Source organism: Helicobacter mustelae (assembly GCF_900476215.1).
Classification (GTDB): Bacteria; Campylobacterota; Campylobacteria; order Campylobacterales; family Helicobacteraceae; genus Helicobacter_H; species Helicobacter_H mustelae.
Window position 1 is genome coordinate 1,208,610 of record NZ_LS483446.1, and the last position, 57,671, is coordinate 1,266,280.

Annotated in this window: 57 protein-coding genes and 4 tRNA genes (1 of these 61 only partly in view); 31 read left to right on the plus strand and 30 right to left on the minus strand. The window is 42.2% G+C overall.

Going from position 1 to position 57,671, the window contains the following annotated elements:
• The 7 genes from DQN48_RS05735 to secA form a co-directional block, all read right to left on the minus strand.
• Positions 1–743 carry the 5' portion of an ABC transporter ATP-binding protein gene (locus DQN48_RS05735; RefSeq protein ID WP_013023414.1) on the minus strand. It extends 64 nt beyond the left edge of the window, so the window shows 743 of its 807 coding nt (coding positions 1–743); it begins with the start codon at positions 741–743; its stop codon lies off the left edge, out of view.
• On the minus strand, positions 740–1,603 hold the full coding sequence (locus tag DQN48_RS05740; protein ID WP_013023415.1) for an ABC transporter ATP-binding protein: 864 nt from the start codon (positions 1,601–1,603) through the stop codon (positions 740–742). The genes DQN48_RS05735 and DQN48_RS05740 overlap by 4 nt, the downstream gene beginning before the upstream one ends.
• Positions 1,604–1,612: 9 nt before the next feature.
• Positions 1,613–2,470 carry an ABC transporter permease gene (locus DQN48_RS05745; protein WP_013023416.1) on the minus strand — a complete coding sequence of 286 codons (858 nt, stop codon included), beginning with the start codon at positions 2,468–2,470 and terminating at the stop codon, positions 1,613–1,615.
• Complete coding sequence (locus tag DQN48_RS05750; RefSeq protein WP_013023417.1) at positions 2,470–3,474, minus strand: ABC transporter permease; 1,005 nt, start codon at positions 3,472–3,474, stop codon at positions 2,470–2,472. Before DQN48_RS05750 ends, DQN48_RS05745 begins: the two co-directional genes overlap by 1 nt.
• 9 nt (positions 3,475–3,483) lie before the next feature.
• Entirely contained in the window at positions 3,484–5,076 is a 1,593-nt protein-coding gene (locus tag DQN48_RS05755) for an ABC transporter substrate-binding protein (protein ID WP_013023418.1), read from the minus strand.
• A gap of 470 nt (positions 5,077–5,546) precedes the next feature.
• Positions 5,547–6,764 carry an ABC transporter permease gene (locus DQN48_RS05760; protein ID WP_013023419.1) on the minus strand — a complete coding sequence of 406 codons (1,218 nt, stop codon included), beginning with the start codon at positions 6,762–6,764 and terminating at the stop codon, positions 5,547–5,549.
• Positions 6,757–9,297 (minus strand): preprotein translocase subunit SecA, encoded by a 2,541-nt coding sequence (gene secA / locus DQN48_RS05765; protein WP_041913177.1) that lies wholly within the window; start codon positions 9,295–9,297, stop codon positions 6,757–6,759. Before secA ends, DQN48_RS05760 begins: the two co-directional genes overlap by 8 nt.
• A 738-nt stretch (positions 9,298–10,035) precedes the next feature.
• Between secA and DQN48_RS05775 the strand changes: the two genes are divergently transcribed.
• Together DQN48_RS05775 and DQN48_RS05780 are read left to right on the plus strand one after the other, a co-directional pair.
• Positions 10,036–11,496 carry a catalase gene (locus tag DQN48_RS05775; RefSeq protein WP_049762203.1) on the plus strand — a complete coding sequence of 487 codons (1,461 nt, stop codon included), beginning with the start codon at positions 10,036–10,038 and terminating at the stop codon, positions 11,494–11,496.
• A 48-nt stretch (positions 11,497–11,544) separates the two neighbouring features.
• Complete coding sequence (locus DQN48_RS05780) at positions 11,545–12,432, plus strand: transglutaminase-like domain-containing protein (RefSeq protein WP_013023422.1); 888 nt, start codon at positions 11,545–11,547, stop codon at positions 12,430–12,432.
• A gap of 440 nt (positions 12,433–12,872) precedes the next feature.
• Here DQN48_RS05780 and DQN48_RS07700 read toward each other — a convergent pair whose 3' ends face one another.
• Complete coding sequence (locus tag DQN48_RS07700; protein WP_231902615.1) at positions 12,873–13,031, minus strand: hypothetical protein; 159 nt, start codon at positions 13,029–13,031, stop codon at positions 12,873–12,875.
• A 128-nt stretch (positions 13,032–13,159) separates the two neighbouring features.
• Here DQN48_RS07700 and DQN48_RS05790 point away from each other — a divergent pair, with 128 nt between their 5' ends.
• The 16 genes from DQN48_RS05790 (at position 13,160) to DQN48_RS05865 (ending at position 27,685) form a co-directional block, all read left to right on the plus strand.
• A complete protein-coding gene (locus tag DQN48_RS05790; RefSeq protein ID WP_013023425.1) occupies positions 13,160–15,553 on the plus strand; it encodes a molybdopterin-dependent oxidoreductase in 2,394 nt (797 codons plus the stop codon).
• On the plus strand, positions 15,553–16,188 hold the full coding sequence (locus tag DQN48_RS05795) for a periplasmic protein (protein WP_013023426.1): 636 nt from the start codon (positions 15,553–15,555) through the stop codon (positions 16,186–16,188). Before DQN48_RS05790 ends, DQN48_RS05795 begins: the two co-directional genes overlap by 1 nt.
• Positions 16,185–16,583 (plus strand): hypothetical protein, encoded by a 399-nt coding sequence (locus DQN48_RS05800; protein ID WP_013023427.1) that lies wholly within the window; start codon positions 16,185–16,187, stop codon positions 16,581–16,583. The genes DQN48_RS05795 and DQN48_RS05800 overlap by 4 nt, the downstream gene beginning before the upstream one ends.
• Positions 16,558–17,211 carry a 16S rRNA (guanine(966)-N(2))-methyltransferase RsmD gene (gene rsmD, locus DQN48_RS05805; RefSeq protein WP_013023428.1) on the plus strand — a complete coding sequence of 218 codons (654 nt, stop codon included), beginning with the start codon at positions 16,558–16,560 and terminating at the stop codon, positions 17,209–17,211. The genes DQN48_RS05800 and rsmD overlap by 26 nt, the downstream gene beginning before the upstream one ends.
• A complete protein-coding gene (fliL, locus tag DQN48_RS05810) occupies positions 17,204–17,710 on the plus strand; it encodes a flagellar basal body-associated protein FliL (protein WP_013023429.1) in 507 nt (168 codons plus the stop codon). Before rsmD ends, fliL begins: the two co-directional genes overlap by 8 nt.
• Positions 17,707–18,063: a holo-ACP synthase gene (acpS, locus tag DQN48_RS05815; protein WP_013023430.1), complete on the plus strand. Its 357-nt coding sequence runs from the start codon at positions 17,707–17,709 to the stop codon at positions 18,061–18,063. Before fliL ends, acpS begins: the two co-directional genes overlap by 4 nt.
• A gap of 128 nt (positions 18,064–18,191) precedes the next feature.
• Positions 18,192–19,370: a NifS family cysteine desulfurase gene (locus tag DQN48_RS05820; RefSeq protein ID WP_013023431.1), complete on the plus strand. Its 1,179-nt coding sequence runs from the start codon at positions 18,192–18,194 to the stop codon at positions 19,368–19,370.
• Positions 19,370–20,350 carry an iron-sulfur cluster assembly scaffold protein NifU gene (locus DQN48_RS05825; RefSeq protein WP_013023432.1) on the plus strand — a complete coding sequence of 327 codons (981 nt, stop codon included), beginning with the start codon at positions 19,370–19,372 and terminating at the stop codon, positions 20,348–20,350. The genes DQN48_RS05820 and DQN48_RS05825 overlap by 1 nt, the downstream gene beginning before the upstream one ends.
• Positions 20,351–20,424: 74 nt before the next feature.
• Complete coding sequence (locus tag DQN48_RS05830; RefSeq protein WP_013023433.1) at positions 20,425–21,069, plus strand: outer membrane beta-barrel protein; 645 nt, start codon at positions 20,425–20,427, stop codon at positions 21,067–21,069.
• Positions 21,070–21,111: 42 nt separating this feature from the next.
• Positions 21,112–23,889 carry a nitrate reductase catalytic subunit NapA gene (napA, locus tag DQN48_RS05835; RefSeq protein ID WP_173051825.1) on the plus strand — a complete coding sequence of 926 codons (2,778 nt, stop codon included), beginning with the start codon at positions 21,112–21,114 and terminating at the stop codon, positions 23,887–23,889.
• 2 nt (positions 23,890–23,891) lie between these two features.
• A complete protein-coding gene (gene napG / locus DQN48_RS05840; protein WP_013023435.1) occupies positions 23,892–24,644 on the plus strand; it encodes a ferredoxin-type protein NapG in 753 nt (250 codons plus the stop codon).
• Positions 24,645–24,653: 9 nt separating this feature from the next.
• On the plus strand, positions 24,654–25,574 hold the full coding sequence (gene napH / locus DQN48_RS05845) for a quinol dehydrogenase ferredoxin subunit NapH (RefSeq protein WP_013023436.1): 921 nt from the start codon (positions 24,654–24,656) through the stop codon (positions 25,572–25,574).
• Positions 25,571–26,083 (plus strand): nitrate reductase cytochrome c-type subunit, encoded by a 513-nt coding sequence (locus tag DQN48_RS05850; protein WP_013023437.1) that lies wholly within the window; start codon positions 25,571–25,573, stop codon positions 26,081–26,083. Before napH ends, DQN48_RS05850 begins: the two co-directional genes overlap by 4 nt.
• The gene (locus DQN48_RS05855) at positions 26,080–26,403 is read left to right on the plus strand and encodes a 4Fe-4S binding protein (protein WP_049762205.1); all 324 of its coding nucleotides are present in this window, start codon (positions 26,080–26,082) and stop codon (positions 26,401–26,403) included. Before DQN48_RS05850 ends, DQN48_RS05855 begins: the two co-directional genes overlap by 4 nt.
• A complete protein-coding gene (locus DQN48_RS05860) occupies positions 26,400–27,350 on the plus strand; it encodes a WD40 repeat domain-containing protein (protein ID WP_013023438.1) in 951 nt (316 codons plus the stop codon). Before DQN48_RS05855 ends, DQN48_RS05860 begins: the two co-directional genes overlap by 4 nt.
• Positions 27,347–27,685, plus strand: coding sequence for a chaperone NapD (locus tag DQN48_RS05865; RefSeq protein WP_013023439.1), 339 nt, complete (start codon positions 27,347–27,349; stop codon positions 27,683–27,685). The genes DQN48_RS05860 and DQN48_RS05865 overlap by 4 nt, the downstream gene beginning before the upstream one ends.
• Before the next feature lie 74 nt (positions 27,686–27,759).
• Here the strand turns inward: DQN48_RS05865 and DQN48_RS05870 are convergent, their stop codons facing one another.
• Positions 27,760–28,401 carry an ABC transporter ATP-binding protein gene (locus DQN48_RS05870; protein ID WP_013023440.1) on the minus strand — a complete coding sequence of 214 codons (642 nt, stop codon included), beginning with the start codon at positions 28,399–28,401 and terminating at the stop codon, positions 27,760–27,762.
• A 9-nt stretch (positions 28,402–28,410) separates the two neighbouring features.
• Complete coding sequence (locus tag DQN48_RS05875) at positions 28,411–29,721, minus strand: apolipoprotein N-acyltransferase (protein WP_013023441.1); 1,311 nt, start codon at positions 29,719–29,721, stop codon at positions 28,411–28,413.
• 82 nt (positions 29,722–29,803) lie between these two features.
• Here DQN48_RS05875 and DQN48_RS05880 point away from each other — a divergent pair, with 82 nt between their 5' ends.
• From DQN48_RS05880 to DQN48_RS05895, 4 genes are read left to right on the plus strand one after another with little or no spacing between them, the layout of a single operon-like run.
• Complete coding sequence (locus DQN48_RS05880) at positions 29,804–30,421, plus strand: CvpA family protein (RefSeq protein WP_013023442.1); 618 nt, start codon at positions 29,804–29,806, stop codon at positions 30,419–30,421.
• Positions 30,422–30,430: 9 nt separating this feature from the next.
• Entirely contained in the window at positions 30,431–31,939 is a 1,509-nt protein-coding gene (lysS, locus tag DQN48_RS05885) for a lysine--tRNA ligase (protein WP_013023443.1), read from the plus strand.
• 27 nt (positions 31,940–31,966) lie between these two features.
• The gene (locus tag DQN48_RS05890) at positions 31,967–33,214 is read left to right on the plus strand and encodes a serine hydroxymethyltransferase (protein WP_013023444.1); all 1,248 of its coding nucleotides are present in this window, start codon (positions 31,967–31,969) and stop codon (positions 33,212–33,214) included.
• A gap of 56 nt (positions 33,215–33,270) precedes the next feature.
• The gene (locus DQN48_RS05895; RefSeq protein WP_013023445.1) at positions 33,271–34,026 is read left to right on the plus strand and encodes an SPOR domain-containing protein; all 756 of its coding nucleotides are present in this window, start codon (positions 33,271–33,273) and stop codon (positions 34,024–34,026) included.
• A 754-nt stretch (positions 34,027–34,780) separates the two neighbouring features.
• Here DQN48_RS05895 and DQN48_RS05905 read toward each other — a convergent pair.
• From DQN48_RS05905 to DQN48_RS05920, 4 genes are all read right to left on the minus strand, one after another.
• Positions 34,781–34,868, minus strand: a tRNA-Ser gene (locus DQN48_RS05905).
• Positions 34,869–34,912: 44 nt separating this feature from the next.
• Positions 34,913–34,987: transfer RNA gene (locus tag DQN48_RS05910), tRNA-Cys, on the minus strand.
• Between the two features lie 19 nt (positions 34,988–35,006).
• Positions 35,007–35,093: transfer RNA gene (locus DQN48_RS05915), tRNA-Leu, on the minus strand.
• 38 nt (positions 35,094–35,131) lie between these two features.
• Positions 35,132–35,206: transfer RNA gene (locus DQN48_RS05920), tRNA-Gly, on the minus strand.
• Between the two features lie 114 nt (positions 35,207–35,320).
• On the opposite strand from DQN48_RS05920, the gene DQN48_RS05925 reads away from it, so the two are divergent.
• The 8 genes from DQN48_RS05925 (at position 35,321) to ruvX (ending at position 42,845) form a co-directional block, all read left to right on the plus strand.
• A complete protein-coding gene (locus tag DQN48_RS05925) occupies positions 35,321–36,451 on the plus strand; it encodes a succinyldiaminopimelate transaminase (RefSeq protein WP_049762235.1) in 1,131 nt (376 codons plus the stop codon).
• Entirely contained in the window at positions 36,448–37,770 is a 1,323-nt protein-coding gene (gene murC / locus DQN48_RS05930) for a UDP-N-acetylmuramate--L-alanine ligase (RefSeq protein WP_013023447.1), read from the plus strand. Before DQN48_RS05925 ends, murC begins: the two co-directional genes overlap by 4 nt.
• On the plus strand, positions 37,770–38,168 hold the full coding sequence (locus DQN48_RS05935) for a hypothetical protein (RefSeq protein WP_013023448.1): 399 nt from the start codon (positions 37,770–37,772) through the stop codon (positions 38,166–38,168). Before murC ends, DQN48_RS05935 begins: the two co-directional genes overlap by 1 nt.
• A 7-nt stretch (positions 38,169–38,175) precedes the next feature.
• Positions 38,176–40,392 carry an endonuclease MutS2 gene (locus DQN48_RS05940; RefSeq protein ID WP_013023449.1) on the plus strand — a complete coding sequence of 739 codons (2,217 nt, stop codon included), beginning with the start codon at positions 38,176–38,178 and terminating at the stop codon, positions 40,390–40,392.
• A gap of 263 nt (positions 40,393–40,655) precedes the next feature.
• A complete protein-coding gene (minD, locus tag DQN48_RS05945; RefSeq protein ID WP_013023450.1) occupies positions 40,656–41,450 on the plus strand; it encodes a septum site-determining protein MinD in 795 nt (264 codons plus the stop codon).
• Positions 41,447–41,677, plus strand: a complete 231-nt coding sequence (minE, locus tag DQN48_RS05950) for a cell division topological specificity factor MinE (protein ID WP_013023451.1) — start codon at positions 41,447–41,449, stop codon at positions 41,675–41,677. Before minD ends, minE begins: the two co-directional genes overlap by 4 nt.
• The gene (locus DQN48_RS05955) at positions 41,677–42,450 is read left to right on the plus strand and encodes a DNA-processing protein DprA (RefSeq protein WP_013023452.1); all 774 of its coding nucleotides are present in this window, start codon (positions 41,677–41,679) and stop codon (positions 42,448–42,450) included. The genes minE and DQN48_RS05955 overlap by 1 nt, the downstream gene beginning before the upstream one ends.
• Positions 42,447–42,845 carry a Holliday junction resolvase RuvX gene (gene ruvX / locus DQN48_RS05960; RefSeq protein WP_041913181.1) on the plus strand — a complete coding sequence of 133 codons (399 nt, stop codon included), beginning with the start codon at positions 42,447–42,449 and terminating at the stop codon, positions 42,843–42,845. Before DQN48_RS05955 ends, ruvX begins: the two co-directional genes overlap by 4 nt.
• 106 nt (positions 42,846–42,951) lie before the next feature.
• On the opposite strand, the gene DQN48_RS05965 is transcribed toward ruvX, so the two are convergent.
• The 16 genes from DQN48_RS05965 to DQN48_RS06040 all read right to left on the minus strand — a co-directional run bounded on the left by DQN48_RS05965 (position 42,952) and on the right by DQN48_RS06040 (position 55,731).
• On the minus strand, positions 42,952–43,956 hold the full coding sequence (locus tag DQN48_RS05965; RefSeq protein ID WP_013023454.1) for a glycosyltransferase family 4 protein: 1,005 nt from the start codon (positions 43,954–43,956) through the stop codon (positions 42,952–42,954).
• A complete protein-coding gene (locus DQN48_RS05970; RefSeq protein ID WP_013023455.1) occupies positions 43,953–44,894 on the minus strand; it encodes a type IV pilus twitching motility protein PilT in 942 nt (313 codons plus the stop codon). The genes DQN48_RS05965 and DQN48_RS05970 overlap by 4 nt, the downstream gene beginning before the upstream one ends.
• The gene (locus tag DQN48_RS05975) at positions 44,878–45,252 is read right to left on the minus strand and encodes a hypothetical protein (protein WP_013023456.1); all 375 of its coding nucleotides are present in this window, start codon (positions 45,250–45,252) and stop codon (positions 44,878–44,880) included. Before DQN48_RS05975 ends, DQN48_RS05970 begins: the two co-directional genes overlap by 17 nt.
• The gene (locus DQN48_RS05980; protein ID WP_013023457.1) at positions 45,249–45,659 is read right to left on the minus strand and encodes a periplasmic protein; all 411 of its coding nucleotides are present in this window, start codon (positions 45,657–45,659) and stop codon (positions 45,249–45,251) included. The genes DQN48_RS05975 and DQN48_RS05980 overlap by 4 nt, the downstream gene beginning before the upstream one ends.
• Entirely contained in the window at positions 45,659–45,910 is a 252-nt protein-coding gene (locus DQN48_RS05985) for a hypothetical protein (RefSeq protein WP_013023458.1), read from the minus strand. Before DQN48_RS05985 ends, DQN48_RS05980 begins: the two co-directional genes overlap by 1 nt.
• 25 nt (positions 45,911–45,935) lie before the next feature.
• On the minus strand, positions 45,936–46,505 hold the full coding sequence (locus DQN48_RS05990) for a hypothetical protein (protein ID WP_013023459.1): 570 nt from the start codon (positions 46,503–46,505) through the stop codon (positions 45,936–45,938).
• Positions 46,502–47,050 carry a hypothetical protein gene (locus tag DQN48_RS05995; RefSeq protein ID WP_013023460.1) on the minus strand — a complete coding sequence of 183 codons (549 nt, stop codon included), beginning with the start codon at positions 47,048–47,050 and terminating at the stop codon, positions 46,502–46,504. Before DQN48_RS05995 ends, DQN48_RS05990 begins: the two co-directional genes overlap by 4 nt.
• 158 nt (positions 47,051–47,208) lie before the next feature.
• Positions 47,209–47,415 (minus strand): DUF4006 family protein, encoded by a 207-nt coding sequence (locus DQN48_RS06000; protein WP_013023461.1) that lies wholly within the window; start codon positions 47,413–47,415, stop codon positions 47,209–47,211.
• Between the two features lie 10 nt (positions 47,416–47,425).
• A complete protein-coding gene (locus tag DQN48_RS06005; RefSeq protein ID WP_013023462.1) occupies positions 47,426–48,289 on the minus strand; it encodes a c-type cytochrome in 864 nt (287 codons plus the stop codon).
• Positions 48,290–48,301: 12 nt separating this feature from the next.
• Complete coding sequence (locus DQN48_RS06010; protein WP_013023463.1) at positions 48,302–48,493, minus strand: cytochrome c oxidase, cbb3-type, CcoQ subunit; 192 nt, start codon at positions 48,491–48,493, stop codon at positions 48,302–48,304.
• Positions 48,494–48,508: 15 nt separating this feature from the next.
• Entirely contained in the window at positions 48,509–49,189 is a 681-nt protein-coding gene (ccoO, locus tag DQN48_RS06015; RefSeq protein WP_013023464.1) for a cytochrome-c oxidase, cbb3-type subunit II, read from the minus strand.
• Between the two features lie 10 nt (positions 49,190–49,199).
• Positions 49,200–50,672, minus strand: a complete 1,473-nt coding sequence (gene ccoN, locus DQN48_RS06020) for a cytochrome-c oxidase, cbb3-type subunit I (RefSeq protein ID WP_013023465.1) — start codon at positions 50,670–50,672, stop codon at positions 49,200–49,202.
• A gap of 65 nt (positions 50,673–50,737) precedes the next feature.
• Positions 50,738–51,733, minus strand: a complete 996-nt coding sequence (gene tilS / locus DQN48_RS06025) for a tRNA lysidine(34) synthetase TilS (RefSeq protein ID WP_013023466.1) — start codon at positions 51,731–51,733, stop codon at positions 50,738–50,740.
• Entirely contained in the window at positions 51,730–53,046 is a 1,317-nt protein-coding gene (gene rimO, locus DQN48_RS06030; protein WP_013023467.1) for a 30S ribosomal protein S12 methylthiotransferase RimO, read from the minus strand. The genes tilS and rimO overlap by 4 nt, the downstream gene beginning before the upstream one ends.
• Positions 53,043–53,501, minus strand: a complete 459-nt coding sequence (locus tag DQN48_RS06035; RefSeq protein ID WP_013023468.1) for a phosphoribosyltransferase — start codon at positions 53,499–53,501, stop codon at positions 53,043–53,045. Before DQN48_RS06035 ends, rimO begins: the two co-directional genes overlap by 4 nt.
• 43 nt (positions 53,502–53,544) lie before the next feature.
• Complete coding sequence (locus DQN48_RS06040; protein ID WP_013023469.1) at positions 53,545–55,731, minus strand: TonB-dependent receptor domain-containing protein; 2,187 nt, start codon at positions 55,729–55,731, stop codon at positions 53,545–53,547.
• Positions 55,732–55,891: 160 nt separating this feature from the next.
• On the opposite strand from DQN48_RS06040, the gene cysS reads away from it, so the two are divergent.
• The gene (gene cysS, locus DQN48_RS06045) at positions 55,892–57,298 is read left to right on the plus strand and encodes a cysteine--tRNA ligase (protein ID WP_041913378.1); all 1,407 of its coding nucleotides are present in this window, start codon (positions 55,892–55,894) and stop codon (positions 57,296–57,298) included.
• The last annotated feature ends 373 nt before the right edge of the window (positions 57,299–57,671 follow it).

Genomic DNA, 57,671 nt, shown 5'->3' on the forward strand with positions numbered 1-57,671 from the left:
TAGGGGTGCTTTGGAGAGCCTATCACACTATCCACATCTCCTGTTTCTACAATTTGCCCTTGATTCATCACGATGATCCTATCGCTAATATGCTCCACTACGCCCAAATCATGACTAATAAAAATATAAGTTAGCCCCATTTCTTTTTGTAAATCTAACAATAAATTCAAAACTTGCGCTTGGATAGACACATCAAGTGCAGATACTGGCTCATCACAAATCACCACACTGGGATGCAAGATTAGCGCCCTAGCAATGCCTATGCGTTGCCTTTGACCGCCTGAAAATTGATGGGGGTAGCGATCAGTCCATTCTAGCTTTAACCCCACTTTTTGCATCATCTCTAGCACTTTTTCTTTGATTTTGGCTTTGGAAAGCTTAAAGTTTAAGAGCAAGGGTTCAGCAATAATCTCGCCCACTTTCCATCGTGGGTTTAAGCTAGAATAAGGGTCTTGAAAAATCATCTGCACTTTTTTGCGATAATCAAACCAATCTTGCTTGCTAAAATGCAAATGACGCTTACCGTTAAAATAAATCGCCCCACTATCTTGGCGCTGTATTCCAGCTAGGATTTTAGCCGTAGTACTTTTCCCGCAGCCACTCTCTCCCACAATGCTTAAGACTTCATTTTGCTCCACCTCAAAACTAATTCCATTGAGTGCATGAATCACTCTTTTTGACTTAAATAGCCCCCGATCTATTACATAGGATTTCTTCAAGTCTTTGATTTCTAAGAGTTTCATCGCAACTCCTTTTTAAAACTCAAATAATCTACATTTTCATCTACGGTTTCTAAGCGTTTTTTACGATATTCTTTGCCCGGCTTGGGGATGGCGCTTAAAAGAGCCTTTGTATAGGGGTGTCTTGGATCAGCAAAAAGCTCTTTGGCACTGGCTTGCTCCACCACATGCCCCTTATACATCACCACCACTTCATGCGCGATTTGAGCCACCACACCCAAATCATGGGTGATAAACAAAATCGAAGTCCCCTTTTTTTCTTGCAATTGTTTCATCAATTCTAAGATTTGCGCTTGTATGGTTACATCAAGTGCGGTGGTAGGCTCATCAGCAATTAAAATTTCAGGCTCACACACCATCGCCATAGCAATCATTACCCTTTGGCGTTGCCCTCCACTAAGATTGAAGGGATATTCATGGTATTTATCCCCTGCATGGGGCATTCCCACACGCTCTAATTCATAGACCACCCTCTCTAAGCGTTCTTTCTTATTGAGATTAGGATGATGGATTTTTAAAACTTCATTGATTTGAAACCCGACGGTATAAGAGGGATTGAGACTTGTCATAGGCTCTTGAAAAATCATGCCTATCTTTTTGCCCCTGATTTCTTTTTGCATCTGTTTTTCTTTAAGTTGCAATAAATCCTGCCCCAAAAAATGAATGCTTCCCCCTACGATTTTGCCAGGCCTCTCAATCAATCCTAAAATAGAAAGCGAAGTGATGCTCTTCCCACTCCCACTCTCTCCTACGATACAGAGCGTTTGAGATTTCTTCAAACCAAAACTCACGCCATCAACTGCTTTATTCACGCCCCTATCCGTAAAAAAATAAGTTTTTAAATCTTTGACTTCTAATACCATCATAACCCCCTAAGCCGTACGTTTGGGATCGAGCGCGTCCATAATGCCATCGCCCACCAAATTAAAACTCATCACCGTTAAAAAAATCATCACGCCAGGAAAAACAAGCATCCAAGGGTCTGTGGCAATGTATTGCATGGAATTGATAAGCATCGCGCCCCATTCAGGCTTAGGAGGTTGGGCTCCAAGCCCTAGGAAGCTGAGGGCTGCTGCTTCCAAAACCGTGGATGCAAAGCCCATTGTGGTTTGCACAATGAGGGGCACGGTGCAGTTGGGAAAAATAACCTTGCACATTAAGCGAAAATGCGATGAACCATTGATTTTAGAGGCAATGACATATTCTTTTTCTTTTTCGCTTAAAACAGAGCTGCGCACCAATCTTGCAAATCCCGGGATCCCCACAAAACCAATGGCCAACATGGCATTGGTGAGCGATGGTCCTAGAACTGCTACCACAATCACAATCAACAAAATCGAGGGCAGAGCAAACATAATATCCATAATGCGCATAATAATCGCATCAATCTTCCCTCCAAAATACCCCGCCAAAAGCCCTAATATCACTCCAAAAAACACCGCAATGCCCATAGAAACAATTCCTATGGTCAAGGAGATTCTAGCCCCATGAACCAAGCGGCTCAAAACATCACGCCCCAAATCATCTGTGCCTAAAAGATGTTTGACTGTCCCCCCTTGCTCCCACACAGGCTTTAAAAGACGCTCCTGAGCATTTTGTACATAAGGGTCATGAGGGCTCAAAAGAGGAGCAAAAACCGCGCAAATAATCAAAAAAAGAACAACCCATGCCCCAACTACGGCTGCTTTGTTTTTTTTAAATTGTTGAATAAATTCTTTAAAGGATTCCATTACGACAACCTTATTCTGGGATTAATAAAGGCATATAAAATATCTACCAATAAATTCGCTCCGATATACATCATCGCAATAATTAAAGACATAGACTGGATAATAGGAAAATCACGCTGATTGAGAGCATTGACGATCCATTTACCAATTCCAGGCCATGAAAAGACGGTTTCAGTTATCATGCTTCCGCCCAGTAACCCCGCTAGCATGAGACCCGCTATAGTGGTCACAGGAATTAATGCATTACGCAAAGTGTGAATAAAAATCACTCGAAAGGGGCCACACCCCTTGGCCTTAGCGGTACGCACATAATCCTCTCTAGAAACCTCTGTCATGCTCGCACGAGTCATTCTTGCAATCACAGCCGTAGAAACCGTTGCTAAAACAATACTAGGAAGGATGAGATGCCTAATGGCATCCACAAAGGCTGCATAATCTCTTGCAATCAAACTATCTATCAAATAAAACCCCGTAGGACCATCCAAAAAATATACATCGCTCAAGCGCCCAAATACAGGCAACCAGCCCAGCTGCACGCTAAAGAAATAAATCAGCATTAATCCCAGCCAAAACACCGGCATAGAAATGCCAGCCAGTGCAAAGGTCATGCTTGCGTAATCAAAAGCACTATAGCGTTTCACCGCTGCTAAAACACCTGTGCTTACCCCTAGAACAAGAGCCATAAATAGAGCAATCAAAGCCAATTCCACCGTAGCGGGAAAACGCTGTAAAAATTCCTGCAACACAGGCTCACCTGTCATAATAGAAGTGCCAAAATTCCCATGCAATATATGACTAACAAACAAAAAATACTGCTCTATCAAAGGCTTATTCAAGCCAAATTGCTCTCTTAGTGCATCAATGGCTGCTTGATTGGCCTTCTCACCCAAAATCACCAATGCAGGATCCCCTGGCACTAAATGCACCATCATAAACACAATAATACTTACGCCAAATAGCGTGGGAATCGCCCACAAAATGCGTTTAATTATAAAACTTAACATAGGACCCCCTTACTTTTCTAAATATACCTGAAAAAACCGATTCACACTCACCCCCGTGGTCTTATAGCCCTTTACTTTGGAGAGATGTGGCACCACGGAATAGGGATAGGCTAAGGGAACATAGGGAATGTCTTTGTGAATAATTTCTTGAGCCTTTTTATAGAGAACCTCTCGTTCTTTTTGGTTAGAAATGCGCTTGGCCTTTAAAAGGAGATTGGAAAACGCATCGCTCTCATAAAAAGAATGGTTTTGGGTGGGCAGGGCTGAAGCTGCTTGCTTGCTCCACAAAACATACAAGAAATTATCAGGGTCAGCAATATCTGCCATCCAGCCTGAAAATGCCATTTCATGCTCCCCCATGCCTACTCTTTTCAAATAAGCCCCCCATTCATATACTTCAATCTTCACATCAATGCCGATTTTTGCCAGGCTTGCCTGCAAAAATACCGCACCCTTTGGATTTCGGTTGGAAGTGGTAAAAACAGTGGTTTTAAAGCCATTGGGATAGCCTGCCTGTTTTAGCAACTCCTTGGCCTTTTTCAAATCGTATTCATAGGGATGAATGTCATAGTTATAACCCCATATGGTGGGCGGGAAAGGATTGACCATCTTTTGGGCATAGCCTTCATAAATCACCTTATTGTAATCATCCACATTGATGGCATGATTGATAGCCAAGCGCACTAAATGATTATTAAAATACTTTTTTTGCGTATTTAGCGAAAGCCAATGTGCAATCAAACCAGGACTTTTATCCACCACAATATTGGGAAGTTTTTCTAGTTGGGCTACTTCATTGAGATTGGGACCAGTCATCAGCATGACTTCGCCGGTGCGCAATGCCAAAGCACGAGTAGAGGCATTGGGAATGGTGCGAATCACCACCTTATCCAAATAAGCCTTAGGCCCCCAATAATCTTGGTTTTTCACCAAAATGATTTTTTCATCTTTATTCCATAGAAAAAACTTAAAAGGTCCCGTCCCAATAGGCCTTTTGGCTAGTTCATCTTTTTTATTGATTTGCGCTAAGTGATCTGCATAATCCTTGCTAAGGATGCTCAAAAAATCCATACCTAAACTAGCCAAGAAAGGGGATTCTGGCTCGCTAAGTGTAATGCGGATCGTATGGTCATCCAAAGCTTCCATGCTCTTGATGATATGAGACATTCCCATGCCTTCCCAATACTTATAGCTTTTAGAACCCGGGCTATAGTAGCGTTTGGCGCGATTCATCTGACGCTCAAAAGAAAATATCACATCCTTGGCACTAAGCTCCACCTTTTTGTCCCAATACTTCGTTTGGTGGAAATACACTCCCTTGCGTAGATGAAAGGTATACACAAGACCATCTTTGGAAATATCCCAACTGGTGGCCAAACCTGGCTCAATTTCTGTTGTGCCGTATTTGAATTGCACAAGCGTATCATAAATATTGCCAGTTGCTACATAACTCTCGCCATCAGTAACCAAAGCAGGATCCATGCTAGAACCATCTGAGCCTCTTGCAAAGACCAAAACACCCCCATAACGACTTTCTGCTGCAGGCTGTTTTGCAAAAGCAATACCAAAAACAAAAAGCAAATAAAAGCATCTTTTTATCATGATTGTCCTTCCTTATGTTCCACTTCAAAAACATCCTAGCAAAATCTAAAAGTTTTTTTGATTTCGTACTTACGAAAATCAAACATTTTTCATAAATACGTAACGTTATTTCATATTTATTGCACTTGTTTGCCTGGTGTCTCTTTTTGCTTATAACACACAAATCATTGAGTCTCATTTCCAAAAATTTTGCTCAAAAATTGCCAGAGATCTTTGCAAAATTAGGGGAGAGTTAGGAGAAATTTGGAGGGGAAACTTTGGGGTAGTTTGAAATCCTACAGTCCTAGAGAAAAGCGCGAAAAAGAGGGTATTTACTAGGCGAGAAAAATCTAACATCCCAGCATTTGCAGAGTTACTTGTGTTTATTTAAAAAATAGAAAAAAACCTGCTTTCTGGTATCAATTTCCAAAGCCCATGGCCAGATAGCCCACATCAACCAAAAAAGCCGCAATTCTTCGCGCTGCTTTGTTTTATTCATTGCGCAAAACCTGTAATGCATCAATCTTACTCGCACGCAATGCGGGATAATAAGAAGAGAGGCATACGATGAATACAGACCCCACCAATGTGCCCAAAAAATCCATCCATGATAAATCTAGCGGAAGCTTTGTCATCCCATACACATCTGCAGGCAACGAAATGATAGGAAAGGTCGCTAGCAGATACATCGCCACAAAAGCCAGCACTATGCCCAAAAAAATCCCGCCAAAGCCTATGGTATTCCCTAGCCAAAAAAATACCTTTTGTATTTCCTTTTTGCTCGCCCCCATGCTTAATAGCAGCGCAATTTCCTTCCTACGATTCATAATGACCATCAAAAGCGAGCTAATAATATTCAAAGAAGCCATGAGCACGATAAGCATCAATACAATAAATAACGAGCGCTTTTCCAATGCCATAGCCGCAAAAAAATTCCCATTTTGCTGCCACCAACCCTCCACCCCAATACCAAAGTGAGGAATCTCTTTGAGGGCTTGGCGCACGGATTCTAGATCCTGCATGGGATGGGTAGAATAGATGTGAATCCCATCATAATGATTGGGCGGAATATTGCGAATTTTTGCAAGGGTATTTAAGCTAGTATAAAGATAGCCCACATCATAAGCACGCAATCCAGACTCAAAAACCCCAGAGACATCAAAGCGCTTCATCACGGGAGAAAAAACCAATCCCGTGGGCTCAAGCTTAGTAAAAAATAAAGTCAATTTATCGCCCTGACGCAATAGAAACTTCTCATAGAGTCCCTTCCCGACAATGATGGGAAAATTTCCCTGCAGGTTTTTTGCATCATAGGCCTTGGCAAAGATTTCATTAATCCTAGCCTCTCTCTGCATATCTACCCCAAAAATCACACCTGCAGACATTTCGTAATTTTTCCTTGCAACGACCTGCATTTGCAAGTAAGGACTAAAGAGAAGATGGGGGAAGCGTTTTTCTAGGGCAATCAACACACTCTCATCAATGCCCTTGCTAGAAGTAGCAAACAAACTCAAGGGATAATTCATCACAAAGAGTTTTTTTTCAAATTCCTTGCTCATGCCATTCATAATGGCCATTGCCACAAGCAAAACCATCACCCCTATGCCCACACCCAAAAATGCTAGGATGGCAGTGATGCTAATAAAGGGTTGTGTGCGATCAAAGCGCAAATATTTGAAGATGAGAAATCCAGTGAGGTTTTTAGACATTTTTTGCAAGCAGTCCTTTTTTGGGGCCGCTTTTACCATGGCAATGCTTGTATTTCTTGCCGCTTCCACAAGGACAGGCTTCATTTCGGGCAATTTTGGGAGCACCCAATTCTGTATTATTTTGGAAACTCTGCGTATCTGCAAGCTCTTCTAAAATTCCCTGTGCCTTAGTGTGGACTTCTTCTTGACGGAATTGGATTACATGCAGGGTTTTGATGGCCTCAGATTTGATGGCCTCAATGAGCTCCAAAAACAAGTTATAGCTTTCTTTTTTATATTCCACCAAAGGATCTTTTTGATTGTATCCCCGCAAGCCAATGCCGGTTTTAAGATTATCCATCGTATAGAGATGCTCGCGCCAAGAACTATCTAAGACCTGCAGATAGATGATGCGCTCAATCTCATTGCGCTGCTCAGCAGATAGAACATTCATTTTTTCTTCATAATTCTGTGACATTTTTTGGATTAATATTTCTAGCAGTGCATCATATTCTTGGCCTTGAAAGATTTGCTCTTCTAGTTCTATGCCAAAATTTTCTTGGATGGTTTTTACCAGTGCTTCAATATCAAAATTTGCCCTATCTCCAGAGATAAAGCCCAGGCGAGCGATCAGAGATTGCAATACCTGCACTCGATTTTCTTGGATGCGCTGGGTGATATTGTAATCAGGATCTAACAGCTCATTGCGGAATTTGTAGACAGTCTTGCGCTGCTCATTGGCCACATCATCATATTCCAATAAATGCTTACGAGATTCAAAATGCAGGCCCTCCACCTTTTTTTGTGCCTTTTCTACAGAATGCGTGACGAGGCTGGATTGGATATGTTCCCCATCTTTGAGGCCAAGCTTTTCCATAATCCCCTTAATCTTATCACTGCCAAAAATCCTTAGCAGGGAATCCTCCAAACTCAAATAAAACTGACTTGTCCCTGGATCGCCCTGTCGCCCGCTTCTGCCGCGCAATTGATTATCAATTCTTCTGCTTTCATGACGCTCTGTCCCAATGATATAAAGCCCCCCCATTGCCCTAACCTCTTCATTAATCTTGATATCCACACCACGCCCTGCCATATTTGTAGCAATGGTTACAGCACCCTTGAGTCCTGCATCCTTGATAATCTCTGCCTCTCTAGCGTGTTGTTTAGCATTTAGCACGGTATGAGGGATTCTCTTTTTTTGTAATAATGCATGCAAAACTTCACTTTTCTCAATGCTGGCTGTACCCACAAGCACGGGCTGCCCCTTGGCATGCAATTCCTCTACCTTGGCAATCACTGCATCAAATTTCTCTTTTTCACTCTTGTAGATCAAATCATCAAGATCCTTTCGCTGTATGGGGACATTGGTAGGGATGCTCACCACCTCAAGATGATAGATTTGCAAAAACTCTGTAGCCTCTGTTTGTGCTGTTCCCGTCATCCCCGCAAGCTTCTCATAGAGTCGGAAATAATTTTGGAAGGTAATATCTGCAAGCGTCTGGCTCTCTTCTTTGATCTTTACCTGCTCTTTTGCTTCCAATGCTTGATGCAAGCCTTCAGAAAATCTCCTACCCTCACTCAAACGCCCCGTAAATTCATCAACAATTACTACTTCCCCCTCTGCAACAACATAGTCTTTGTCTCGCAAAAAAAGATAATTGGCCTTGAGCGCCTGATCGAGATGATGGGAAAATGTAGCATTTTCTAGGCTATAGAGATTATCCACACCAAAGAGCTTCTCTGCATGCTTTATCCCCTCTTCTGTAAGCAAAATCACGCGGCTTTTTTCATCGATTTGAAAATCCTTATGATTTTCTAGTTTCTTTGCCACCTCATCAGCGCGCTGATAATTTTCCATTTGACGATTCACGGGCCCAGAGATGATTAAGGGGGTACGCGCCTCATCAATGAGGATGGAATCCACCTCATCAACGATGGCAAAATAATGATTTTTCTGGACCTTTTGCTCTAGATTATATTTCATGTTATCCCGCAAATAATCAAAACCAAACTCATTATTTGTGCCATAAACAATGTCTTTGGAATAAGCCTCAAGGCGATGGGAATCTTCTTTGACATCCCCGGTGATTACGCCCACTTCAAAGCCCAAAAAATTATACAACGGTCCCATGATTCCTGCATCACGATTTGCCAAATAATCATTCACCGTGATGACATGGATCCCCTTTCCTGTCAATGCATTCAATACCACAGGAAGCGTGGCAACCAGTGTTTTTCCCTCGCCTGTTTTCATCTCTGCGATCTTGCCCTCATGCAGCACCATCCCCCCAATAAGCTGCACATCAAAATGCCGCATTCCAAGCACTCTTTTGCTGGCTTCACGGGTGATTGCAAAACTCTCCACCAATACAGCATCCAAAGACTCGCCCTCTCTTACGCGTGTCTTTAGTCCATCAAATCTCCCCCTCAAATCCTCATCACTCAAAGCTTCCAAGCTTGGCTCTAACGCAGAAATTTCTTTTACTTTTCTTTGATATTTCTTAATCATGCGGGCATTTCTTGTCCCCATCACCTTCCCCAACAATCTCAACATATCCTACTCCTAAACGAATTCCAAATCACTTGCTATAGAGAAAAAAAACTTGTAGATTCTATCACAGTTAGAAAAAAATGCAGGATTTTATGCAAAAAATCCCAAAAAAACAATGGAAATAAAAAAACCCAGAGAGAAATCCACTGGCTGCAATCAAAGCCGCTCTCTTAGCATTTTTTTGCCCCCTGGCATCAGAAAAATCCAAGCCAATTCTTAATGCAGGGAAATAGAGGCACGCTTGAGATTGTTGAAGACTTTGAAAAAGGCAGAAGGATAGAATCGATTGAAAAAAAAGGGGGGGGGTAGATAAGGATTAAACGAGTTTCTAGCCCCCTTTCTTTTTCATAATCTCCCAAAATCTCGCGTACCCGATTGCCAAATGCAAATATAAATCTTAAAGAAATCATGATTCCCCCTGTGTCAAAAACCACGTCAAAAATCCATCAAGGAAATCAAATCATGCGATTTAAGAATGGTGATTTTTTGCAAAAATCCTGGGGACTTAATGACTAATTTCATACTTTTGACACTTCTTTTTTTCCATTTTTCTCTCCCTCTTTTTCTCCTCTATAAAAATATGCTAAAGATGCATACTTATGGTGTTTAAAGAGACTTTCACTCTCTGTTTTGCAAGACCATATTCAAAGATAAACTTTTAAAGATAATTTTTATCATTTACTATTTGCTATCCACATTTGATTACAATGGAGTCGTAAATCTAAAAGAAAGGGATTAAACATGAAAAAAGAAACCAAAAGAAATTTTATTTTAACCAACGATGCTGGTGTTCATGTAGGAAACAATCAAGATTCCATAACCGTCGGTCCACGAGGCCCAATGCTCTTGGAAAACACATGGTTTTTAGAAAAACTCGCACACTTTGATAGGGAAAGAATCCCAGAGAGAGTAGTTCATGCCAAGGGTAGCGGTGCATATGGCACCTTCACGGTGACAAACGACATTACCAAATATACCAAGGCAAAGATTTTTAGCAAAGTCGGCAAAAAAACTCCCTGCTTCTTCCGCTTTTCAACAGTTGCTGGCGAGAGGGGTGCAGCAGATGCAGAGCGCGATCCTAGGGGATTTGCGATGAAATACTACACAGAGGAAGGAAACTGGGATTTGGTAGGAAACAACACCCCTATCTTTTTCATCAGAGATCCTTTGAAATTCCCTGATTTCATCCATACACAAAAGCGCAACCCAAAAACCAATCTCAGAGATATGACAGCTGCATGGGATTTTTGGAGCCAGTGCCCAGAGTCTTTGCACCAAGTAACCATCCTCATGAGCGATCGTGGGATTCCCAAAAACTACCGCCACATGCACGGATATGGCAGCCACACCTTTACCTTCATCAACGCAAAAAATGAAGTGTGCTTTGTGAAATTCCACCTAAAATCCATGCAGGGAATCCAAAATCTCACCAATGCAGAAGCAGAAAAAATCATTGGTATGGATAGAGAATCTCATCAAAGAGACTTGTTTAATGCCATTGAGCGCGGGGATTTCCCAAAATGGAGAATGTGCGTCCAAATCATGCCTATAAAAGATGCAAAAACCTACCGCTTCCACCCCTTCGATCTCACAAAAGTATGGAGCCATAAAGATTATCCACTTATCGAAGTAGGAATCGTAGAGCTCAACAGAAATCCTGAAAACTATTTTGCTGAGGTAGAACAAGCAGCTTTTGACCCCGCAAGTGTCGTGCCGGGCATCGGATACAGCCCAGATAAAATGCTCCAAGGAAGACTCTTTGCCTATGGTGATACTGCAAGATACCGCCTTGGCATCAACCATGGACAACTTCCTGTGAATGCTCCAAAAGTGCCTGTACACAATACCCACAGAGATGGATTTATGCAAAATGGGAATTATGGAAGCTATATGAACTACAACCCAAGCTCTATCCCAGGATATCAAGAAGACCACAGCGTTAGAGTGCCTAAGTTCAATCCTGCATCCATCGAAAAAGAAACAGACATCTATGACTATGATTTCAGGGCAGACGATAGCGATTATTATACTCAGCCAGGAAATCTCTACAGACTCCTTAAGCCAGAAGAGCGCGAGAGACTCTGCCAAAACATCAAAGATGCGATGGAAGGAGTACCAGCTGATATCAAAAAACGCCAGATCGAACATTTCAAAAAAGCAGATCCTGCTTATGGTAAACGCGTAGAAGAACTAGTAATGTAATTTCATGGGCACCCCCTAAGGGATGCCTATCACAAAAGGAAAAGAAGTATGGAAAGACGAGAATTCTTAAAAACAAGCGCTCTGGCAACAGGTGTCCTAGCAACGAGCACGGGACTTTTTGCAAGAGAGCAAAAAAGCAAAAAATTTATCATTGACATAGCATATAGTGCAGATTTTCGATCCGCCAAAGATCTGAAATTTTATACTCCATTGCCAATGCCCAGCGCATTTCAAAAAATCAGTAATTTCAAGCTTCAGGGAAATTTCACATCCCACAACATTCTAAAAATCCAAGACTCTCCCCTGCTCTTTGCCCAGTTTGAACAAACTGCAGAAAAAAAAGATCTCTCTTTATCCTTTGTCCTCGAGCTAGAACCCTACCAAGCCAAGCTAGATAGAGGAGAAAACTCTCAATATCTCAAACAAACAAGATATGTGAGAACCGATGGAAAAATCGCAGAGATAGCAAGCCTCGTGAAAAACAAGAGCACAGAGCAAAAAGTGGCCTTCTTCAAAGATTATATTGCAAAAAATATCCTGCCAGAGCAAAGAAGCTTCTCTGATGCAATCAAAACCATCTCTGATAAAAAAAATACATTCATCCTCTCTGGAGAAAGCATCAGTGCCAACTCGATTTTGGTAGCCCTCTGTCGTGCTTGCAACATCCCAGCCCGAGAAGTTTTTGGCTTTGATATCACGCAAAATCACCTCATATCCAATAACAAAGCAGAGATTCTCATCAATCACTATTGGCAGCGCATGGATGTAAGCCAGGAAAACTCCTATGACTTTATTGCCTTAAACCATCTTAGAGACGACTTTATCGGGGATATTTATACTTCAAGCATCCACCAAACATTAGGCAGCATTGATGGAAACAACCTGAAATATTACAAAGAATTTCAAGAAAGCATCAGACTCCAACAAATCGCATAATCCATAAAAGTGAATTTTTGTCTAGAAAATAGGCATCTAAGCAGGCCTATTTTCTAGAATTTTTGCTTCTTTCAAACTCTCAATGGCTTCATTGCTCAAAAACAAAAAGTTAGATTCTCTTTCAAAAATCCCTCAAATACATCAAGATTCCTAAAGAATTTTTCCATCCTAGAGAAATTTTTTCCATATTTCAAATCTCTAATTTCCTTATGGGACATTCACCCAATCCCCAGTAAATCCAACAAACCCAAGCGCCCTAAAATAATTTTTAAAAGCATTTTTTATCAAATTTTCAATCCCTAGCCCCGCATACTCAAACAAGCAAACCACACTCAAAGCAAAATTTTTAGATCCAAGACAGGCAACTCGCACACCACAAAAAACTCATAACCAAACACTTTCCCATGCAATGACATCCAAGCCATTGGAGCGTTATGCATCTAGCCTGCAGGAGATTTTTGATGTTTTTGCTTGCAGGCATCCTCATCCCCAAACATGCAGCGCTTTTGCAATTCATGCAACCTCTCCACATCTTTTTGCTTTGCTTGATGGACTTTGTAATTTTGGTATTTGTTCACCCCCCAAATCGCTGCACACATGAAAAGAATCCAAAAAATATCATATTTTTTAAGTTTGGGGCAAAACCTGCAACGCATCTTCATCCTTGGGCATTTTGTAAAACTTTTTATTGCTATAATTGACCCATTATAACAAACAAGGAGAAATCATGGCGGTATCCAGGAGAGATGCACTCAAAGCTGCGATGGGCGGGATGACACTCCTTCAAACCCAACCCCTCCAAGCTGTGGGAATCTTCACAAAAAATGAAAAAATCCCCCATGCCACGCGTTTTGGGCCCTTTTATGGACATGTGCAAGATGGCGTTCTTAAAGAGATTGAATCCCAAAAAAATGATTTCAACCCCTCTGTGATGACCAAGGGCCTCATTGACCGGGCCTATTCTAAGAGCCGTGTGAGATACCCCTGTGTGAGAAAAAGCTATCTTGAAAAGAAAGAAAATCACAAGGAGCTACGCGGGCGCGAGGAATTTGTAAGGGTGAGCTGGGATATGGCACTCGATCTCGTTGCTAAAAAACTCCAAGAGATTCCAAAAGAAAAGATTTATCATGGAGGCGATAAGGGATTGGAGCAGGCAGGGAGACTTCATAATGCAAGCATTATCGCAGGCAGATTTTTCAACACTGTGTTAGGGGGGGTGGTGCAGGCAAGCGGAGGCTATAGGAATGGTGCAGCAGTGAGCGTCAATCCCGCAATCATTGGAGACATGGAGGTTTACTCCCTCCAGACTACACATGAGGAGATGATTGCCAACTGCAAGGTCTATGTCATGTGGGGTGCAGATCTTTTCAAATCCAATCGCACAGATTTTGTGGTGCCCAATCACCTCAATGATGTCTACTACACCAGATACAAAAGATCGGGGATGAAATTCATCTGCATTGATCCCATCTATACAGAGACTGCGCAAATGTTTGATGCTGAATGGATCAAAATCCGCCCCAACACCGATGTGGCCTTGATGCTTGGGATGATGCATTATCTCTTTGGGAGCAAGAAATATGACAAGCGCTTCATCTCCAAATACACCGATGGATTTGAGAAGTTTCTCCCCTATCTGCTTGGCAAAACAGACAAAACCCCAAAAAATGCCAAGTGGGCGGAGAAAATCACTGGAATCCCTGCTAGAAAAATCAAAGAATTAGCAGAGCTTTTTACAACAAATCGTACCTTCTTTGCAGGAAACTGGGCGATGCAAAGAGCCCAACATGGAGAGCAGGTGGATTGGGCACTCATTACCCTAGCTAGCATGATTGGACAAATTGGCCTGCCAGGAGGTGGGGTGGGATTTTGCATGCATTATGCAGGCGGAGGACAGGCAAGCTCTGGCTATCGCATCCCTCCGGGAATCTCGCAGGGAAGTAGCACCATTAAGCAGAGCATCCCAACATCCAGACTTGCAGATGCCATCCTAAATCCAGGCAAAGAAATCCCCTATAGAGGCAAAAAAATCACCTATCCAAAAATCGACATGCTCTATCTGTGTGGGACACCTCTCCTAGAATATGAGCCAAACACCAATGAGCTCATCCAAGCCCTTCGCACGCTAGATACTATCATCATCCATAAACCTTGGTGGACACCCGATGCCAAGATGGCAGATATTGTATTGCCCTCCACCACATCACTAGAGCGCGATGACATCACTTTTGGGGGATTTCATTCCAAAAATGTCATCTATGCGATGCGCAAAGTCATAGAGCCCCTCTATGAATCCAAAAATGATTTTGACATCTTTGCCATGCTTGCCAACAAGATCGGTGGAGAAACAATGGAGAGAAAATACACAGAAAACAAAAGCTCCATAGATTGGATCCAGGAATTTTACAAAAAAAGCGATGGACCCTCTTTTAAGGATTTTGATCAATTTTGGAAGGAGGGCTTTGTAGAGTTTGAGATTCCCAAAAAAGCCTATGGTTTTGTTCGTCACGCAGATTTCCGCAAAGACCCAGTACACAACAAACTCGCGACAAAAAGCGGCAAAATCCAGATTTTTTCAGAGGTTTTTGCCTCTTACAAATTGCCAGATTTCAAGGGACATGTGATGTGGTTTGAACCCGCAGAATGGCTGGGTGGGAAGACTGCCAAAAAATATCCCTTCCACCTCCTCTCTCCTCATCCTCGCTATCGCCTGCATTCCCAACTTGAGAATACGTGGATTGCCAATTTTTACAAGATCCAGGGCAGAGAACCCATGATGATTAATACCAATGATGCCCAAAGACTTGGGGTCAAGCATGGAGAAATCGTAGAAGTCTATAATGATAGGGGCAGGATTTTGGTGGGGGCATTTGTGAGTGATTTCATACGCGAGGGGGTCATTGCTATCCAAGTGGGAGCCTGGTATGATCCAGAGGATCCAAAAGAGGAAAATCCTCGCTGCAATTCTGGACTTGTCAATATTCTCACCTCATCGCGACCCACCAGCCAGATGGCCCAAGCCACATCGGCAAATACCGCGCTGGTAAATATCAGAAAAATAGAAAATGAAGTGATAAAACCCTGCAAATCCACTCTGCCCCCAAGCATCCTAGGAGTGTAATGATGAGAAAAATTTTTTATACCTTTGTTTGTAGCTGTCTTTTTGCTTCAGCAGAAACTCTATATATCACCGATGATGACGTACCAATTTATTCTCCCAAAAACTATCAAAAAATCGGGGTCATCGCGCGGGGAATTTCTGGAGAGAAAATCAAGGAAGATGATCAATGGGTTGTTTTAAAAATCCAAGGATTCCAAAAAAAAGATGATGAAAAAACACTCTATGCCACCAATGGCAAAGAGCTGCCTGCGATTTTGTTTGACAAAGAAAATAATGGAACCACGCTAGAGGTAGCGATCCCCAAAGACAAGGTTTCCCAAGATCAATCTAAAATCTGGCAAGATGGAAGGATGCTCTATGAAAACACCTGCTCTACATGTCATTCCACCCACTCGCCAAAAGAATACAGCGCGCTAGAATGGGAAAGCATCTTCTCTACCATGCGGCTTTTTTCTATGCCCACAGACAATGAGGCAAAGAAGATTTTAGAATATCTCAAATCCCATGCCAATGATGGCTATGCCACAGATGAATCAGACACAGCGACAGAGGAAAATACAGGGGTGAGCGCAAGTGAAGCGACTGGAGGAAATCCTGGAGCTAATGCAAGCAAAATCCCAGGAGCTGGGCAATGAAGATTTGCATCATGTGTGAATCCACGCTTTTGCAAAGCGCGCTAGAATATTATCTGCAAGAATATCTCTGCCCCTATCAAGAGGCAGAATTCATCATTTCTGATATTTCGCTCAATATCCAAAAACCCATCTGCTTCATCCAAAATGATAGCAACACCCACATCAAAAAGCCCTTCACCCCCGTGAGTCTGTTTCGCAATTTGCAGGAATTCTATCACTCAGAAATCAAAAAGACCACCATCGATGCCAATGCCATCATCCCCGCAGAGTTACTCAACATCAAAGACCCGCAATTGCAAACAAAAATTAACTCCATTCTGCAGGAATTTTCCAAAAAAATCTACCAAACCCTAAACACAAATCCTCAAAATGAAAAAACCACTGAAAAAAAATGAGCAAAATGCCAAAAAGAGCACCATTAAGGTAATTGGAGGGATGTTCAAGGGGCACAGTCTCTTGATGCCACATTCCCACACCACGCGCTCTTCTAAATCCATCCTCAAAGAATCCCTATTCAACACATTGCAAAATGATATCCTTTCCTTTAGCTTTGTAGAGATTTTTGCAGGCACAGGATCCATTGGCATCGAAGCCTTGAGTCGTGGAGCAAAATCTGTGATATTTTTTGAAAAAGACCCAGAAGCCTTTGCCATCCTTAGAAAAAATATTGAACAAATCCAGCAAAAAGCACAAAAGATGAAAAAAGAAATCTCTGTGGAATGCAACCTGGGAGATAGCTTTTTTCTCCTGCCCCAATTTCTCAAACAAAATACCTCAAACCCTTTAATTTTGTTTTTTGACCCACCCTTTCCCATCCGAGAAAATTGCGCAGAAATCTATGAAAAATGTTTTGATATTCTCAAAAATCTCGACCAAAGCAGAGAGAAACTCGTAATATTTGAGCATCTTAGCACCTACAAAATGCCCCAAACCCTCAAAGATTTCTGTATAATAAAAACAAAAAAATTTGGCAAAAGCGCCTTAAGCTACTATAGTAATTTGGAAAGGAAAGATCATGGCTGAAGAAGCAAAACAAGAAAAGGGGAAAAGCAAGGCTCTGCTTTTTGTAATCCTTGGGGTTGTTGTTTTTCTCATCATTGTCATTGCCTTGGTGGTGATGCTGCTCATGGGTGGAGAGAAACAAGAAGCCAAGCAGGAAGTCCCAGCAGCAAGCAAAACTCAGGCTCCCGGAACAAAGGATACCAGTCTCCTTAGCATCGGCCCGCTCTACTCTATGCCAAAGCCCTTCATCGTCAATCTCGTCACACAATCTGGTAGACGCTACCTCAAAACCTCCATCACCTTTGAACTCAGCAATCCCAAATTACAGCAGGAAGTAGAACAAAAAACCTCAATCCTGCAAGACATCATTATTGATGTGTTATCCTCTAAGTCCATCGAGGAGATCGTCACAACAAAGGGCAAAGAAAGAATCAAGGATGAAATCCTCCAGCGCGTGAATCAAATTTTAGTTGATGGATATATGAAAAATATCTTTTTCACAGAATTTGTGGTGCAATGAACCTAGGAGTTGGGATTGATACAATCGCTATTTGTCGCATCAAGCAAGCCTACCAAAGACATGGGCAGAGATTTCTCAATCGCTTCCTAAGCTCCAAAGAGCAGAAAATTGCTAGCAGCATGCAAAGCATCGCGGGTTTTTGGGCCGCGAAGGAAGCTTTTGCAAAAGCCATTGGTACTGGGATTGGCAAGGAATTGGGATTTTTGGACATAGAAATCACCAAAACCCAAAAAAATGCCCCCCTCATCAACCTTTGTAAAAAAAAGAAGGATTTTTTCCCCTTCTCTCATTTTGCATTGAGCATCACTCATGACCACGATTTCAGCATCGCTGTGGTCATCGCCTACTACTGATTTTCTGAAATTTTTACTAAAGCATTGCAATTTTTGACTATAATGTCCAAACTTCCCCGACGGAAAATAAAAAATCCATAAAAACAAACTCTGTATAAAAAATCATTATTTACTTTGGGAGATTGGCTATGCAAAAAAAGAGAATCTACTTGGATAATAACGCCACAACGATGCTAGATCCTAGCGTCAAAGAATTGATGGAGCCATTTTTTTGTGAACATTATGGCAATCCCAATTCCCTACATAAATTTGGCACCGAAATCCATCCTGCACTTCACGATGCTTTCAATAAACTCTATGATGGAATTTGCGCACGCGAAGAAGATGACATCATTATCACTTCTTGTGCCACAGAGTCCAATAACTGGGTACTTAAGGGTGTTTATTTTGATCAAATTGCCACAGGAAAAAAAAACCACATCATCACCACAAGCGTCGAACATCCTGCCATAAGTGCTACTTGCAGATTTTTGGAATCCCTTGGAGTGAGGGTCACCTATCTAGACATCAATAAAGAGGGGAATATTTCACCAGAACAGGTGCGCGAAGCCATCACTGAAGAAACCGCACTTGTAAGCGTGATGTGGGCAAATAATGAAACAGGATTGATTTTCCCCATTGAAGAAATTGGAGCCATTTGTGAAGAAAGAGGAGTTTTATTTCACACCGATGCTGTACAGGCCATTGGCAAGATTCCTGTAGACGTGCAAAAGGCAAAGGTGGATTTCCTCTCCTTTTCTGCGCATAAATTTCATGGGCCAAAGGGCATTGGGGCATTGTATATCAAAAATGGACGCGAGCTTGCTCCATTGCTCCATGGCGGAGAGCATATGAGAGGGAGGCGCAGCGGGACACTCAATGTCCCCTATATCGTCGGCATGGGAGAAGCGATGCGTCTAGCAAATGCGTATTTGGATTTTGAAAATTCCACAATCTTGAAACTTCGCAATTATCTAGAGGATGCGCTTTTGCAAATCCCTGATGTGGTGGTAATAGGAGATAGAGTCCATCGCGTACCAAACACCACACTCATCAGTGTGCGCGGAATCGAGGGAGAGGCCATGCTTTGGGATCTCAACAAAGCAGGGATCGCCTGTTCTACAGGAAGTGCTTGTGCAAGCGAGGATTTGGAAGCCAATCCTGTGATGGTGGCTATTGGCGCGGACAAAGAGCTGGCACACACAGCAGTGAGAATTTCTCTGTCGCGCTTCACCACTCAAGAAGAAATTGACTACACCATTTCTGTTTTTCAAAAGGCTGTCGAGAGACTACGCAATATTTCGAGTTCGTATGAAGGGAGTTTGTAATGGCAAAAAATAATCTCATTGGTGGAGCACTTTGGGATGCATATTCCAAAAAAGTCAGCGAAAGGATGGACAACCCCACACATCTAGGCGTCCTTACACAACAAGATGCAGATGCCAAAAACGCAAAGCTCATCGTCGCAGATTATGGTGCGGAGGCCTGTGGGGATGCGGTGCGATTGTATTGGCTGGTGGATCAAAATGATGTCATCATTGATGCGAAATTCAAAAGTTTTGGTTGCGGGACGGCGATTGCTAGCTCAGATATGATGGTAGAGCTTTGTCTTGGCAAAAAGGTGCAAGATGCAGTGAAAATTACCAATCTGGATGTAGAGCATGCATTACGAGATGATCCTGACACCCCTGCAGTCCCAGGGCAAAAGATGCACTGCTCTGTCATGGCTTATGATGTCATCAAAAAGGCAGCTGGCATCTATTTGGGCAAGGATGCACAAGATTTTGAAAGCGAGATCATTGTCTGCGAGTGCGCACGCGTGAGCCTCTCCACAATCAAAGAAGTCATTCGCCTCAATGACCTAAAAAGCGTAGAAGAGATCACTCAATACACCAAGGCAGGAGGATTTTGCAAGAGCTGCGTGAAACCCGGTGGACATGAAGAAAGAGAGTATTATCTCGTAGATATTTTGCGAGATGTACGTGCAGAAATGGACGCAGAAAAACTCAAAGACAATGTGCAAAAAAATCAAAATGGTGAGTTAAGTTTTGCGGATATGACCATGGTGCAGAGAATCAAAACCGTAGACAAGACCATTAATGATCAGATTCGCCCTATGCTGCTCATGGATGGTGGAGATCTAGAAATCCTGGATATCAAAGATAGCAGCGATGGGCATTTTGATATTTATATCCGCTATATGGGTGCTTGCAGCGGTTGTGCGAGTGCCTCCACTGGCACATTGTTTGCCATTGAGGGCATTCTACAAGAAAATCTCGACCCAAAGATTCGCGTTCTCCCCATTTAATCTCAAAATAACACCTCCCAAAGGGGTGTTATTTTTGTTACAATCACACCATTATTTCTCAAATAAGGTCTTATTTGCTGCGAAGATTTTTTGTTGGTGTCTGCTGTCTTTTTGCATTATGCCCTGCAGACCAAAGCGTATACACTCCCATAGGATTTTCCTATGGGCAGGACTACAACAAAGCCAGAGAAAAAAGTGGATTTATCCTAGGCGGAGGAATTGGCCTGCCCAGTGCCACCACGCAATCCCTAACATTTCATCGCTTCCGCGATGTCAGCTCCTATGGTTTCCATCTCCTCTTTGGATACCAAGATTTCACCTCCAAATTCACCCCATTCCCCTTTAATTACTTTGGTGCGCGTGTGCTTTTGGAATTTTATAACACCTATCATCTCACAAAGCAAAAGGCTTTCAATAGCAATGTCTTATCCATTGGCTATGACCTCCTCTATGATATTTTCCCCAACAAAGCCCAGACCTTTGGGCTGCTTTTGGGAGTAAATATTGGCATGGTGCGCATACAGGATTTTCAGAGCTTCTCACTAAGCTTTGGATTGAAATTTGGATTTAGCTATGCATTTAGCACAAAACACCGCCTAGAGGCAAGTTATCTCATTGCTGAGTCTGGACCACTTCAGGGAGATCGATTTTATTTTTATAGTCCCTACACTATCAATGTCACTTATACCTATCTCTTCGCAATGCCTTTCAAAAAGTAGTATAATTGCTCTGTAAAATAACTTAAAGGAGCTTTTATGAATATCAATCGTCGTGATTTTATAAAAAGTGCTGCGGTGGCTTCAGCAGCTTCTGCTGTTGGACTTAGTATCCCAGATACCTTGGCTGCAAAAGCCAAAAATGCTCAGAAACAATGGAAGTGGGATAAGGCAGTTTGTCGTTTCTGTGGGACGGGATGTGGGGTTATGGTAGCCACCCAGGATGGATCAATTGTTGCCATCAAGGGGGATCCTGAGGCCCCTGTGAATCGTGGCATCAATTGCATAAAAGGCTATTTTTGCGCAAAAATCATGTATGGCGAAGACCGCTTGACACAACCCCTGCTGCGCGTCAATGCCAAGGGAGAATATGACAAAAAAGGAAAATTCACCCCTGTAAGCTGGAAAAGAGCATTTGATGAAATGGAAAAGCAATTCAAAAAAACCTATAATAGCATGGGGCCCAATGGTGTAGCATTAATGGCAAGTGGACAATATACGATCCCTGAGGGCTATGCCGCATTAAAATTTATGAAAGGAGGTCTGCGCTCTAATAATATTGACCCCAATGCCAGACATTGTATGGCAAGCGCAGTCATTGGCTTTATGCAAACCTTTGGCATTGATGAACCAGCAGGATGTTATGATGATATTGAGCTTACAGATACCGTTGTTACCTGGGGAGCAAATATGGCAGAAATGCACCCTATTTTGTGGAGTCGCGTCACAGACAGAAAATTAAACAATTCTGAAAGGGTGAAGATTATCAATCTCTCAACTTATACAAATAGGACTTCAGATATCGCAGATATAGAAATTATTTTCAGACCCAGCACAGATTTAGCAATTTGGAATTTTATTGCCAGAGAAATTGTATACAACAAACCAGAAAGCATTGATCAAAATTTTATTAAGGAGCATTGTGTTTTTAGCACGGGATATGTCAACATCGGGTATGGATTGCGCGAAGACATCCATCACAAAAAATACCTCCCTAGCGAGAGAGACACTGCTGCGAAACAAAAATCTAAAATCTTAAGTGATGCTGAGGGGGTAACACTCCAATATTTAGGATTGAGGGCTGGAGATAATCTACAGATGGATAAGAGCAAGGAAGCAGGTGTAAATTGGCAAATCAGCTTTGAAGAATTCAAAAAAGCTTTAGAACCATACACATTGGATTTCGTAGCACAACTTGCCAAGGGCAATAGTAACGAGAGCCTAGAATCTTTTAAAAACAAGCTCCAACAACTTGCAAATTATTACATAGAAAAAGATAGAAAAATCGTTAGCTTCTGGACAATGGGATTTAATCAACACCAAAGAGGCAGTTGGGTGAATGAGCAAAGTTATATGGTGCATATGCTACTTGGCAAGCAAGCAAAGCCAGGAAGCGGCGCATTTTCTCTTACTGGGCAACCAAGTGCTTGCGGAACGGCTAGAGAGGTGGGAACATTTTCTCACCGTCTACCCGCAGATATGGTAGTCAATAACCCCAAGCATCGTGCAATCGCTGAAAAGATATGGAATGTTCCTGAGGGTACCATCCCAGCCAAACCAGGATTCCCTTATCTTGACATGATGCGCGCATTAGAAGATGGGAAAATCAAATGGCTTTGGGTAGCTGTCAATAATCCCTGGCAAAATACCGCAAATGCCAATCACTGGATCAAGGCTGCTAGAGAAATGGATAATTTCATCGTTGTAAGCGATTGCTATCCAGGAATTACGGCAAAAATTGCTGATCTCATTTTGCCAAGTGCAATGATTTATGAAAAATGGGGGGCATATGGCAATGCAGAGCGCCGCACCCAACATTGGAAACAGCAAGTCCTTCCACAAGGCAATGCAATGAGTGATACCTGGCAGATTTTAGAATTTGCAAAACGCTTTACCATCAAAGAAACTTGGGGCAAAGAAGATGCTAATCTTGGAATCACCAATGTTTTAGATGCTGCCAAAAAAATGGGATACAAAGAAAGCGACACCCTCTTTGATGTCTTATTTGCCAATAAAAATGCTAAAAAATTTGGCTTACAAGAACCTCTGCTCAAAGAAAAACCTCTCAATTCTGAAGTATTTGGTGATAATCGAAAGGTATTGGGCAGTGATGGGAAACCCTTTGGCGGATATCATTTCTTTGTTCAAAAATATCTTTGGGAAGAATATAGAATCTTTGGCACAGGACATGGGCATGATCTTGCAGAATTTGATGTCTACCACAAGGTTCGTGGATTGCGGTGGCCAGTAGTAGATGGCAAAGAGACTCAATGGAGATTTAATGCCAAATATGATCCTTATGCGCGGAAATATGCCAATGGCAGGGATTTCGCATTTTATGGCAACAAAGAAGCAAGCCTGCTTCAAGGAGATCTCAAAGCCCCGGGCAATGAGAAAAAACCCATCACCAATCGTGCAAAAATTTTCTTCCGCCCCTATATGGATCCCTGCGAAATGCCTGATAAAAACTATCCCATGTGGCTTTGCACAGGTAGGGTGCTAGAACACTGGCATAGCGGCACAATGACCATGCGCGTACCAGAACTCTATCGAGCTGTGCCTGAAGCATTGTGCTATATGAGTGAAGATGATGCTAAAGAGCAAAATCTCAAACATGGGGATACGGTATGGATAGAATCTCGCCGTGGAAAAGTAAAAGCAAAGGTGGAAGTCAATGGACGCAATCGCCCTCCCAAAGGACTTGTTTATGTGCCTTGGTTTGATGAAAACGTCTATATCAATAAAGTTTGTCTAGATGCTACCTGCCCCATCTCTAAACAAACGGATTTTAAAAAGTGTGCAGTAAGGGTTTATAAGGCATAGTCATGGATACCAGTCGCAGAAAAGCGCTGAGATCCATTACCCAAGCAATGGGGCTGGTGTCAATAGGAGGGCTTATCTGGGGTGCATATATTGCAGAAGCAAAAAGCAATCCTCTAGGTTTCTATCCACCAGGCGCGCGGGATGATTTTATCAATACTTGCATTAGATGCGGGCTATGCGTAGAGGCTTGTCCCTACTATACCCTAAGTCTTGCCACAAAAGGTGTAAAGGGAATTCCCACTTTTACACCTCGCAAAATTCCTTGCTTCATGTGCAAAGATATCCCCTGCGTGCGTGCTTGTCCTACAGATGCATTAGACAAAAACCTCTTGCTCACTCATGGCAAGCTTGATATCACTAAGGCGCGCATGGGTGTAGCGGTAGTGGATACGCTAAATTGCATTGCATATGCAGGAATCCAGTGCGATGCATGCTATCGTGCCTGCCCATTGATGGATCAAGCAATCTATCTAGAATACAAAGCAAATACACGAACAGGAAAGCATGCGATGATTTTACCCATTGTCGCTAATGATGTCTGCACAGGATGTGGAAAATGCGAAAAAGCCTGCGTAACAGAAATTGCTTCAATCAAGGTAATGCACCGCGAACAAGTTTTGGGCAAAATGGGAGCAAACTATATCAAAGGCTGGGATCAAAAAGATGAAGAAAGACTAGAGTCTGCTAGACCAAAATCCAGGATGGATTCCCCAAAAAAACAAACGCTAGATTATCTAAATGATGGGATACTCTAAGGAGATTTTATGCAGTGGTTGATAAAGAATAAATTCTTAATAATACGCAGAACCTCGCAGATAGGCATTTTGCTCTTATTTTTTCTAGCAAACTGCTCCCTCATTACCATTGGTCACAAAAAGCATCTCGTATTGCAAGGGGATCTTAGTGGCTTTGAAAGCGGGGAACGTAATTTAGCAATTGCCAATACCAAAGAAGCATTACTAAAAAACCCCATTTTACAGGGCAATCTTAGCACTTCCAAAATCTTTGATAAAATCCCCATGAGCGATCCATTGGCATTCTTGCAAATCTTTCTAGCAGGTGGGGCAATCAGTTTTGACCTGCTCCTTGGAGTGGGTGTGGTTCTAGCATTGTATGGAATCTTTCTAGGAAGAGGTTTTTGTGCATTTGTTTGTCCCATCAATCTCATTACAGATTTAGCAAATTTGCTACGCAGAATCTTGCGTATAGAAAATATCCGTTTTATCTCATTCTCACGAAATACAAAATACATCATCCTTGCTCTAGCACTTGTCTTAAGCTTTGCTTTTGGCATGCTAGCATGGGAGAGTATAAATCCTATTTCTATGCTGCATCGTGGTGTTGTGTTTGGGATGGGAACGGGTTTTTTTGGGGTTTTGACAGTGTTTTTATTTGATCTATTTATGTTAAAAAATGGATTTTGTGGACATCTATGTCCACTGGGTGCGACTTACAGCATCATTGGAGCAAAGTCACTACTCAAGGTGCAATATCACTTAAACAAATGCACAAAATGCATGCAATGCATACGAATTTGCCCAGAAAGCCAAGTGCTTCACCTCATTGGCAAACAAAGTGGTTTTGTGACAAAAACGGCTTGCATCAAATGCGGACGCTGTATTGAAGTCTGCAATGATGATGCATTAAATTTCAATATCTTACATTTCAACAAGGAGAAAAAATGAAAAAAATCTTAACTTTCATGGTGGCTATAGGATTAGGAGCAAGTGTTTTTGCCAAGGGAGTGGATGAGAATCAAATTGGACTCAGAAAAGCCCCACTCACTGATGAAAACAAAGTAAAAATTCAAGATTATACCTTTGGCACAGGATCTGCAGGAGAGAGCAAAAAAATTGAGCGTTCTTATGAGAACGCACCTCCTCTGATTCCTCATGATATTACAGGCATGACCCCCATCACCCAGAAAAACAACGCCTGTCTTGACTGCCACCTACCAGATGTCGCAGAAAGCGTTGGTGCAACGCCTATTCCCAAATCCCATACTTATGATTTGCGCATGCATAAAGAAGTGAGCAATGGCATTGCTGAACAGAGATACAACTGCACACAATGCCATGTTCCCCAAGCACAAACCAAACCCCTTGTAAAAAATAAATTTCAACCTGGCTTTCATAATGAAAAACAAAAACATCAATCCAACCTCCTTGATGTCATCAATCAGGGTGTAAAATGAGAAAGAAGCAATCTACCTCTCATGAGGTAGATCCTTCAAGGAGAAAACTCTTTTTTGGCTTTGGGAAAAAAGACTGCAAAGAAATTCCTGCCCCCATGAAAAAAGTCGCCATCATCCACCCTCTTACTTGTCTTGCTTATCAAAAAGTCATTTGCTATGCTTGCAAGGATATCTGCAGAGAACATATCTCTTTTCAAGGTTTGTTTTTTCCAGAGATTCTCCCAAGTTGCATCGGCTGTGATCGATGTGAAGCGATTTGCCCACAAAATGCCATTAGCCTAAAAGAAATTCCTATTTCTAGGGAAGAAATCAAAGCATGAAAAAAATCTTTGTCGCACTTGTTTTTGCATGCCTCTTGTTTGCTAGAGAAATCCACCCTACCCATACTCTAAAAACCCCTTTTGAGGTCTCTTCCATCCAGAGAGAAAAAGATTTGCTCTATATCTCTACGCTTGGGGGAGAAGTGCTCATTTATCATCTCAACCAAAAGAAATATCGCCCAAGCATCAAACTCCCATTGCTTAGAGATTTTTTTGGGAATTCCTATCCGCCAAAAATTTTCAATACCGCAAGCAACAGCAAAAATATGCTCGCCATCGTCTCTGCCAACGCGCAAGGCAAAAGAAATCTCTACCTTGCTGATGGCAATCATCCCTCCCATCCTCCCACTCCCCTGCTCACAGATCTCAACATCGCCAAGGTCCTCTGGCTCAACGAAGAGCAGATTCTCATCGCATTGCTAAGCCATGAGATCTTGCTCTATGATCTCCCCAGGCATCAAACCCTCTACCAAACCCAAATCTCACAATCGAGTTTTAGCGATATGGTATTAGATTCTCCCTTTCTTTTTACCACGGGAGAGTCTGGAGTGGTCTACCAAATTCATCCCAAAAATGGCAAAATCCTCAAAACACTTCCCATCATCAATAAAGACAAAAACTTTCAAATTGTTGCCAATCATCACAGGATTGCTACTGCAGGACAAGATCGCAGGGTGGGTGTTTATTTTTTGGATACAGGAAAAGACTTAAGTCTTAGGAGTGATTTTTTGGTCTATGCAGTAGGATTAGATGCCCCAACCAATACGCTGGCCTATCTTGCCAACGAAAAAGGCGACATCGCGCTTGTAAATCTTTTGAGCAAGAAAAAAACCGCGATGCTAACAGGTCTACAAGGCATTGCTAATAATATTATCTTTTACAAAAATAATATTATTGTAAGTTGTGACAGTCCCTATATTTATTTTTTTAACAAAGGAGAATTATGAATATTTCTAGCATCATTATCAAAGCAGATTCATCTGCTTGGGAGTCTCTGCTGCAAGAGATCCCCCAAATCCCCCACGTAGAAATCGCACTGCATCAAAAAGATAGGGGAATTATGATTGCCACCATTGAGGCAGAAAATACGCAACAAGAACTTGAAGCACTAAAAAAAATCCAAGTACTAAAAGGAGTATTCAGCGCAGAAATGCACCTTACCTACAGTGAAGGGGATCTCAAAAACTGTAAGCTAGATATGCAAAAAATTGCCAAACTCATTGACACTACGCCAGCAGAATTGATGAAATATGGCGGAGATATTAAGAATTTTATCAAATAGCACAAAATACATTTCTATCATGCCAAGGAATCACAACCAAAGTTTGTGAAAATGGGGAAGCAGTCAAGAAAAAATCATTTTTCTTGTTTGAGTCTCTTGTCTTTGAGGCGATAGACAAAATCACAATCAAAGGCCAGGGCCTCATCATGGGTGGCGAGCACAAGCATGGCAGCGTTAGTGCGCACATAATCAAATAAAACCCGCATCACACTTCTTGCTGTGTCTCCATCAAGATTGCCCGTGGGTTCATCAGCAAAAATAATCTTTGGATTTTTGCTAAGCACGCGCGCGATGGAGACGCGCTGCTGCTGCCCCCCACTCAGAGTCCCCACCCCTTGATCCAAGATAGAATCAATCTTGAAAGATTCTAGCACGCTTGAATCCAGGGTATTTTGGGTTAATAAATTTGCGATTTTGAGATTCTCGCGTGCGCTAAAACCGCGAAAAAGATAGTGCGCCTGGAAGATGATTCCAATCTCATAGCGCCGAATCTCTAATAATTTTGCATCAGGAAGGGAATAGATATTTTGATGTCCCAATAAATCAATCTGGCCATGATTGGGCTTTAGCATGGTGGAGAGATGATTAAGGATGGTGGATTTTCCACTGCCTGACACCCCAAGAATCGCAAGCGTCTGCCCAGGAGAGAGACTAAAATTTACATCTTCATAGAGCAAAATATCAAATTGATGGGAAAGGGATTGGACTTGGAGCATTTTTTGCCTTTATTGGGATTTGGAGCTAAAGGTTGCAAAAAGAGCAGGAGCAATAACCATAGAGGGGGAAAAATTGGCACTATGAAAGGTAATTGTCCCATATTTTCTTGCATAAAACTTCAGCAGAATTTGCTGAAAATAAGGCTCAATACTTGGATAAAACCACGCATTATTGCTTATCATTATGACATACTTGGGGTGATCTTCATACAACAAAGAAGAGGTGCCCTCATAGCAAATCGCATTGCGAAAGACCTTGCCACCCAGCACAAAATCCTGCGCCTTGCTAGCTTGGCTAAGTTCTTCTTCTGTGCCAAAAAATAATTTTTGCAAGGGTTTTGCGATGAATTTTGGCAGAGGGATCCTTTCGCCAAAGGGTGCTAAAATCACCTTGTCTAGGATCTGCAGCCTGCCTTTTTCAAAGATGTAGGTACTGTTATAAATCTGTAAATCCTGCACGCGCATCGCCCCCACAACAATACCAATGTCCGCACTCATTTTTTTCAAAGTCTCTAGCAGATCTTCTTGCAAATTTAAAGCCAGCGGGAAGGCTGTCTCTGGCAAAACAATCACCTCTTTTCTTTCTGCGACTGCCTCTCTTATCAAAGAAAGGTTGTATTTAATAATCTCTTGGATATTTTGCCCTTCCCATTTGCCAGATTGCCCAATAGAAGTGCTAGTAAGCTCCATATTCAGCGGCATTTCATACTTGCCCATGAATTGAGTCTGAGATATGGAAAATCCCAACAAAAACACTGCAAGGATTTTAAACCCCTTACCCCCCTTGTACAGCAGCACAACCCCTAATATCACGCAGGCATAGCTCCATTTCCCCACCCCAAAAATACTATAGGCCAAAAACTCCTCCCCAAAGAGCCAATCAAAACCAAAGGGATGAATAAAACTCAATAAAAATAGCGCAGGGATCCGAAAAAATAAATGCTCACTCCACAAAAGTGGCCAAAAAACCACTCCATAAATCACCCCCATCGCAATGATGATGATAGGCAACAAATAAGGAGCTGGGGAATAAAGAAAGCTAAAGCCCACCCAATAAAACAGTCCTATGCCTACATAAAATCCAAAATAAAATCCAAGAGAACTAGGAACACGCAAAAATGCAAAAATTGCAAGCGGAGCAAAAATGCTATTGAGAATGATATAGGTGGTCTCAAACCCTCTGGCATGCCCGCCAGAATCCCCCAATGCAAAGAAAAATGCTCCACTCCAAATAGGCAAGAGAAATAAAAACACAAAAAAAAAGCTTTTTTTACTCTTTTCTAGGAATTTTCTCGTGGGTCTTAGGAAGGGGGCTAGCATTTTTTCCAAACAATTTTTAAAAGTCAAATTATTTTGGTAGAATAGCAGAAAAAATCATTTTTTACGAATATTTAGGATTTTGATGAACTACATTGACATTATTCTTTTGGCAATCATTTTAATTGTGAGTCTTAAGGGGATTTTTGATGGTTTTGTCCATGAGCTCTCCGCTCTCATTGGCATTATTGTGGGCATATTCTTTGCCTCAAGGCTTGCTAGCGATATGGCCGTACTGTTTGACACCCATGTCTACCATATCAAAAATCCATCCATAGCCATTATTCTTGGCTTTGTGATTGTGCTGGCATTTTTTTGGGTGGCATTTTTGCTTATCGGATTTATCATCACAAAATTTGTGCGCTATTCTGGGCTAGGGATCTTGGATAGGATTTTGGGATACTGCTTCTCCTGTCTCAAGATTTTCTGCATCCTGGCTTTTATCATCTTTGCACTCAATCAAATCAAATTCATCAGAGAGATCGATTTCATCAAAAATCTCCCCCAAAAAAGCAAAGTCTATGCGGCCATGATGGACACAGCAAATCTGATTATCAAATTTGATAGCCCCGAAAAAATCACCCAAAAACTCGAACAAATCTCTCCCAAACTCAAGGACACCCTAGAAAACACTACAGAACAGATGAAAAGCGCTAGCGATCAAATCAAAGAAAGCATTCAGAATTCCATAAAAAAACCCTGAGGAAACCCAATGTTTGAAAATCAATACATCCAGCAACGTCTCCAAAAAGCACAGATTTTGCGCGAAAATGGGCAAAATCCCTATTCCAATCAAACCCAAAAAACCATCAAAAATAGCGAATTTATTGAGCGTTTCTCCTATCTCAAAAATCAAGAAAACAACAAAGAAACCGAGCAAAAATTCTCCATTACAGGACGTGTAAAACTGCTTAGAATGATGGGAAAGGCTTGCTTCATTGACATCGAGGATGAAAGCGCCAATGTACAGGTCTATGTCTCACAAAATGATTTGCAAGAGCAATTTCTTCTCTTAAAAAAAACCCTAGAGGTGGGAGATTTCATCTCTGTGTATGGTTATCCCTTTGTCACCAAAACAGGCGAGCTGAGCCTGCATGCAATAAAATACCAGCTTCTTACAAAATCCATCATCCCACTGCCTGAGAAATTCCACGGGATCACAGATATCGAATTGCGCTATCGTCAACGCTATCTTGATCTCATCATGAACAAAGAAGTAAAAGAAACCTTTAAGTTGCGCAGCAAGATCGTCTCTGCTGTGCGCAGATTTTTTGAATCCAAGGGATTTTTGGAAGTGGAGACCCCAATGCTTCACCCAATCCCAGGAGGGGCAAATGCCAGACCCTTCATCACGCATCACAATGCTCTAAATGTGGATAGATTTTTGCGTATCGCCCCAGAGCTCTATCTCAAACGCCTGATTGTAGGAGGCTTTGAAGCAGTATTTGAGATGAATCGAAATTTCAGAAATGAAGGCATGGATCATTCTCATAATCCAGAATTTACCATGATTGAATTTTATTGGGCATACAAGACTTACAAAGACCTCATTGTTCTCACAAAAGAGTTTTTTACCTATCTTTTAGATACTTTAGGTTTACCCACCAAAATCCACTACAATGACCAAGAAATTGATTTTTCTGATTTTAAAGTGATTGGCTACAAAGATGCGCTAGAAAAAATTGGAAATTTGCCCCGTGCGGTCCTTGAAGATAAACATTCCCTGCGGGATTTTTTGCAAAAACAAGGCATCAAGCTAGAAGCCCAGATGGGTTATGGCAAGCTTTTGAGCGAAGCCTTTGATACATTTGTCGAGCACAAGCTCATTCATCCAACCTTCATCACAGACTATCCCATTGATATCAGCCCGCTAGCCAGGAGAAATGATCAAAATCCCCAAATTGCCGATCGCTTTGAGTTGTTTATCGGAGGCAAAGAGATCTCCAATGGATTTAGCGAGCTCAATGACCCCATCGATCAATTTGAACGCTTTAAGCAGCAGGTCAGAGAAAAGGATGCAGGCGATGAAGAGGCCCAGTATATGGATGAAGATTATGTATGGGCACTTGGATATGGAATGCCTCCCACAGCAGGGCAAGGCATCGGGATTGATCGCTTGATCATGCTTTTTACCGGGGCCAAAACCATTAAAGATGTGATTTTATTCCCTGCAATGAAGCCTACAAGAAATCATTTTGAACCAAATGAACAAAATAGCTGAGTAAGAGAAAATCCAAAAGGGGCAAACATGTATCATTTAGAACAAAGCGACAAAGAAGTATTTGCAAGCATACAAAGGGAGTTTGAAAGGCAAACCCATCATTTAGAGATGATTGCTAGTGAGAATTATACTTTCCCCAGCGTAATGGAGGCAACAGGCAGCATCCTGACCAATAAATATGCTGAGGGCTACCCGGGGAAGCGCTATTACAGCGGTTGTGATTTTGTCGATGAGATCGAAACTCTTGCAATTGAGCGCGCTAAAAAACTCTTTGGATGCAATTTTGCCAATGTCCAACCCCATGCAGGATCTCAAGCCAACGCCGCAGTCTATGCAGCATTACTAAAGCCCTATGACAAGATCTTGGGAATGGATTTGAGTCATGGTGGCCACCTTACTCATGGCGCCAAGGTCAGCACCAGCGGCCAGAATTATCAGAGTTTTTTTTATGGCGTGGAGCTAGATGGCAGGATTGATTATGACAAAGTCGCAGAGTCTGCAAAACTCATCAAACCTCAGCTCATCATCTGTGGTTTTTCCGCCTATACCAGGGAATTGGATTTCAAAAAATTCCGCGAAATCGCAGATAGTGTGGGAGCCATACTCATGGGGGACATCGCGCATGTAGCAGGGCTTGTGGTCGCAGATGAATATCCCAATCCCTTCCCCCATTGCCATGTGGTTACCACGACCACGCACAAGACATTGCGAGGACCGCGCGGAGGAATGATTTTATGTAATGATGAGGAAATCGCACAAAAAATCAACAAGGCCGTATTCCCTGGAACCCAGGGTGGTCCTTTGTTGCATATTATCGCAGGCAAGGCGGTGGGATTTGGAGAGAATCTCAAACCAGAATGGAAGCTCTATGCCAAGCAGGTAAAAAGCAATATCAAAGCTATGGCAAAAGTTTTGATAGAAAGAGGTTATGAGCTAGTGAGCGGTGGGACAGACAATCATCTCATTTTGATGAGCTTTTTGAATAGAGAATTTAGCGGCAAGGATGCAGATGCAGCATTGGCCAATGCAGGCATCACAGTGAACAAAAATACCGTTCCAGGAGAAACGCGAAGCCCCTTTGTCACCAGTGGCATCCGCCTGGGCTCTCCTGCACTCACTGCCAGAGGCATGAAGGAAGGCGAATTTATTTGGATTGCAAATAAAATTGCTGATATCCTCGAACATATCAAGGACACAGAACTCCAAAAGAAAATCCAAAAAGAGATTTATGAACTCAATGCAAAATTCCCACTTTATGACCAACCGATCTTTTAGGGAATAAGATGGGATTTTGCTTTGACACAATGAAATTTTTATAAAAAGGAGAAAAAATGGAAGAAATGGATTTCAAAGAAACACTGGATACAACAAAAAAGAAGAAAACACAAAATGTGGTCTTGGGTGTGGTGGCAGTGATTGCCATATTAGTGATTTTGCTAATCATCTGGTCTTTTACACATTCTAACCCCAAAGAGCAAGCCCTAGAGCAGCCACAGGAAAATACAAACTCCTTGCTAGCAGATAATCAACCAAGCAGCACCACCCAAAATCCAAGCTCAGAATACGACAGCTTTGATAAAATCGTCAATGAAATGAAGGATGCCAATACCCCAGAAAGCACGCCCGTAGCAGCGGCAAAAACCCCAGATGCAAAGGATGACAAAGAGCTCTCTAAAGATTCCTCTACGCAAAGCTATACCCCAGGACATGCAGCAGATGCAAAGCATGCCATGCATGACAAGACTCAGACCTCAAACCACTTGGCACAAAAAATAACCCCATCCCCAGAGCATGTAAAAAAATCCCCTGCAAAAAAGAAACGTGCAGCTAAGAGTTTTGATTCTTTGAGTTTGCAAAAAGCCACAGCAGGATCCTATCTACAAATGGGTGCATTTGCTAAACAGCCTAATAAAACCATGCAAAACACTCTTATGCATCATGATTTTAGAACCCTTGAATTCACCGATCATGAGGGTCAAAAGCTCACCAAATATCTCATCGGCCCATTCAAATCTCGCAAACAAGCCGAGGATTACAAGCAGCAGCATCCTGAGCTGGCACATTCCATCTATTATGAAGTGAAATAATTCCCATCCTACCCTTCTTGGGTAGGAATCCTCTCTGAAATAAAGCAAGTTCTCTTGATAAAACAACCTCGAGATTTTACTGTGTGATCCCAGGGGGCTTCTAGCTTTTATTGTTTTTATCCCTGAGTTTCCCGCCTTTATCATTGGTATATTTTTTGGTCTTTGTTGCAAATTTCCCCCACCCCCCTCTTTGGTTTCTGGATTTTTTGGTGAATTTCTCTTTGAGCTTCCCTGTTGCCTCTCATTTTTTTCTCTAATCTTTGCTTCATAGAGGTTTAGCTTTTGTTTTTTTACTTCCCCTAGCTCTCTTTTAGCAGAGATAACAAGGATAGAAAAACCTCTGGATTTTACAAAAATACTCCACCAAAGAATCGCGCAAAACCTCAAAAAGCGCTAGAAAACACAGGGGCATAAAGAATCAAAATACGGACACAAAATCATGAAAACACAAATGCGACATGGAGAGCCTGGAAGATGGTGCAAATCACGGAGTGGGGTCAAAAAATTTTCAAGAATCTCACAAGAATTAAATGAGAAAAATCCCAGCAAAAAATCTCATAAAGCGCCACAAAAAATCACAAACAAAAAACCAATAATTCCACAAAAATTACAGATGAGGGAGTCTGAAAAAACCAAAAACATGCAAAAAACAAATTTAAACAATTTTAAGCAGTCGGGGTATAGCAGAGGCATGCAGATGTCTACATGCCAGACGAACTATTTCTATATACAATAAATTAAAAAAGGACTACCATGGCCGGGAGAGAGGGATTCGAACCCCCGGAGGTATTACCCTCAACGGTTTTCAAGACCGCCGCTTTCGACCACTCAGCCATCTCCCGACAATAAACAATAAATAAAAAACACAGATGAAAAAAGAGACAGATGGAGGCGACACCCAGATTCGAACTGGGGAATCAAGGCTTTGCAGGCCCATGCCTTACCACTTGGCTATGTCGCCATCTTCGGCTAGGGGTGGATGGTGCCCGGGGCCGGACTTGAACCGGCACGGAAGCAATTTCCGAGGGATTTTAAGTCCCTTGTGTCTACCATTCCACCACCCGGGCGAAAATTTAGTAACTTCATCCCTAAATAAGATTACTAATGGAGCGGGAAACGGGGATCGAACCCGCGGCCCCAACCTTGGCAAGGTTGTGCTCTACCACTGAGCTATTCCCGCATCGATTTTGTAGACCATAATTCTAGCAGCGCTTTTTTAAAAAATCAAGAAAAATCATGAAATCTTTTAAAAAACTATTATAATTACCAAAGCAAAACCCCACGGAGATTGATTTTGGAATTTCAACCCTATCCTTTTGAAAAACTCTCACAACTCATCCACTCCATCACTCCGCAAAAACCCATCACCAAGCTCAGCATCGGCGAACCTCAATTCCCCACTCCCACAATCATCCAAGAAGCATTAAAAGACAATGCCCAAGATCTGCGCTACTATCCAAAAAGCAATGGAGAGACCTATCTCTATGAGGCATTGCAGGATTTTCTCTCTTATCGCTATAGTCTTTTGCTAGATAGAGAGCAAATCATCCCCACATTTGGCACGCGCGAGGTACTCTTTAATTTTCCGCTTTTTTTCCTTTCACGCTTTGTAAATCCCACCATCGCCTACCCCAATCCTTTTTATCAAATCTATGAGGGGGCAAGTATTGCTAGCAGAGCAGAAGTAATCCTCATGCATCTAAACCCTGATAATAACTTCACCCCCAGCCTCACAAAAGAGCAGATGCAAAGGGCAAATCTTGTCATCTTAAACTCCCCTAATAACCCCACAGGAAGGACATTGAGCCTGGAAGAATTGATGGCATGGGTAGAACATGCACTCCATTATGATTTTGTTTTGCTCAATGATGAATGCTACAGCGAAATCTACCAAAACACACCAAGTGCTGGAATTTTGGAGGCTTCTTGCAAAATGGGAAATAAGGAGTTTCAAAACATCTTATGTGTAAATTCCATCTCCAAACGTCTCTCTGCACCTGGTCTTAGGAGCGGGTTTATTGCAGGGGATCGCAGGATATTACAGCATTATCGCACCTATCGCACCTATCTGGGCTGCGCTATCCCAAATCCCTTGCAAAAGGCTGCAAGCATCGCGTGGAAAAGTCATGATGAAGCCAACAAAATCCGTCAAAAATATGCACAAAATCTCAAAATCGCACAAGAACTCTTTAAAGAAACCCTCATCTTTCCCCATAGCTTTTATCTCTGGCTTTATGTGGGCAATGATCTAGAATTTTGCAAGGCCCTTTATGAAAAAGAGGGGATTTTGGTGCTTCCAGGCAGATTTTTGGGGAGGGAAGATGCGGGGGTGGGTTATGTGCGCATCGCACTTGTTTATGAGCCTGGGATCCTGCTGCCTATTTTGCAGCGTATCAAAAACTTTTTAGACAAAGGATCTTTTTGAAACAACTCAAAAATCTAAAAATCCATCTCATTGGCATCGGGGGCATCGGGATCTCTGGGATCGCACGCTATCTCAAAGCACAGGGCGCAATCGTGAGTGGAAGCGACATCTCTCCTAGCAAGCTTACAAAAGAGCTGCAAAATCAAGGCATCCCCATCACCATCCCTCATAACAAATCCTCCATCTCCAACCAAGACCTCATCATCCATTCTGCAATCATCCCTCCAAACAACATCGAAATCCTAGAAGCCCAAAGCAAAAATATTCCCATTCTTTCGCGCAAGGATGCGTTGAAATTAATCCTAGCCCAAAAAAAGGTCATCAGCGTATGCGGAGCCCATGGCAAAAGCACCACAAGTGCGATGCTAAGCAGCATTTTTCCACATTATGGAGCAATCATTGGGGCCGTGAGCAAAGAATTTGGATCCAATGTGAGAGAGAGTGCAAATGAGGGGATTATCTTTGAGGCAGATGAATCTGACAAAAGCTTTCTTAACTCCAATCCCCACTATGCAATCGTCACAAATGCCGAACTTGAGCACATGCAAAGCTATGACTACAGCATTGAGCTTTTTCATCAAGCCTACCGAGATTTTCTAGGGCTTGCAAAAACTGCATTCATTAATAGCGATGATCCTTTTTTGGCTACGCTAAAGCACAAACACATCCCCCTCTCCCCCTCCAAAGATATTACAGATATCAGCTTTTTCCTGCGCAATGATGAACCCTTTTGCAAATTCATCCTTAGAGACTTGGGAGAGTTTGAAGTCTGGGGGCTTGGCGGCCACACTGCTGCTAACGCCGCGATGGCCATCCTTTGTGCAGCTCAAGAATTAGACATTCCCACCATCAGAGAAAATCTTAAAAATTTTGCAGGCATCAAAAAGCGCTTTGACATCATTCAAAAGCAAGGGCCCTGCATCATCGATGATTACGCCCATCATCCCACAGAAATCATCGCTACACTCAATGCCGCCAAAGATTATACCATGCTAAAGGGCCATCATCAAATCACAGCCATTTGGCAGCCCCACAAATTTAGCCGCCTAAAAGACAATTTGGAAGCCTTTCAAGGGGCTTTTGATAATTGCACACAACTCATCATCCTGCCCACTTATCGCGCAGGAGAAGAGGAGATGTTTTTTGATATGCCCAAACTTTTTGCGCGCTACAATCCTATAATGGCAAGCCATATCAAACGTGATGGTATGAAAATATTGGTCTATCAAGGCCAAAAACTTCTAAAGATTTTAGAAAAGGAGCTTGTGATTGGAATGGGTGCTGGAGATATTACCTATCAAATCAGAGGTGAGAAATAATGACTTTATTACCCATCATCCTTGTGGTGTTTCTGGCCATTTTTTTGCTTTTTTTGATCCTCAAAGACTTTGGTGCCATCAGCAAAAAACAAAAGTTTTTGAGCCTCTTTGCCCTACTTACTTTTGGCATCCTCATTGGAATTTATGCCTACAACAAAAGCCAAATGGACAAAAAGGTCTATCTTTTGCAAATGAGTTTTTTGCGTGGGGAAAATCTTTCTTGTGGAAAGAATCTCATCAGTGTCAAAGATTTCAATCTCTCCACCGGGACGCTGACCCTCATTGGCAAAGAGAACTCTCCTGCAAGAAATATCGTATATTCCCTAAAGGATTGCGATCTGACCAAGAAAACCAGCCCTGCACTGGAAAATCTACAAGAACAATTAGAAAAAGACTAGGTGGCAAATGCAGCAATCCCTCCTAAAAGTTTTGGACTTACAGGATTTTATCGACAAGCTCACTGCCCTCTTTGCTAGGCCCAAGGATTTTTTGCTTACGGGAGATAGGCATCTGATTTTTCATTATATTGAGGAATTGGATGGGCTAAATTTCCATGCACCCAGCGCAGTAAAAAACCTAGATAGCGCACTGCAAATCCTGAAAAAATTTGGCACGCTAAAACTCTATGAAATCTTTGAATTTGTCAAAATCCTGCGTTATTTTCTCTATCTCAAAAATCAAAAAGAGATGCAAAACACTCTACATTTCTCAAAATATTTGCAAAAAATTCAAATCCCCGCTCCCATTCTTGAGATTTGCTCCTATTTTCATGCGCATTTACAAATCAAAGAGGGGATCTTTGAAGAGCTTGATAGCCTCGAGCAATCCCTAAAGCGCCAGAAAAAAAATATGCAGCAGTCCCTAGAGCTGCTTTTGCAATCTGCAAAAATCCGTCCCTATCTTGCAGATACACAAATCCACTTCATCAATCAAACCCAAACCCTGCTGCTAAAACCAGGCTTCCAGCATGTCCTCAAAGGAGTGGTTTTGCAGCGTTCACAAAATGGGTATTTTTATTTGCTTCCTGATGAAATCAAGGCGATTTATCAAAAAATCCAAGAAATAGAAAATCTCATCGAGCAGACCCTCTATGAGATTTGCAAAAAGATCTGCATCACCTTCAATAAGCATCTTTCTTTTTTGCAATTCCTCAACAAAGAATTTGACAAAATCGATCACATCCAAGCAAGAATCTTTTTTGCCAAGCAATATAATTTGCAATTCATCCTGCCGCAATACAAAGACTCCCAAATCATTTTGCGAGATTTCGCCCATCCCATTTTGACCAATCCCAAACATATCCAGCTAGATTTTAATAAACAGCTTTTGCTCATCACTGGAGTCAATGCCGGCGGGAAGACGATGCTGCTTAAATCCATCTTGAGCGCGGTGTTTCTTGCCAAACATCTCATTCCCTTCAAAATCAATGCCAGTCATTCCAAAATTCCGCATTTCAAAAATATTTTTGCCATCATCTCTGATCCACAAAATAGCAAAAATGATATTTCTACTTTTGCGGGCAGGATGTTAGATTTTTCTCACATCTTGCAGGAGAAAGAAATGATTCTAGGCATTGATGAGATCGAGCTTGGCACAGATGCCGATGAGGCAGCAAGTCTCTATAAGGCATTATTAGAAAATCTTTTGCAAAAGGGGGCAAAAATCATTGTTACTACACATCACAAGCGCTTGGCAGCGATGATGGCCAATGATGCTAGGATTGAGCTTTGTGCTGCAATCTATGATGAAGCGCGCCAAAAACCCACATTTGAATTCCTCCATGGCAGCATTGGCAAAAGCTATGCCTTTGAGACTGCCAGACGCTATAAAATCCCCCTTAATCTCATTGAAGAGGCGCAGAAAAATTATGGAGAGGACAAAGAAAAACTCAATATTTTGATCGAAAAATCCGCACAATTAGAAATAACTCTGCAGCAAAAAATCAAAGAATGCCAGGCAAAAATCCTACTCTATGAAAAAAAAGAACAGGCCCTAGAGGATCTCAAAGAGGAGCAAAAAAACGCCTATGCAAGAGAAAAAAGCAAGCTAGAAAATATCTACAATCAAGCCCTAAAAGCACTCAAGCTCGAGCTCAAAGAAAAACAATCCCAAGACATTCACCGCTCCATCAATCATGCCAACAAAATCCTAGCCCAACAAAAGTCCATCAAACAAGAAACCCCCAAAACAAAGGCTTTCACAATCCACCAACGTGTAAAATACAAGCAAGCAAAAGGCCAGATCCTCTCTCTACTAAAAGATCGGGCACTCATTGAGCTTGATGAGGGAATGCGCCTAAAAGTGCCCCTTGCCCTACTAAAACCCCTAGGAAAAGAGCCCCCAGAGCTCAAAACAAAAACCAAAATTCCTCTGCCAAAAAGTGGAAATGTGCATTTGGATCTCCATGGGATGCGTGCAGAAGAGGCCATAGAGAGGCTTGATCAATTCCTCTCTGACTGCCTGCTTTTGGGATTTGATGAAATATTGGTCTATCATGGCATTGGCACAGGCGTGCTAGCAAAAGTAGTACGTGATTTCCTCTCCACTCACCCAAAGGTTTTGCATTTTGAAGATGCTCCCACCAGGCTTGGTGGGCTTGGTGCAAAAATTATAAAACTCTAAATTTTTGGCTATAATTCACAGAATTTTCTCACATGCAATGGAGAGAGGATGAGGGTTTTGGGCCGATGGTGCTTTTGAGAAAAAAGGGCATTTTGCAGGAATTTGCAGCCCAGTTTCTGCGGGAAAAAAGCTGGGGCATGCGTGCGCATAAAGCACCAAAATTTCTCAAATCATCTCATCAAAACCACTAGCCAGGATTTGCAGGGAAGAATTTACAAAAATCCTCCCAAAACAAACAAACATCTCAGAAAATAGGAAGGAAAATGGCAGAAGTTATTACAATTACATCAGGCAAAGGTGGAGTGGGAAAATCCACATGCACCGCAAATATCGCGGTGGGATTGGCGCAAAATGGCAAAAAGGTCGTGGCAGTGGATTTTGATATTGGGCTTAGAAATCTTGATATGATTTTGGGATTGGAGAACCGCATTGTTTATGATGTTGTAGATGTCATGGAAGGAAAATGCAATCTCCAACAAGCCCTCATCAATGATAAAAAAACAAAAACGCTCTACTTCCTTCCTGCAAGCCAGAGCAAGGACAAAAACATCCTAGACAAAGACAAGGTCAAAAAGCTCATCGAAGATCTCAAAAGAGATTTTGATTATATTTTGCTAGATTCTCCAGCAGGGATTGAAAGCGGCTTTGAGCATGCGATTTTTTGGGCAGATAGAGCCCTTGTGGTCGTCACTCCTGAAGTGAGTTCTGTGCGCGATAGCGATCGAGTCATTGGAATTATTGATGCCAAATCTGACAAGGCAAAAAATGGACAAGAGGTGCAAAAACACATCATCATCAATCGCATCAAACCAGAACTTGTTGCTAAGGGAGAAATGCTAAGCACTGAAGATGTGCTAAGCATCCTAGCACTTCCTTTGATCGGGCTAGTGCCAGAGGATAACCGCGTCGTCTCCTGCACCAATACAGGAGAGCCTGTTATCTACACCAATAGTCCTAGTGCCATCTGCTACAAAAACATCACCCAGAGGGTTCTTGGCAATGAAGTACCCTTCCAAAAAATGGAAAAAAAGAGCTTTCTTCAAAGGTTGTTCCAATGAGTTTCTTAGATTTTTTTCGACAAAAAAACTCAGCTAATGCAGCAAAAAACCGCCTTAGCATCATGCTTGCTCATGAAAGAAGCGTGAACATCCCCTATATGGAAGAGATGCAAAGAGAAATCTTGGAAGTTGTGAAAAAATATACCAAAAGCTCGCAAGTCCAAATCAAAACAAACTCCAATCAAAATATCAGCACACTTGAAGTAGAAGTCACACTAGGCTCATAATGCAGAGCCATTTTGATTATCACCCCCTCCCACAAATCCCAGAAAGCCTATCTGCACTCAAGCTGCAGCAGCTTTTTTATGTGGGCAGGCCAGAGCTCCTGCAATCCTCTCTAAAAATTGCCATTGTTGGCTCGAGGAATCCCAATCCCTATGCCAGAGCCTTTGTCACACAGCTTGCAAGCAAACTCACTCCCCATGCCACCATTATTAGCGGTGGGGCGCTTGGGATTGACATCATCGCACACAAAGCAGCACTCCCCCACACCATCATGATTTCACCAAGCAGCCTAGATCTCATCTATCCTGCTAGCAATCAGCACATCATCAAAGAAATTGCCGCGCGCGCTCTGATTTTGAGCGAATATGAAAAAAACACACCTCCTAGGCCCTATAGCTTTTTGCAACGCAATCGCATTGTGATTGGTCTAAGTGATATTGTCATCATCCCTCAAGCAGATCTAGGCAGTGGAAGCATGCAGAGTGCAAAAATGGCGCTAAAGCTAAAAAAACCCCTCTATGTCCTTCCCCATCGCATCAATGAAAGCCTTGGCACCAAATCCCTCCTTTCCCAAAATCAGGCAAGGCCAATCTATGATATTGAGGAATTTCTCAAAGAATGTGAAATTACACCAAATGCCAGAGATGAGATTTTGGAATTTTGCGCACAAGCTCCAGATTATGAAGTGGCACTGGAAAAATTTGGCAATAGGCTTTTGGAATATGAGCTAGATGGCAAGATTAGGCGCGAAAATGGCAAGGTGATTGCGCTGTGATGATCGCATGCGACATTGGTTTAAAACGCATCGGGATAGCAGGACTCATTGAGGGGATTATCCTGCCCATGGAGCCTATATTGCGAACAAATCGCAATCAAGCAGCAAGCGATCTCTCCAAGCTCCTCAAAGAAAAAAATGCTCACACCCTCATTGTGGGAATCCCGCAATCTGGCAATGCAGAAGACACCAAAAGGCGAATCATGTTTTTTGTCTCCTTGCTAGAGACCTCTGCAAAAATCCTCTATGTCAATGAGGACTGCACAAGCCTTGAGGCACGCCAGGATCTCTCTCATCTCAAAAAACAAAGGCGCCAAAATGCCCAAAAAAATGGGAGAATTGACTCTCTTGCAGCCTGCAAAATCCTGCAGCGCTATCTCCAAAAAAACCCATGATTTTGCACGCAAACCAAGCGCTAAATTTGAGTGCATAAATTCAAGCGACTTTAAATCCCACAAAATCCATTAAGACAATCCACAAAATGCGCATGCCCCGCCAAAATCATGCTTCTTGATTTTGGCTCTTGTAGATTTGCAAGAGGGCAAAATACAAAACAAGATAAATCACACAAAAGATAAGAGAAAATAGCATAAAATCGCGGGGTTCTTCTGCATAGCAAAGCACTGCAAGCACATAGAAGAGATAGACAAAAAGGATGGCAAATGCACTCATTGCATTCCTTCCCCAGATCTTATAAAGCAAGGAATGCAGATGCATGCCATCAGGCTGCATGGCCTTTTTGCCAGAGAGTTTTCTGCGAAAAATCGAAAACACCACCTCCCACACTGGATAAATCATCACACAGAGCCCAAACCACGTACTTACCCCATGGTTGCTCAAAACCCCAAGCAAAAACGCAATCAATGCGCCCAAAAAATATGCCCCACCATCGCCTAAAAAAATCTTGCCAAAGGGGAAATTGAGCACAAAAAATCCCAAAATCCCAAACCAAACAATCCATGCAACAGACGCCACCCACACCACTTCTTTGTCCAAGGCTACAAAGATAATCGCACCAAAGACAATCAAGGCAATGCCACTAGAGAGGCCATTGAGTCCATCAATGATGTTGAGCGCATTACTCACACCAACAATGCTAAACAAAGTGAAGAAAAAAGCCAAGAAGGCAGGCAGGATCATAATGGGGGAAAAATCAGAAATCAGCGCGCCACTATGCTTAAAGAGCAGCAAAATCCCAAGGATTTGGATTATGAGACGGGCTTTGGGCTTGAGACTGTCTAAAAGATCCTCAAGCAACCCAGCCAAAAACACCACAAAAAGCCCTAAAAACACAAAAAGAGAATCCCAAGAAAAAGGAATAAAAACAAAAAAACCACAGGCAAACGCGACAAAAATTCCAATACCACCAAGCCTTGAGATATTTTGACTATGGAGTTTTTGGGGTTTGTTTTGCTGGGCAGAATCAATCCCAATAAAACCCCTTTGGGCAGCAAAGATGCAGAGGATGCACACAAGAAATGCAATCACAAAAACCAAAAATCTCACCCATTCCCCCCATTCCCAAAAATGCGCATGCCCTCATTGCTAGAGATGGCGATTTGGCTGGGGATTTGATGGAATTTCTCTTCTTTGATGAGATTTTTAATCGCAGTATTGGCAGACAAAATCTCAAATTCGGCTCCTGTATCCTTGTTCCTCCTCTGTGCAATCACACCAATGAGACTTTCAGCAAGCTCGTTGCTTGCGCGCTTCCTATCCTCAAAGCCACTCAAAAAGCGCAAAAGCGCGCCAGTGGTATCCTTGCTATGCAAAGTAGCCAACACAAAATGCCCAGTGAGTGCGGCAAGGAGGGCGGATTGCATAGCAATTGGCTCGCGTAGCTCTCCGATAAAAATCACATCAGGACTTTGGCGCATCGCGCTCACAATCCCACTAGCAAAACTCCTAGTATCACGCCCCACCTCCCGAAAGGTGAAAAAACTCTGCTTATTTTGATGCTTGAATTCTACAGGTTCCTCGATACTCACGATATGCTTGTGAAAATGTGTATTGAAATAATCCAAAATCGCATTGGCAAGCGTGGTTTTGCCACTACCCGTGGCACCAGCGATGAGAAACAAACCTTTTTGATGCGCGATTTTAGGCTTGAGAAAATCAAAATGGGGATGATCAAAAACTGGCAGGATTTCTTTGGGCAAAATGCGAAAAAAAAGCGCTGGGCTGCCTTGGGATAAAAAAATATGCACGCGGAAAAAAAATCCTCCAAATTCCAGGGCCACATCTTGCTCGATGCCCTGATTTAGCAGATCTCTTTTGCTCTGACTTAGGAGGGAATGGATAAAAGAAGCGATGGCATCGCTATCTACATAACCTGCCTCATGCACCTCTTGGTGTACCTTGTAGAGGATTTTAGAATTTGCATAGACATAAATGTCACTCACCCCCCCTGTGAGAAATCCAAACAAATCAAGGATTTTTTGCATTGCTTCCCTCTTTTTTGATGATCTTATGCGTGAAATATCGCATTATATGGAAATTTCTGGGATTTTTGTGCAAAACGATGATTTCTACATCATAGACATCTGCTTTCTCAGAGATTTGATAACTTCCCTCAAATCCTTCAAAATCTAAGCCATCCTCTAGGCAGCTAGCTTTTTCTTTTTGTTTGATGCACTGGGCTGCAAGCTCATAGAGGCTCTTTGCAAAAAGTTCATTTTGAAAGCTGCCATAAAAATTGCTAATGACATCTTCTTGCAATCCCACACTCCGAGGCACCATCACGCTAACTCCAATAAAAATCATGAGCAAAATCACTCCATACCACAGCCCAAAGGCCCTCATGTCTGCTCCCCATAAAGCAGAATCGCATGCCCAATGCAAAGATATCGATCACATAACTCCATCCATAACCCCTCTTTTGTGCGCGAGATTTCTAGCCTCCTTACAAAAGATAATAGCAGCACATCATCTAGATAGAGATCCTCACCCCTTAGCTCTACTTGAACAAAATGCTCTTTTTGATAAAAATGCATGCTAGAGGCTGTGGTGATAATCTTTGTAGCATCCTCAAGATAACGCGAGATTTGCAAGAGGGCATTGATGAGCTGTAGGCTACTTTGGGCCTGCTGGTAAGAGAGAAATTCTTGCTTTTTGCTGCTTAGCGAAAGCTTGGTAGCTGCCACACTAATCACCCCCAAAATCACAACTGCCATCAAAAATTCCAGCAAAACAAAAGCGTGAATGCGCATTATTTGCATTCCCCTATCTCTAGATACATATAGGCAATGGGAGCGATGTTTTTGTGTAGTAATGCCTGACAGCTACGATTTTTTTTGGTCATAACCATGATGGATTGGGTGCTTAGATTTTGATGAGTTAGCATTTGTTTTTGTGCCTGAGAAATTTCTTTTAGATCTTTTTTGTTTTTTTGCAGAGCGGTGAGTTCGAGATTGAGATTCATGGATGCCTTGATTACAAAACCAATAAGCACCAGAGCCATCAAAAGCTCTATAGTGATGAATGCTTTATTTTTGCACAAGAAAATCCCGCTGTAAATATGCTTGTTCCCGCTTGCCATCTTTTTCAAAAGCAATTTGCAAGATGAGCTTATAGCGCCCCTCTTTTTTGGGAGCGAAGTCAAAAGATAATTGATGATCATCACCCTCAAAAAGCAAATCTGCCTTATCTTTGTAGTTTTTGTCATAGTAGCGAATCATATAAACGCCATAATGCAAAATCTTGGGCGCATTGGGCTTCTTTTTTAGGAATTCTAGCTGCAAGATGTTTTTTGTCCTTGGTTTTAGCACCAGGGGTTTTTGGATTTTTTCCTCGATTTTTTTGGCGCGCAGAAGGTAGGGCGGGATAAAATGATCTTTTTGTTCATTGGATTTTACAAGCACTTCATAACTCTCTGCAAAATGCCTGGTCGCTCCAAGAAAGAGATCAGGACTCTTTTCTATGGAGCTAGATTTTTGCAGATAAGAATTGTCGTTGATATTAGGCTGCACTAAGGAAATATAAACCAATGCCACCAAAAGCAATACACCTATGAAAATGATAATCAAAATTCCCAGTGGCCAATAATTTCTTTTCACTTTTTCCTCGCTTTGTAATAAACAAAAATCATCAAAACCACCAAAGAAATGAGCATAAGCTTCATCACAAAGGCCGAGATCCCCGCTAAAAACTCTTCATGTTTGTTGATGATATTCCCCTCAAGCACAACTCCCCTCGCGCTTGCAAATGCATCAGCAAAATGCGCATAGCCATTTAATGCAATAGCTAAGAGACGCTGCTTGTCCATTACATCTGATTTCTTCACGGGAAGAAATGGCACCATAAAATCCTGATACAGGGCATCCACCTTGACAACCCCCTGCAGATCCCCGCTCATCAAAAAATCAATCTTATGATCTTGTGGTGCAATAAAGATCACAAAATAGCTACCTTTGAGCAGAGCTGTTTGCTCTCTAGCAAAATCCTGTCTTTGGATTCTATCCACGCTTTTGCTATCCTTGATAAGCAGATAGAGAGAGATTCCTGTTTTTTGCAAGAGCTCTGAGCCAATTTTATCCACCACTCCCAACATCTTAGGATCTAGGGATGAGACATCCCCCAGTAGGAAGCCATGGGCAGACAAAAAGGAAGACAGGAGCAAAAATACAAAGAAAAGCTCCCTAACACATTTCATCACCTAGACCATAAACAAAAAGGAATTAGGAACAATCAAAAGAATCAAAGAAGTAGCAATCATTGCTACGATCAAAACTGCCAACAATTTCTCAAGTGCAGTGAATCTCATTTTTTCTCCTTTATGATTTTGTAATACTCTGCATTATTTTTGCTTTCCATTTTTACAAGATCTGTTTCAATGGTATAGGAATTGGTGGCTTGATCTTGCTGGGTCTTGATGCTTTTGTACCCCAAAAAAAACACCAATCCAAGCAGCACAGCCACGATAACAAAAAGCCCAAGAATTCCATTTATCCCGAATAATTTACCCATGTTTTTCTCCTTAATCATCAAGTGGTTGCAAAGAATTGATAAAAGCAGCAAGCGCCTCAATCTGTATATCATTGAATTTGGCGTATTCAAACGAAGGCATCCTGCCAATATGTCCCTTTTTGCCTTTTTTCAATACTTCTTTGAGGAATTCTGGGGTGCCGTATTTGGTCAAATCTGCAGCCAATCCAGCATTCCCCTTGCCATCTGGGCCATGACAAGAAGAACAAGTAGCACTATCCCAAAGCTGCTTGCCTTTTTCTACATCCAAATTTTCAAACTTGAGATGAGCATTGGAGATATGAGACATGACGAATTTGGATAAAATCTCAGAATCCTTAGCATCTAGCACAATGGGTGGCATCTCGCCAGCCATATAATTAAGCCCCACGCTTCCATGCTTCATGGTGTCTTCGATACCCTGATATTTTCCCCAGCGCGTGAGATTCTGCGCCTTGCCTCCCATGCCCTCAGCATCCACGCCATGGCACTGAGAACATTTCACCAAAAAAATCCCCTGCCCCATTTTGATCTTATCCTCGATAGAAAGGTTCTGCCACTTCTCTTCAAATTTTTTGTTATGCTCGCTCACTTCTTTATTGAATTCTCCAATCTGGGAATAGGCATTGAGCGGATAGCCAAAAAACACATACCAAGCCCCCCAGAGGATTAGTGCAATAAAACAAATCGCCCATCCTATAGGAAGATTATTGGTAAATTCAGAAATCCCATCCCATTTATGATTTGTCAACTCCCCTTCTGCTTTGCTATCGCGCATCTTCCTGATATAAAATGACGTAACAAAAATCGTTAAAATCAAAATTCCAATCGCAGCGATAAAAGCCATAAGATTTATATTATCACTTAACCAACCCATTTTTACTCCCTTTTATTTTATTCTTTCTTCAATCACTTGATCATCAAGCCTGTCTTTTAAAGCGAGATCGGCGTATTTTTCATAATCGCGACTTCCATTTTTTTGCTTTCTGTACATGCTGATGATATAGCCATAGAGAAAAATCACCAAGAAAATCGTAATAACCACATAAGAGATCCCTCGCCACATTTCTGTATCATTCATAGCTTCGCTCCCAATTTATTTCGTGACTCTCTTTCCTAGACTATTGAGATATGCAATCAATGCCACAATCTCTCTTACTTCACCCTTTTCAAAAGCAGCTTTGACTTTTTCATTTTTCATATCTTGCACGATTGCTGCTGCCTCTTGCATATATTGCTTTTTTGCCTCTTCAAGATCACCAAGTTTCACACCACCCTCTGTATCATAGGGCACGTTAAAGACTTTTTTCTGCGTCAATGCTTCTGCATAGGCAGTGTCAAAATCTACATCTTTTTTGTAGAGATGCTTGTATGCAGGCATAATGGATCCAGGTACTACACTATGAGGATCCCACATGTGATTGTTATGCCAATCTGTGCTCCTACTATCTCCAATCCTGTGGAGATCTGGGCCAGTGCGCTTAGAACCCCATAAGAATGGCCGATCATAGGCATATTCCCCACTCAAGCTATATGCACCATAGCGATCCACTTCTGATTGGAAGGGGCGAATCAATTGAGAATGGCAGTTATAGCATCCCTCTTTGATATACACCTGTCTACCCGCAGTTTCTAGCACTGTATAGGGGCGCAGCCCTTCAATAGGGCGCGCAGACTTGGTGAAATCAGGCAACACCTCTACAATCCCTGCTACAGAGAAAACCAACAAAAACGCTATCGTAAAAAAGAATGGATTTTTTTCTAACCAGCTAAACATTTATTCCTCCTTAAGCAGCCATGGGTGTGGCATAGTTTGGCTCGCTCTGAAGCTTTCTGCCAACTGTAATGGTCATGAAAATGTTGTAAATAAACATAATAAATCCCAGAAGATAGAGCACGCCACCTACGCCGCGGATCACATAATAAGGGTGCAGGCGAGTTACTGTATCAATAAACTGATAAGTGAGGTTCCCATACATATCTACATCTCTCCACATCATACCCTGGGTGATACCTGCAATCCACATACTTGAGAAATACAACACAATGCCAATCACCATGATCCAAAATTGCATCTCTACGATTTTTTTGGAATAGATCTCGCGATTGAAGATTCGAGGAGTCATGTGGTAGGAAGCAGCAATAATAGTAAATCCTACCCAACCCAAAGCAGCATCATGCACATGCCCAATAATCCAATCTGTAAAATGCGCAAGAGCATTGACAGATTTGATGGATTGAATGGGTCCTTCAAGTGTGGCTAGCATGTAGAATGTGGAAGCAAGCACTAGGAATTTGATAAGCGGAGATTCCTTGAGTTGATGCCATTGACCACGCATGGTAAGCAGCATATTAATCGCTGTACCCCAAGAGGGTAGAATCAATATGACAGAAAACACTGATGCTAGAGTCTGAATCCAATCTGGGACAGTGGAATAAATCAAATGATGCCCGCCAGCCCAAATATAGACAAACATCAAGCTCCAAAAAGAAAATAGGGTTAATTTATAAGAGAAAATTGGCTGACCAGATTCTTTGGGAAGGAAATAATAAATAATCCCAATAATCCCAGAGGTAAATACAAATGCCACAGCATTATGACCCCACCACCATTGCACCATCGCATCATTGCTCCCTGCATACATCGAAATAGAATGCCAAACACTTCCTAATTTTGCAACAAAGTAAGTGGGAACGGCGAGATTATTAAAGATAAAGAGCACAGAAATCGCAGCAAAGGTCGCGATAAAATACCACAGAGAAATATAAATGGTTTGCTCGCGGCGCACTCCCATGCTACCAAACATATTAATACCCCAAAGCACCCAAACAACCACCACCAACAAATCCAAAGGCCAAATGAGCTCTGCATATTCCTTGCTCTGTGTCAAACCCATAAACAGGCTCACCACCGCGAGAACTAGCAGCAAAATATAAGCCCAGAAATGCAAAAGGCCAATAAATTTTAAAAATGCGTGCTGATGATAGGTGATCTTTAAGACACGCTGACCCAAATAATACCATGCTGCCCAAATCCCACTTAATGTGAAACCATAAATAATCCCATTGGTGTGCAAAGGACGCAATCTCCCAAAAATTGCATATTCTCCTGCAAGATAATTCAGACTCGGAAATGCCAGTTGCAGCGCCAAAATAACGCCGATGAGCATGCCGATAAATCCAAACACAAGCGTGGAAAATAAAAACAATCTTGCTATGGAATAATCATATTCCATGACCATTTTCTCTTCTTGTTGCATAGATAATCTCCTTCATTTTTGTTTATTGCGAGCGTAATTGTAGTGTTATTTCTTTTAGCAAAAACTTAAAAAATGCGCTTTTGCAAAAAATTCATCTGCTCTTTTTTGAGCTTGCCCTGCTCCAAAAGCCAGGCGATTTTGGGGCGCAGTCTCTTGGGAATGCGCATGCTACGCGCCCATTCTCTGAAGGACCTATCCATGGACTTGGATACATTCCCAGAAGTCAAAAAAATCCATCCCTCATTGCTTGAGAGTAGATATTTTCCCGCAATGATTCCATCATAATTCTGCTTGAGGATTTCTTGGCGCTGGGGAGCACTTAGCACATAGCCCATTTTTTTTAGGATCTTATCAATGCAGTCTAGATTGCTCAAATCATTGGATTTTTTAAAATAAAAAATTTCGCTCACCTGTGAGATTTGGCGCAGATAGAGTCTCTCCTGCTCCTCTTGGAGATATCCTAGCGTCTTGGTAATCCCCTTGGCATGCTCTTGTATGAGGCTATTTGCATAATTTTTACGGATTTTGTTGCGCCATATCCTTGTATTCTCATTACTACTATCTTCAAAATACACTCTTTTGCGCACCATCTCTAAAATTTGGTCCTTGCTAATTTCTAGCAAAGGCCGCACAATAACATAACCCTCACGCTCCTCTCTGCGTCTAAATCCCAGCAGATTATTTAGCCCACTTCCCTTGCAAAGCTGCATGATAAACCACTCTAAGCGATCATTGAGATGATGGGCCAATAAAAGATTTTCATATCCTTCTTCTTTGATGATGCGCTCAAAAAAACCATATCGCTGCACCCTTGCCTGATGCTCAAAATCCCGCACAATTCCTAAAGCTTGATGAATAAATAAGCGTTTTTGATAGCATGCTGCAAGCTCTTTGGCATATGCCACCTCTTTTATGGATTGCTCCCGCAATCCATAATCCACAATCCCCATATCAAAATCTATCCCCTCTTCTAGTAGACAAAAAAACAATGCTGTAGAATCTGGCCCACCTGAAAATCCCAAAAGATTTTTCTTCCCCTCCAAATCCTGGAGGAAAATCACAATCTCTCTACCACCCTGCCAAAAATCATCCCATCCCTCACCTCTGTAATCTGGGCGAGATAATAGCCAGGGTCTAGAGCGAGCGTATCAAGCTCGCTGTCATTGATGAGGATCTCCCCATCCACTTCTGGAGCCCAGGGAAGTGCCCTTGCAGAATAAAAATACTCGCTAATAGCACTTTTGCCCTCTAGCAATACTTCATACTGCTTGCCAATCATAGAGTTTAAAATTCTCTTTTGTTGTTTTTTGAGGATTTGCTCGATTTTTTTGATGCGCTGATTGATGATTTTGGTGGGGATTTTTTCCTCCATCAAATCCGCTGCACTCCCCTCTTCTGAAGAAAAGGCAAAAACATTCAAGCGATCAAAAACAAAATCCTCCAAAAAAGAGCAGAGTTCTGCAAACTCCTCCTCGCTCTCTCCGGGATGCCCGATGATAATGGTACTACGCACAAAGCTATCAGGCACCGCACGCATAGCATGCAAAAGCTCGATGTGGCGCTCCTTGCTAACTCCTCGCTTCATTCTTTTGAGCATCTTTGCATGGATATGCTGGATGGGCATATCAAAATAATTCTGGAAGATTTTAGAATCCCTAATCACAGCAATCAAATGCGGGGTTGTAGTACTAGGATAGAGATAGAGCATGCGCGCAGATCTTGCAAGCCCCTGCTCTTCTATTGCGCCAATAAGCTGCACCAAGCCATCCTTCACTCCATGATCGCGCAAATACGAGCTAGAATCCTGCGCAATGAAGGTAAAATCCTGATACCCCCTTTGGCTTAGATTTTGGATCTCTTTGAGTACGGATTCTATGCTGCGAGATTTTAGTTTGCCCTTGAAGCTTGGGATGGAGCAAAAACTACAAGCCTGATTGCAGCCTTCTGAGATTTTGATATAGGCATGGATCCTTGAGCCTGTGATGATGCGCTCTTTTTTCTCATCTGCCAAAAACACGCGATCTGAGCTTATCCCGCGCCTTTGCTCAATCATCTCATCAATCCTATCATAATCCCCCACCCCAGTGATGATATCAATCTCTGGGATCTGCTCTCTTAGCTCTTTTTGGTAGCGCTGGGTGAGGCAGCCACTTGCCACAATCAATGCGCCTTCTTTTTTTTCCTGCGCCATCTTTAAGATCATGCCAATGCTCTCTTCTTTGGCAGATTGGATGAAGCCGCAAGTATTAATGATAATCACATCTGCACTGCTGGGGTCATCGATGATTTTGTATTCTTTGAGCACACCTAGCATCACCTCAGAATCCACGAGATTTTTTGTGCAGCCCAGCGACACAAGATGCAGAGTCTTCATGCAGGATCCTCAAGCATATCCACTTCCCAAAAGAAATTCACCCATTCTGTGGGCTCGCGAAGGGAAAAATCCGCATGGACCTTAGCCCCTGGCTTTTGGAAAATCACTGCGGTTTTGAAATCCGCTTCTGGGAAATTTAAGCGCAGCTTTTGTGCCACCGCGCTTAGACTCTCGCCGCTATCTACAATCTCATCAAGAATCAAGATTTTTTTATGCTCTTTTTTGATGGAGGGCATATTTTCGATAATGAGGGAACTCTGTACGTTAGTATCACTATAAGAAATGGCATTAAGGGTATAGACTGCACGAATATTCCATGCAAGTCCTAGCATATGGCTCATTGTCATCCCACCTCTAGCGATGCATACAAGTGCATCAGGGATGCCTATTTTGTGCTGGACTCTATTGCGAAGCTCTTTTAAATCTTTTAAAAAATCCTGATATGAATAATACATTTACAATCCTTGAGTTCTAAAATGCCAATTATAGCATTTCGCATTAAAAATCCACGCTCAAAGATGCATAATAACGCCGCCCCTCACGGATATAGTTGTAGTTGTTGTAGTACACTCCATTGGACAATACAAAGTCCACAAAATTATGATTTAGCAAATTATAGATTCCAAAATTTAGTTTTAAATTTTTCTTGATCCTATAGCTACCTCCAACATGCAGCAAAAAATAAGTCTTGTAATATTTGCTAAGACCAGGATTTTTTCTCAAAAATTCATCAAGCAGCGCGAGTGTGTTCACATTTCTTCCCACATCAGTTCGAAGCTGTTTTGCCCTCAATTCCCCCCGCAAATAAAACGCCAGGCCAAAGGGGAGATTATAATTCATCGCGCCATTAAAAGAATGCAGAGGAATTCCCGTGAGTGGCAGGCCCTTTGCCTTGCCTGAGGTCTGCTCTGTGTGATTGTAAGTGTAGGAAGTCACAAAATCCACATCCCCATATCCGATGCTAAGAGGCCTTAGGCCAAGATATGTCTCTGCCCCATAGGAGATGGCAGTATCCGCATTGACAAAATACGTACAATTTCTGCCATTTTGCGACACACAGACTCCACCCCCTGGCACTGGGACCTGCTTGCCATTTGGCACACTGGCTCCCTGGATTTTATTACTAAACTGAATAAAAAAGCCAGTCACGCCAAGCTCAATAATTTTATTTTCATAAGAGAGGCTTACTTCATAATTTGTAGAAGTCTCTGGCTTTAGGCTTGGATTTCCATATGTGGGGACTGTTCCTTGTGCAGTGAGTCCATTGATTCCGCTAACAAGGTCTGTGACCGTTGGAGTTTTATAACCAGTAGAAATCCCACCTTTTAAAATCAAGCTATTGCCACCGCCTCCTTTTTTGCCCTCTAAAATATTATAAACAACATAGCCCCTTGGCGAGACATGAAAGCCAAAGCTTGAGTTATACTCCCCACGCATGCCAAGCTGCAAAATTAAATTTTCTCGCAAAAATGTCTCATTCTCAGCAAAGAGCGCAACATTGTGATAATACATGAAGGGCTGCTTCACCACAACCCTATCCATGAGAGAAGAAAACCAATATCTTGCCCCAAGTGTTGTGATATTTGCATGCGAGATATAAAAAACATTTTTATTGTCAATCAAGATATCCTGACCCAAAAGCACTCGGTTTTGGCCCACCAGTGGGCTTCCCTTGGGCACGGCAGAGACTGTGACCACCCTTCCATCATTGCGTGTGGAGAGATATTGTATGCTTGTATCAGTTTGGAAATTTTCATATTTCCCCTGATGGGAAAAGATGACATTATTTCTCAAAAAGAAGATGTTTTTCTTGTATCCGCCGACATTTCCCACCGTTCCTAAAAGGCTTTGGGAGTTGTTATACCACTGCAGTGCATTATCATAATCTAGATAAAAATAATTCTTGGAATCTGCCTGATATGCAAGCCTAAAGCCAAGATTTGAGTTATTACTCTCACTAAGCCCCACAATATTTCCTCGAGTTACTTGAGTATCCTGCCCACTTGTGGTGGGGATGATTTTTAGATCAGCAGTTGGTACCTTCATACGATATTGATCGCGAATTCGAAGCGATAGGGTCCACCTTTTGGCCGAGTCAAGAGGCCCTCCCATCCACAAAGACGCTCCATATAAATTCCCAAATGCCCGATTTTCCTGAAATACGCTATCAAGCATAAAACTCCCACTCCAAGAATCTAGCTGCTTTTTCATAATGATATTCACAATCCCACCAATTGCATCACTTCCATAGAGCGTGGAAGCTGGCCCGCGAATTACCTCAATACGATCTAGTGCTGCAAGTGGGGGCATGAAGCTTGCAAAAACCTCTGTGAAGCCATTGGGAAATCCAGCACTGCTGGTGTTTTGACGCTTGCCATCTAGGAGGATGAGCGTGTAGTTTGATGGCATCCCACGAATGGAAATACTATAATCCCCTATTTTCCCAATACCCTGCTCGATAGAGACACCAGGCACAAGCGCGACCGCCTCACCCAAGTCCCTCACAGGCTTATTTTTTAGCTCCTCACTATCAACCACAGAAACAGATGCAGGGGTTTCTTTGAGCGCTTGTTTGTATCCAGAGGCTGAGGTCACGATTCTATCGAGATTTAGAGATTTTACTTCATCAGAAATAGAGAGCGAGAGCCCAGCTATGCCAAATAAAAAAATTCTTATCTTCTTCATAATGACTCCTCATAATATAAATTATTTGTGATAATTATTATCATTAATATTTGAAGATTCTGCGAAATTTTAAACAAGGGCAGCGTTTTCATTAAGAGATATCTTTATGCTAAAATGCCTGGCAAAAAATCCATGGGAATTTGAAACAAAAAGGGCAAGCATGAAAATCTATGATAGCAAGAGCAAGCAAAAAGTCCCCCTAGTGCCGATCAAAGAAAAAGAAGTTAGGATCTATGTCTGCGGCCCCACCGTATATGATGATGCGCATTTAGGACATGCTAGGAGCTCCATTGTGTTTGATCTTTTGCGGCGCACCCTCAATCTCAGTGGCTACAAGACCACGCTGGTGAAGAATTTCACAGACATAGATGACAAAATCATCCACAAATCCCTAAACCATCAAATTCCCCTAGAAGAAGTCACACAAACCTACATCCATTCCTATATCCATGACATGGATAGGCTCAATGTCCTACCCCCTGACATCCATCCCAAGGCCACTCAGAGCCTAGGTGCCATCATTTCCTTTGTGGAGAGATTACTTCATAGAGGCCATGCCTATCAAAGCGAAAATGGAGATGTGTATCTGGATGTCAAAAAAGATCCTTTATATGGGAGCTTGAGCCAGAGGGGGGTGGATGATGAAAATCAAAGCCGCATCCAAGAAAACAAAGAAAAAAAAGACCCTAGAGACTTTGTGCTATGGAAGACCTACAAGGGAGAGGATGACATCGGCTATGAAAGTCCCTTTGGCTTTGGGCGGCCTGGATGGCATATTGAATGCTCTGCCATGATTGATGAACATCTTGCCTACAAAGATGAGGATTTTTGCATCGATATTCATGGCGGAGGGGCGGATCTACTCTTCCCCCATCACGAAAATGAAGCCTCCCAAACCCGTTGCGCATATGATAGCGAGCTAGCAAAATACTGGATGCATAATGAAATGGTGCATATCAATGGCGAAAAAATGAGCAAAAGCCTGGGAAATAGCTTTTTTGTCAAGGACGCACTGAAATTCCATGATGGAGAAATCCTGCGCAACTATCTGCTCACCACGCATTATCGCGCCATCTTGCATTTCAATGAAGAAGATCTCTTGATGAGCAAAAAGCGCCTAGATAAAATCTATCGCCTCAAAAAGCGCGCATTACCAGTGCAGGGAGTGAGGGATAAGGATTTTGAAGCGCGCCTCTTGCATCCCATGCAAGATGATCTCAACATCTCTCAAACCCTCAGCGTCTTAGATGAATTTCTCGCTCACGCCAATCAAAGCCTAGACCAAAACCCAAAAGACAAGGCCCTGCATGCAAACATCATCAGCAATCTTGCTTTTATCGAAGCTCTGCTAGGGATCGGAGGCAAGGATGGCAAGGTATATTTCCAGCTGGGAGTGAGTGAGGAAAAAGTAAAATGGATTGAAGAAAAAATCCATGAGCGAAAAAATGCCAAAAAAGAGAAAAACTATGTCCTAGCTGATGAGATCCGCCAAGAACTCCATGAAGAAGGCATAGCCATCATGGATACAGCGGAGGGCACAGTCTGGGAAAACACCGCAAAATCCTAAATTGAGTGCGTTTGATGGGTGTTTTTGTGACTCTTTCATGCCGCGCTTAGGCGCATTTGTGATTTTGAAGGGGGCTTTGGGCGCTTTTGTATAGGCGTGATTTTGGGATGCACAATTTCTTTTTGCACCCCTTTGCTTGGGTGTTTAATTCCCGCGCGGGAATTTTTGCCCCGCGCCATAGTTATTTTTCTGTGGGAGTTTTACAGATCTCTTTTGGCTGCCTTAGCTGCGTAAGCGCCTTTGATATGCCAGAAGATCTTTGATAGAAACAAGCATTTTCATTCCTTAGAAACGTGATTGCCCCCAGGGCGATTTAAATCTTTCCCATATCTCAGAAATGTGATGCCTCTAGCACAGTCAAAACCCGCCAAAT

Bases quoted from the DNA above. Each gene is read 5' to 3' on its own strand.
- DQN48_RS05795 (WP_013023426.1), top strand. From the start codon at position 15,553: ATGATGAGAAAAATTTTTTATACCTTTGTTTGTAGCTGTCTTTTTGCT.
- minD (WP_013023450.1), top strand. From the start codon at position 40,656: ATGGCAGAAGTTATTACAATTACATCAGGCAAAGGTGGAGTGGGAAAA.
- DQN48_RS06040 (WP_013023469.1), bottom strand. From the start codon at position 55,731: ATGAAGAAGATAAGAATTTTTTTATTTGGCATAGCTGGGCTCTCGCTC.
- DQN48_RS05955 (WP_013023452.1), top strand. From the start codon at position 41,677: ATGCAGAGCCATTTTGATTATCACCCCCTCCCACAAATCCCAGAAAGC.
- acpS (WP_013023430.1), top strand. From the start codon at position 17,707: ATGAACCTAGGAGTTGGGATTGATACAATCGCTATTTGTCGCATCAAG.
- lysS (WP_013023443.1), top strand. From the start codon at position 30,431: ATGTTTGAAAATCAATACATCCAGCAACGTCTCCAAAAAGCACAGATT.
- DQN48_RS05775 (WP_049762203.1), top strand. From the start codon at position 10,036: ATGAAAAAAGAAACCAAAAGAAATTTTATTTTAACCAACGATGCTGGT.
- DQN48_RS05820 (WP_013023431.1), top strand. From the start codon at position 18,192: ATGCAAAAAAAGAGAATCTACTTGGATAATAACGCCACAACGATGCTA.
- DQN48_RS05870 (WP_013023440.1), bottom strand. From the start codon at position 28,401: ATGCTCCAAGTCCAATCCCTTTCCCATCAATTTGATATTTTGCTCTAT.
- ccoO (WP_013023464.1), bottom strand. From the start codon at position 49,189: ATGTTTAGCTGGTTAGAAAAAAATCCATTCTTTTTTACGATAGCGTTT.
- DQN48_RS06010 (WP_013023463.1), bottom strand. From the start codon at position 48,493: ATGAATGATACAGAAATGTGGCGAGGGATCTCTTATGTGGTTATTACG.
- DQN48_RS07700 (WP_231902615.1), bottom strand. From the start codon at position 13,031: ATGTGTGCAGCGATTTGGGGGGTGAACAAATACCAAAATTACAAAGTC.
- DQN48_RS05745 (WP_013023416.1), bottom strand. From the start codon at position 2,470: ATGGAATCCTTTAAAGAATTTATTCAACAATTTAAAAAAAACAAAGCA.
- rsmD (WP_013023428.1), top strand. From the start codon at position 16,558: ATGAAAAAACCACTGAAAAAAAATGAGCAAAATGCCAAAAAGAGCACC.
- DQN48_RS05855 (WP_049762205.1), top strand. From the start codon at position 26,080: ATGAGAAAGAAGCAATCTACCTCTCATGAGGTAGATCCTTCAAGGAGA.
- DQN48_RS05940 (WP_013023449.1), top strand. From the start codon at position 38,176: ATGCAGCAATCCCTCCTAAAAGTTTTGGACTTACAGGATTTTATCGAC.
- DQN48_RS05790 (WP_013023425.1), top strand. From the start codon at position 13,160: ATGGCGGTATCCAGGAGAGATGCACTCAAAGCTGCGATGGGCGGGATG.
- DQN48_RS05895 (WP_013023445.1), top strand. From the start codon at position 33,271: ATGGAAGAAATGGATTTCAAAGAAACACTGGATACAACAAAAAAGAAG.
- DQN48_RS05985 (WP_013023458.1), bottom strand. From the start codon at position 45,910: ATGGCTCTGGTGCTTATTGGTTTTGTAATCAAGGCATCCATGAATCTC.
- DQN48_RS05860 (WP_013023438.1), top strand. From the start codon at position 26,400: ATGAAAAAAATCTTTGTCGCACTTGTTTTTGCATGCCTCTTGTTTGCT.
- napH (WP_013023436.1), top strand. From the start codon at position 24,654: ATGCAGTGGTTGATAAAGAATAAATTCTTAATAATACGCAGAACCTCG.
- DQN48_RS06005 (WP_013023462.1), bottom strand. From the start codon at position 48,289: ATGGGTTGGTTAAGTGATAATATAAATCTTATGGCTTTTATCGCTGCG.
- secA (WP_041913177.1), bottom strand. From the start codon at position 9,297: ATGTTGAGATTGTTGGGGAAGGTGATGGGGACAAGAAATGCCCGCATG.
- DQN48_RS05880 (WP_013023442.1), top strand. From the start codon at position 29,804: ATGAACTACATTGACATTATTCTTTTGGCAATCATTTTAATTGTGAGT.
- DQN48_RS05890 (WP_013023444.1), top strand. From the start codon at position 31,967: ATGTATCATTTAGAACAAAGCGACAAAGAAGTATTTGCAAGCATACAA.
- DQN48_RS05865 (WP_013023439.1), top strand. From the start codon at position 27,347: ATGAATATTTCTAGCATCATTATCAAAGCAGATTCATCTGCTTGGGAG.
- DQN48_RS06000 (WP_013023461.1), bottom strand. From the start codon at position 47,415: ATGGGTAAATTATTCGGGATAAATGGAATTCTTGGGCTTTTTGTTATC.
- DQN48_RS05875 (WP_013023441.1), bottom strand. From the start codon at position 29,721: ATGCTAGCCCCCTTCCTAAGACCCACGAGAAAATTCCTAGAAAAGAGT.
- fliL (WP_013023429.1), top strand. From the start codon at position 17,204: ATGGCTGAAGAAGCAAAACAAGAAAAGGGGAAAAGCAAGGCTCTGCTT.
- DQN48_RS05975 (WP_013023456.1), bottom strand. From the start codon at position 45,252: ATGAGGGCCTTTGGGCTGTGGTATGGAGTGATTTTGCTCATGATTTTT.
- DQN48_RS05935 (WP_013023448.1), top strand. From the start codon at position 37,770: ATGACTTTATTACCCATCATCCTTGTGGTGTTTCTGGCCATTTTTTTG.
- DQN48_RS05760 (WP_013023419.1), bottom strand. From the start codon at position 6,764: ATGTCTAAAAACCTCACTGGATTTCTCATCTTCAAATATTTGCGCTTT.
- DQN48_RS05825 (WP_013023432.1), top strand. From the start codon at position 19,370: ATGGCAAAAAATAATCTCATTGGTGGAGCACTTTGGGATGCATATTCC.
- DQN48_RS05850 (WP_013023437.1), top strand. From the start codon at position 25,571: ATGAAAAAAATCTTAACTTTCATGGTGGCTATAGGATTAGGAGCAAGT.
- rimO (WP_013023467.1), bottom strand. From the start codon at position 53,046: ATGAAGACTCTGCATCTTGTGTCGCTGGGCTGCACAAAAAATCTCGTG.
- DQN48_RS05800 (WP_013023427.1), top strand. From the start codon at position 16,185: ATGAAGATTTGCATCATGTGTGAATCCACGCTTTTGCAAAGCGCGCTA.
- DQN48_RS05750 (WP_013023417.1), bottom strand. From the start codon at position 3,474: ATGTTAAGTTTTATAATTAAACGCATTTTGTGGGCGATTCCCACGCTA.
- ccoN (WP_013023465.1), bottom strand. From the start codon at position 50,672: ATGCAACAAGAAGAGAAAATGGTCATGGAATATGATTATTCCATAGCA.
- DQN48_RS05755 (WP_013023418.1), bottom strand. From the start codon at position 5,076: ATGATAAAAAGATGCTTTTATTTGCTTTTTGTTTTTGGTATTGCTTTT.
- cysS (WP_041913378.1), top strand. From the start codon at position 55,892: ATGAAAATCTATGATAGCAAGAGCAAGCAAAAAGTCCCCCTAGTGCCG.
- minE (WP_013023451.1), top strand. From the start codon at position 41,447: ATGAGTTTCTTAGATTTTTTTCGACAAAAAAACTCAGCTAATGCAGCA.
- DQN48_RS05970 (WP_013023455.1), bottom strand. From the start codon at position 44,894: ATGCAAAAAATCCTTGATTTGTTTGGATTTCTCACAGGGGGGGTGAGT.
- DQN48_RS05780 (WP_013023422.1), top strand. From the start codon at position 11,545: ATGGAAAGACGAGAATTCTTAAAAACAAGCGCTCTGGCAACAGGTGTC.
- DQN48_RS05980 (WP_013023457.1), bottom strand. From the start codon at position 45,659: ATGCGCATTCACGCTTTTGTTTTGCTGGAATTTTTGATGGCAGTTGTG.
- napG (WP_013023435.1), top strand. From the start codon at position 23,892: ATGGATACCAGTCGCAGAAAAGCGCTGAGATCCATTACCCAAGCAATG.
- DQN48_RS06035 (WP_013023468.1), bottom strand. From the start codon at position 53,501: ATGTATTATTCATATCAGGATTTTTTAAAAGATTTAAAAGAGCTTCGC.
- DQN48_RS05740 (WP_013023415.1), bottom strand. From the start codon at position 1,603: ATGGTATTAGAAGTCAAAGATTTAAAAACTTATTTTTTTACGGATAGG.